Below are 57,671 nucleotides of genomic sequence, written 5' to 3' on the forward strand. Positions count from 1 at the left end.
CGCGTATGGTGTACAGATTGTCCGCCGCATCGGTGAAGCGCACCTTGATCGGGTAGGAAGCCACGGTACCGACCCTGAAGCCCGCTATCTGGCTGTGGGTGGGCATGATGACGTCCTGCTTGTCCTTCTCGCAGTTCAGGTCATCGGGGTCTTGGTTGAACACGCACACACCATACTTCTTGATCAATGGCTCGCCCTCATGGCCTATCTTGGATTCCGGCACGCCAATATCCAGGAAAAAGCCATCGGCATAGCTGAACTGCTTTTGGTTTTCCAGGCCTTCCGAACCACCCACGGTGAAGATCAGGCCGCTGCCCAGCTCGCTCATGAAGCCCACCGCATCGTCCACCGAAAAACCATAGGCATTCATCTCAAGGTCATCGTGGATCAGCTGGACATAAGGGTTGAACACGAGGCGAGGATCATTCTTGACGGCCTGTTGCTGATAGTTGTATTGCAGGTCGTGGATGTACATGGGCTGGATCTTTGCATGGTTCCATTGGTCAATCGTCGTATTGGCCAAGGGGTTGGCATCCGCCCCGCAACCCTCGTTGTAGGGCACCCACCCATAAATGTGCATCATGGCATTCCAGTAATTGAACTTGGGCACCTGCGGCGTGGAGCTCTCGCATTCGCCCCGGCTATGCATGGCGAGGTAGTCTTGATGGTTCTGGATGAAGAAGTCCTTGACGACTTTCATGTTCTCCCGCATCTCGGCCGGGCAAGCCACGCTGGTGTCGGTGACGTACGGCGCAGCGTTTTCCTCGGGCGTCCAGTCAACGCACGAACCCCACAGGTTCTGCATGCGCTGGACCGCCTGGCCGAAGTGCAGGTTTCTTCGCTCTTCGTCGGTGCAGCCATCGTTGATGCATTTCATGACCGTCAGGACGGGCGGGAAGCCCTCGGTCGGCTTGACGGGCACGTTATCGCTAGGCGGCAGGGTGCCGGACCGCTGGGCAAAAATATTGTAGCCGCCAGGCAGCTTCAGCGCGCTAAGGTTGTATACCGGCCACCCGTTGCCGGCCGCCGTGGCGTTGTCGGCCAGGAAAGCCCCAAGCTTGTTCCTGAAATATGCCTGGGACTGCACCGAACCGCTGTAGCCGATATAGGGATTGTCTTTGGGGCCGAGGCCTACGGGCATATAGACGTGGTCTACATAGGAAATGTTGTACCCGACGTTGTCGGGCTTTAGCAGGCGCACCGACTCACCGGCCGGGATGACGGAGTCGCCAAAGGTATATTCGGACAACTGGGCGTATACATTTTCCGGAAACTGGACCGGGCTGGAATACGTGCTCAAGCTGCATTCGGTGCCTTGTCCTTCGCATATGACCGTATCGGGCGTGGTCAGCGCCGTGTCTTCACTGCCCAGCAATCGCTCGCTTCTGTCGGCCAGCACCACGCGCCCGCCATTCCACCATGTAATGTAGCGATCTTCAGACAGCTTGCTGTACAGGGGGAGCGTGATCGTAACCGAGCCCCCTGGCGGTATGCCCTCTCCCTGGTTGACGTATAGCTTGTATACGTAGTCGGTCGGGTAGGGGTCTGTGCTGCGAAAGCATCCCTGGAGCCATTGGTTGACCGCATTCTTGCTGGTGGCCAGTACCGGGTAGATGGTGCCGTTGGAGTTGTTTTGCACGGTAATCGACTTGGGCTCGACCGTAACATCATTGAAGTCGAAATCCTTGCACGTCACTTTCTGGCTGACGGGCGGCGCGGCCCCCAATCCGCCGGCTCCGCCGGGGCCGCCGGGGCTACTGGAATAACCATCGGAAGAGTCGCCGCCGCCGCAAGCGGCGAGCAAGACGGCGAGCAGGATGACGCTACCTGCCCGCAATGCGGAAACAGAAAGCGCAGGGCGCGCTGCACGGGGAGTCGGGGTATTCATTTCTATGAGCCTTCAAGGGTGGGATTTACGTCACGCATGCATTTGAAACAAATTATAAAAATCGCTCTTGCGCAGCGAGTAGATTAATTTCTGTCAAATGCTGGAAAATTCTGTCACCGCAATGGGTACTGAAGTATCCTTTTCGGCAAAACTACCAATATTTCTTTATGTCAAAGACACTATCGATGCTTGTCGCGGTCGTAGAAGACGGCCCGGAATTGCGCACCGATCTGGTGGAGTTTCTGAATTTGCAAGGCTTTACCGCCCAAGGCTTCGAGAGCGGAGAGTCATTCTTCACGGTATGGCCGCGTTCTCCTTTTCATTTGCTGCTGCTCGACGTGGCCTTGCCTGGAATAAGCGGGCTGGAAATAGCCCGGCAAGTACGCTCGCGACATGCCGTCGGCAACCTCCCCGAAATCGTGATGCTGACGGCACTGGACTCCAGCAGCGACTACGTGCAGGGACTGGAGGCGGGCGCCACCATGTATCTTTCCAAGCGCAGCCCGCTGGAAGTCATCGGCGCCGCCTGCCACAGCGTGCAACGACGCCTGGAACGGAACACGCTCAACAGCACGACGGCCGGCGCCATGCCGGTCAAAGACGCCTGGCAGCTCGACACCCGGGACTGGATCGTCAGCGCGCCCAATGGCCGCAGTCTGGCACTGACCCATGCGGAAGTCATCGTGTTGGCCGTGCTGTTCGAGCAGCCGGGCCGGGTCGTGGCGCGCGAGGCCTTGCTGCTGAGCCTCGAAAAGCGCGACACCTTGTCGAACCTGCGCAATCTGGACAACATGGCAAGCCGGCTCAGACGCAAGGCCTTGGCAGCGTGCGACATGGAGCTTCCCCTGCGCCCCAGCTATGGCAAGGGCTATACATTCACCGGACGCTGCGGGCTGATGAAATGAAGCGTCATGCCGCGCTTTGGCTGCTGTGGCTGGCACTGGCGTCGACACTTCTTGCGCCGGCGGCGGCCGACGTTGCATTGCAGGCGCAAACATCGCGAGTCTCCCTGGACGGCGCACTGGAGCATTTCCAGGATCCGAGCCGTTCATTGTCCTTTCAAGCCGTGCGCGGTCAAGACTTCCAGCGCCTGCCGGGGTATCGAAGCCTGGGCTACGGCGATGCCAACCATTGGTTCCGCGCACAGGTCGGCTACACGCCGAGCGCCCCCTCGCGCTGGATTCTCGCCATCGGCAACCCGGAACTGGAAGAGGTGGACGTCTGGGTCGAATTGCATGATGGCGGTTTCGACCACCATGCCATGGGCTACTACCGGCCTTACGAAGAACGTCCCTTGCAAACTCGCCTGTTCGCCGTACCCTTTGACGCCTTCGAGGGTGCCCATATCTATATCCGGGTACGCAGCAACAACGCCATCAACGTCCATGCCGATATCTGGCAGCCCGCGGCTTTCAGTGCCTACCAGACTCGCGATAATTTTTATCGCGGCCTGTATTTCGGCGTCCTGCTGATCTCCGTCTTTCTTTACGCGATCCTGGGGGCAAGGCTACGCGACATACCCATGGCCGCCTATGCGGGCTATTTGGCCTCGCTGGTTCTGTTCCACCTGGGAACCAATGGATACCTGCCCATGCTGCTGGGCAACTACGCCGCCTGGCTTACCGACACGCTGCCGCGCATAGGCTGGCTGGGTGGAGCCGTGGCCATTGTTCTCATGTGGGACAAGCTGCTGGACCTGAAACGGCACTATCTCTTCATTCACCGTCTATACTGGTTCACGCTTTTGCTCAACTTGGCCTTGCTGCCCTTTGCGCTGCTGCCTTCCCTGGTCACGGCATGGTTGCTCGTGGTGGTCAAGCTAGCCAACGTTCTCAATAGCGTGAACTTCCTGCTTGGCATGGCGGTCGCCCTGACACTCTGGCGACGTAGCCGCCGCATCGAGCTAATGCTGTACTTCTTCGCCTTCATCATCCCTGCCATAGGCGCGTTGGTGAATACAGCCACCAACCAGGGGATTCTGCCCCAGAACATGCTGACGGCCAATCTGTATCAGGCGGCCTCCCTGGTTCATGTGCTGGTCATGAGCTTCGGCATGGCGCTGCGGCTACGGCAGTTGCAAAGAGACAAGGCATCCGCCGAACAAGAAGCCGCCATCGCGACCCAGCGCACCGAAGAGCAGCGCCGCTTCGTGGCCATGCTCTCGCATGAGTTCCGCAACCCCCTGGCGGCCATAGACCGCTCGGTGCAAATGATCCAGTTGAAAGCACCCGGCCTGATGCCATCGGAAGCCCAACGATTGGCGGGCATTCGCAACAACACTGCCACGCTGTCCAGCCTGGTCGACAATTTCCTTCTGGTGGAAAGACTGGAGCATCAAGGGGTGGCGTCGGCCCGCAAGCCGTGCCGCATCCGCGCTTTGCTCGAAAGCATCGTCAGCCAACAGGCCGAGACAGAGGCGCAACGCGTTCACCTGAGCGTTTATCCGGACGATTTGTCTTGCGAGCTGGACGACACCCTGATCGCCGCCGCCCTGGGCAACCTGCTGGACAATGCCCTGCGCTATTCGCCCGCCGGCAGCGAGATCCGGATTCAGGCGCTGCGCGATGAAACGGGTCTGCGGATCCAGGTCATCGACCATGGCCCCGGGCTGGACGACGAGGCATTGGCCAAACTGGGCACCCCTTATTTTCGCGCGGAAACATCACTCGGAAAAAAGGGCAGCGGCCTGGGCTATCACTTTACCCAGCGCATCGTGCAGGCCCACGACGGGAAGCTATACGCACATTCGGGGCAAGGCAAGGGGCTGACGGTGGAGGTGGTGCTGCCTTGGGGTCAGACCCCGTACGGGGTCTGACCCAGGAATCGTCGATGAGCGAAGCTGTGGGGGGGTCAGACCCTACAGGGTCTGACCCCAGCATGCGATTGGATCACAGCGGCGTTTACCGGGTACAATACGGTAAACGCCGCAACAACCGAGTAACTAGCAGGAGAACGCAATGTTTGCTGAAGCGATGCGAGACGCCGGCTACGCCACTTATCGGTCTCGTCTGAACGCGCTCCTGGGCATCCCAGAGAACGCGACGGACATTCAAATCCACGACCGCATCGTTCACGGGTTTTCAGCTTCGCGCCTCATGGAACTATGCGAAAAAGGGGATGTGACCCCCATCGAGCGCGATCAGATCATACCGTTGCGCACGCTCAAGACCCGGCTATCCAAGGAACAGCCTCTGACCATCGATGAAAGCGACCGCCTCTTTCGAACAGCGCACATCACGGCCATGGCCCAAACCGTCTTTGGCGACCGTGACAAAGCCAAGCGTTGGCTCTCTAAACCCAAAGAACGATTCAACGATCAGAGTCCCATGTCTTTGCTCTCGACACTCCAAGGCACCCGCCAAGTTGAAGAGATGCTTTTGCAGATCGCAGAAGGCTACTCGTTTTGATCTTGTGGAGAATCAGTGCCTTTGCTGACCTAAGCGGTCGCGGTGGACTGATCGCCGGCGGTCGTTGGCACCACGCGGGCAAGCCCGTTGTCTACCTGGCTGAATCTCCCTCCGCAGCCATGCTTGAAGTACTGGTCCATCTGGAAATCGACACCGAAGACATCCCCGACAACTTGCGGCTGTTGCGTGTCGATATCCCCGATGACGTATCCGCTCAAACCGTCCTCGACCTGTCCGATCATTGGGAAGATGGAGTAGCGCACTCTCGCGCCCTGGGTGACGCCTGGCTGGCGTCTGGCGGCTCATTGCTGATGAAAGTGCCAAGCGCCATCATGCCACACACCAACAATTTTCTGTTCAACCCTCTGCACCCTCAAGCCCAGAAGGCCACGCTCAGCGTTGAGACCTTAAGACTCGATCGTCGTCTACTTAAAGGGGCTTGAAGAGGCGTTGCATCAGAAAGGGGTCAGACCCAACGGGTCTGACCCCAGAATGTGGTCGGGGCGAGAGGATTCGAACCTCCGACTCCTACGTCCCGAACGTAGTACTCTACCAGGCTGAGCTACGCCCCGATTTTTGGCGTGTTGTTGTTGCCGCCGTCTTTAAAAAACCACCGGCAACTCGGGAATCAATGATCGCGGTTTACCGCGAAAGAACAAAATTCTAACAAAGATTTTTGATGAACGGAAATGGGAAAGCCGGCAAGGGCTTCGCGGGCGAGTTTCGCCTCGGCCACTGCAGCTTCCCGGGTGTATTCCAGGGCTTCGGTATCCCGTATGGCCTGCGCGACGGCGGCGAAATCGGCCTCGCCCGTTCGTATGGCGTTCTGGATCAATTGCTTCTGATCGGGGGTGCCGACTTCCATGACCCGAATCAACGGCATGGTGGGCTTGCCTTCGCGCAGGTCGTCGCCCACGTTCTTGCCCAGGGCCTCGGCGTCGCCGCTGTAGTCGAGGACGTCGTCGATCAGTTGGAAAGCCGTGCCGATATGGCGCCCATACGCAGCCGCGGCCGACTCCTGTTCCGCCGTGGCGCCAGCGACAATGGCCCCCACCTGGGTTGCCGCCTCGAACAGCTTGGCGGTTTTGTATCGGACCACTTGCAGATAGCGCTCCAGCGAGACATCGGGATCATGCACGTTGAGCAGCTGCAGGACCTCGCCTTCGGCGATGACGGTGGTGGCGCCCGACAGGACCGTCATGGCAGGCATGGAGTCCGATTCCACCATCATTTCGAAGGAACGCGAGTACAGGTAATCGCCCACCAGCACGCTGGCCGCATTGCCGAATACCGCATTGGCCGTGCTGCGCCCGCGCCGCAAGTCGGATTCGTCGACCACGTCGTCGTGCAGCAGCGTGGCGGTGTGAATGAATTCCACCACGGCCGCCAGCAAGTGGTGATTGCGGCCCTGATAGCCGAGCGCGTTGGCCACCATGAGCAGCATGGCCGGGCGCATGCGCTTGCCGCCGGCTCCGACGATGTAATCGCCTATCGTGCGTATGAGCACCACTTCTGAATTCAATCGAGCGCGAATGACCGCATCGACGGCCTTCATGTCGTCTGCAATAGGGGCGAGTAACTCGGAAAGGTTCAAAGCGTGGTCCGGAACGGTTTAACAGGTTGGCAAGATTATACGTGACCCACAATGTGCGGCGCGCGAAGAAGCGCGGACGGCAACGGACTGATCGCGGGCGCCAAATTAGCGATAATGCTGGTTTTCCCGATAAATTATTTGCTTTGGAGACAATTGTGACTGCCTACGATTTAAGCACGCTGATCGGTCGCGCCGAGCGGGTCCTGGCGCAGCTGGAAGCGTGGCTCCCGCCTGCCCCGCCGGAAATAGACTGGACCGCCCATGCCTTCCGTTGGCGCAAGCGGGGCGCCCGGGGCTGGCTCGACGCAGTACGCAACGTGTCCACGATCCACCAGGAAGATCTGCAGCATATCGAACGCCAGAAGGCGATCATCGATCGCAACACCCGGCACTTCCTGGACAAGAAGCCCGCCAATAATGTGTTGATGACCGGCGCCCGGGGCACCGGCAAGAGCTCGCTGGTCAAAGCCATGCTTGCAAGCTATGCCGACCAGGGCTTGCGCCTCATCGAAGTCGACAAATCCGACATGGCCGACCTCGGCGATATCGTGGAACTGGTCAGCACGCGTCCCGAACGCTTCATCATTTTTTGCGACGACCTCTCCTTCGAAGAAGGCGAAGCGGGCTACAAGATGCTCAAATCGGTGCTGGACGGCTCGGTCAGCGCTTCCGGCGACAACGTGCTGATCTATGCCACCTCCAACCGCCGCCATCTCATGCCCGAATACATGAGCGAGAACCTCAGCGCCAAGCACCAGAGCGACGGCGAGATCCATCCGGGTGAAACGGTCGAGGAAAAGATCTCTCTGTCCGAGCGCTTCGGGCTGTGGCTGTCCTTCTATCCCTTCAAACAGGACGACTATCTGGACATCGTCTATTACTGGCTGGCCGAGCACGGCTGCTCGCCGGAAGACATCGAGGCCTCCCGCACGGAAGCGCTGCAATGGGCGCTGGAGCGCGGCTCGCGGTCCGGCCGGGTCGCGCGCCAATTCGCCAGGGACTGGGCCGCCCGCCATGTCTGAGTCGTCCAAGCCATTCATCCGCGTCGCGGCCGGCGTCATCCTGCGGCCGGACGGCAGCGTGCTGCTGGGCCAACGGCCAGCGGACAAGCCCTGGCCGGGCTGGTGGGAACTGCCCGGCGGCAAACTGGAGCCGGGCGAAACCGTGCTCGAAGCGCTGGCTCGCGAACTGAAGGAAGAGCTCGATATCGAAGTCACCGACGCTACTCCATGGGTGACCTATACGCACGAATACCCGAAAAATATCGTGCAGCTGGCCTTCTGCCAGGTCAGGGGCTGGGTAGGCGAGCCTAAATGCATGGAAGATCAGCAATTGGCGTGGGTGGATCCCTCGCACGCTCCCCTGCCGATCGGCCCGCTGCTGCCCGCCACGGAACCGCCCATGCGGTGGCTGCAGCTGCCCGACCGCTACCTGATCACATCCATCGGCATCCCCGAAGGGCTGGCCAACTATCTCGTCAAGCTGGAAACCGCCCTCCAGGAAGGCGTCCGGCTGGTGCAGTTCCGCGAACCCGCATGGACGGGCGAAGACAAGGATGACCAAGGCTTGCTTGCGGCATTCCAACAAGTCCTGCAGCTTTGCCGCCGGCATGGCGCGCGCTGCCTGGTCAACAGCTGCCACTCGGAAAGCTGGTGGTCCGAAGCGGACGGCGTGCATTTGCGGGCCGCCGATGCCCGGGACTGGGCCGCCCGCAAGCCGGGCTTGGATTCCGATGCCCTCCACCCGCTGAAATCGCTCGTACCGGGCTTGATCGGCGTCTCCGCCCATCAAGCGGCGGACCTGGAAGCGGCCCGCGCCGTCGCCGCGGACTTTGCCGTGCTGGGCCATGTGCTCGATACTCCTTCCCATCCCGGCGTGCCGGGCATGGGCTGGGCCGGCTTCGCGAAACTGGCCGAAAACGCCGGACTGCCGGTCTTTGCGATAGGCGGGCAGTCCGCCGCCACACTGACGGACGCGCGTCGCCATGGCGCGCATGGCATCGCGGGAATTCGGGGGGTGTAGGGTCAGACCTCCATGCGGGGTCTGACCCTTTGCTTAATCCGGGGTCAGACCCCGTACGGGGTCTGACCCCTCCAACCCCTCCCAACCGCCACCCAGCGCCGCGATGAGCTGGACGCTGGCGGCGAGCCGGCTGGCGACCAGGGCCAGGGCAGATCGCTCTGAGTTAAGGGCGGTGGTTTCGACCTGCACCACGCTGAGATAGTCGATGAGCCCCGCCTGGTATTGATTCTGCGTCAGCCGCAGCGACTCCCTGGCCGCCGCCAGTGCGCGGCCCTGGACCACTTGCTCCTGGCCCAGCACCGTCAGTTGCACCAGATAGTCCTCTACTTCGCGCAGGGCCGTGAGGGCCGTCTGCCGATAACCGGCGGACTGGACGTCGTAAGCGGCCCGGGCCTCCCGGACCTGGGCTTCGCGGGCCCCACCGTCGAAGATGGTCAAGGCCAGTGCCGGTCCCAGCGACCAGAAGCTGGCGGGGGCCGTCAGCCACTGCGCCCACTGGCCGCTGCGAAAACCACCCTGTGCGGTAAGGGTCAGGTCCGGAAACCAGGCGGCCTGGGCGACGCCGATGCGGGCGTTCGCCTGCGCGGTACGGCGCTCCGCGGCAATGACGTCCGGGCGCCTGAGCAGCAGCTCAGAAGGCAGCGCGACGGGCACGACGGGCACACGTGCCGCGACAGTGGTCTCGGGCAGAGAAAATTCCGCGGGCGCCCGGCCAAGCAGGACGGCGATGGCATTTTCCAGCTGTACGCGCTGCCGCTCCAGCGCCAGGGCCTGGGCCCTGGCATTCTCAAGCTGCGCCGTCGAGATTTCAATGTCGGCCTGCGCCGCGATGCCGGCATCGTAGCGATTCCGCGTCAAGGCCAAAGACTGCTTGTAAGCCTCTACGGTTTTCTGCATCAGGCGGCGTTCCGCGTCCATCACCCGCAGTTCGAAATAGGTCTGCGCCAGGGCGGACTGCATGCTCAGTCGGGTCGCAGCCAAATCCGCCCCGCTGGCCTGCAGCCCCGCCTCGCCGGCTTCGACCGTTCGCCTTACCCTGCCCCAAAGGTCGGGCTCCCAGCTAACGGTTCCGCTCAATGAATACTGGTTTCCGGCGCTGGATGCGTTCGAGGAAGTGCCGCCGCTGCCCGCGCCCGAGCGGCTCATGGAGCTGGATGCGCCGACCGTGGGAAAGAAGCCCGAACGCGCGCCCTGCAATTGCGCCTGCGCCTGCCGATACTGGGCTTCCGCCTGGACTATGCTCAGGTTGGCGCCGATCAGTGCTTGCATCAGTTCCGACAACACGGGGTCGTTGAACAGCTGCCACCAATCGCTGCGCAGGACGGCTCCGGACGCATTGGCCGGTATCCAGCCCGGATTCACTCCCGCTTGGACCGCAGCCGCCTGTTGCGTGGAAGAAGCATGTTTATAGGCGTCGCCCACCGCCGCGTCGACCCGCCGGTAGTCCGGCCCCACGGCACAGGCCGAGAGCACCAGGGCCAGGCCCGTTACTGCGAAGCTGCGTATTGCGCGCAAGGAGCGCGGCATGGGCAACAACTCTTCTGTCATCATATGTTCCGAAGTTCATGGGGCCCGCCTTCCGCCCTCGCCGCGCGCCGGCGCCTGGCCCACAGGCTCAGCTTGTCCAGGTAGAGATACACGACCGGGGTCGTGTACAGGGTGAGCATCTGGCTGAGTATCAGTCCGCCCACGATGGTCAGGCCTAGCGGACGGCGCATCTCCACGCCGGCACCCGAGGCGAGCACCAAGGGAAGAGCGCCAAAAAGCGCGGAAATGGTCGTCATCATGATGGGACGGAAGCGCACCAGGCATGCCTGATGGATGGCCTCCCGCGAGGATATGCCTTCCCGCCTTTCCGCCAGGAGCGCGAAATCCACCATCATGATGGCATTCTTCTTGACGATGCCGATCAGAAGAAACACGCCGATCAATGCGATCAGCGAGAACTCCTCGCCGACCAGCATCAGCGCTAGCAAGGCGCCAATGCCCGCCGAGGGCAGTGTGGACAATATGGTGATCGGATGGATGTAGCTTTCATAAAGCATCCCGAGCACGATGTACATCGTCAATAGCGCGGCGAGAATCAGCCAGGGCTGCTGTGCCATCGATTGCTGAAGAGCCTGCGCCGTGCCCTGGAAGCCCGCCTGTATTTGCTGGGTCGGCAATCCGGTGCGCGCCACGGCCTCTTCCACCGCGCGGGTAGCCTGCTCGAGCGAGACCCCGGGCGCCAGGCTGAAGGAGATGGACTCCGAAGCGAACAGGCCTTCATGCCGCACGCTGAGCGGCGAATTGCCGACCTCGAAGCGGGTGAACGCAGACAGCGGGACGCGGCTGCCGTCGCCGGTCACCACTTCGACCTGCTTGAGCGATTCGGCATCCTGGGCGTAGCGCTGGTCCACGCCCATCACGACATGGTATTGATTCAGCGGCCCGTAGATGACCGATATCTGGCGCTGGCTGAAGGAATTATTGAGCGTTGCGGCGATCATGGACATGTTCACGCCCAGACGCGTGGCCGCATCGCGGTCTATCACGAGCTCCACCCGCCTGCCCTTGTCCTCGATGTCGGTGTCCACGTCGACGAGTTCCGGCAGCCCCACCAAGGCCTGCTGCACCCGCGGCAGCCATTCCTTCAAAATGGAGAGCTCGCTGCCCAGCAGGCCGTAATCGTAAGAGCCGCCGCTGTCCATCCTGCCGCCCACGAAGATGTCCTGCTGCGGCACGAGCGTCAAACGCGCTCCGGGCACGCCCTGCAACTGGCCGCGCAAGCGGTTCACCACCTGGATGGCGCTGGCTTTTCTCTCTTCGAGCGGCTTGAGCTGTATCATCATGAAGCTGGAATTGCTTCCGCCCCGGCCTCCACCAAAGCCGGTGATGCTCGCGATCGCGGGATCCTTCAGCAATATGTTGCGGAAGTGCTCCAGCTTGGGCTTCATGGCATGGAACGACGTGCCCTGATCCACCCGGAAGAAACCCATCAGTTGCCCGGTGTCCTGCTGCGGAAAAAAGCCCTTCGGCACGACCGTGTACAAATAGACGTTCAGGCCTATGGTGGCCGCAAGCAACAGCATCATCGTCCGGCTGTGGCGCAGCGCCCACCCCAGCGAAGACTTGTAGCCATTCCAGAAGAAATCCCCCATGGAGCTCAGCATCCGCCGCAGCAAGCCCGCCCGGCGTCCCTTTCCGGCTTCCACTCGAAGCAGCCGCGCGCACATCATGGGCGTCACCGTGACGGAAATCAGCAGCGAAACCAGGATGGATACCGAAAGGGTGACGGCGAACTCCTTGAAAAGGCGACCGACAACCCCGCCCATCAGCAGCATGGGTATGAATACCGCCACCAGGGAAAGGCTCATGGCCAGCACGGTGAAGCCCACTTCGCGCACACCGCGTATCGCGGCCCGCAGCGGCGACATGCCTTTTTCCAGATGGCGCATGATGTTTTCCAGGACCACGATGGCGTCGTCCACCACGAAGCCGGTTGCCACGATGAGCGCCATCAAGGAAATCGTGTTCAGCGTATAGCCGAACAGCAGCATCAGACTGAAGGTCGTGATCAATGAGGCCGGTACGGCAACCGCGGGAATCAGCGCCGCACGCAGATTGCCCAGGAACAGCAGCACCACCAGCACGACCAGCACCACGGCAATGACCAGCGTGATCTCGGCTTCGTGCAGGGATGCCCGGATGCTGGGCGTGCGGTCCTGCGCAAGCGTGAGCGACACATGGGCGGGCAGCATGGCTTCGAAAGCGGGAAGCTGGGTGTGGATGGTGTCCACCGTTTCGATGATGTTGGCATCGGCCTGGCGGCGCACCGTCAGCAACACCGCGGGGCGGTCGTTGAAGAACCCCATGTTGAAAAGGTTCTCGACCGAATCCTCGACGGTGGCGACGTCGCTCAGGCGGATGGGCGAGCCGTCGCGCCAGGCAACGATCAGCGGCCGATACTGTTCGGCCCGGGTGAGCTGCCTGCCGGAACTGATTTGCCAATGGTGGCTGTCGTTCTCCACGATGCCGTTGGGCCGCATGGTGTTGGCGTTGGACAGCGCCGAACGCACCTCGTCCAGGGCGACGCCGGCGGCTGCCAGCGCCTTGGGGTTCAGGCTGACGCGTATGGCCGGCAAGGAACTGCCCCCGACCTCGACCTCGCCCACGCCCGTCACTTGGGAAAGTTTCTGCGCCAGCACGGTGGATGCCAGGTCGTACAGCTCGCCCTGGGTGGCGGTGTCTGAAGTCAGGGCGAGCACCACGATGGGCGCGGAAGACGGATTGACCTTGCGATAGGTCGGGTTGTTGCGCAGATTGGAAGGCAAAAGACTGCGCGCCGCGTTGATGGCGGCCTGCACGTCGCGCGCGGCGCTGTTGATGTCCCGGTCCATGTCGAACATCAGTGAAATGCGCGTGGACCCCTCGGTGCTGCGCGAACTCATTTCGCTCAGGCCGGCGATGGAGCCCAGCGACTGCTCCAGCGGGGTGGCCACGCTGGACGCCATGGTCTCGGGGCTGGCCCCCGCCATGCTGGCGGTCACCGAGATCATGGGAAAGTCCACTTGAGGCAGCGGCGAGACAGGCAGGAAGAAATAGGCCAGCGCCCCCGACATCACCAGCGCGAGACAGGACAGCGTCGTCGCCACGGGCCGCATGATGAAGAGAGAAAAGAACCTCATGGGTGCAACCCGTGGGGCGCGCCGGCCCGCGGTTCCCTGCGCCGCCGCGCATGGGCCAGGCGATCGAACATCAGGTATATGACCGGCGTGGTGAAGAGCGTGAGCACCTGGCTGCACAGCAGTCCGCCCACCATCACGAGCCCCAGGGGCTGGCGCAGCTCTGCGCCGGATCCGGTCGCGAGCATCAGCGGGATGGCGCTGAACAGCGCCGCCAGCGTCGTCATGAGGATGGGCCTGAACCGCAGCAAGGCCGCCTCATGGATGGCGGAGCGCGGATCCAGCCCGCGCGAGCGCTCCGCATCCAGTGCAAAGTCGATCATCATGATCGCGTTCTTCTTCACGATGCCGATCAGCAGGATGATGCCGATCACGCCGATCATGTCCAGGTCGGCGCCGGTCAGCAGCAGCGCCAGCAAGGCGCCGATGGCGGCGGACGGCAGCGTCGACAGGATGGTGACGGGATGGATATAGCTTTCGTACAGAATGCCCAGCACGATATACATGGTCACCACGGCGGCCAGCATCAGCCACAGCGTGCTGGACAAGGACGCCTGGAAGGCGCGCGCCGCCCCCTGGAAACGCAGGTCGACGGAATCCGGCATGCCCAGTTCCGCCTGCGCGGCGCGGATGGCCTCGACCGCGTCCGACAATGCCGCGCCGGGTGCCAGATTGAAGGAGATCGTGGTGGCGGGGAACTGGCCCAGCCGGTCTATGGACAGCAAGGCGCTGTTCTGCTCGAAGCGCGCCACGCTGCTGATCGGCACCGGCGTGCCGCTTTCGGTGGGCAAGTAGATCTGCGCCAGCGCCGCTGGGCTTTGGCGATACTGCGGCGCGACCTCCAGCACCACCCTGTACTGCGCGGACTGAGTGAAGATGGTGGAGATGAGACGCTGTCCGAAGGCGTCGTAAAGCGCCTCGTCTATGGTCGAATTGCTGATGCCCAGGCGTGCGGCGGCATCGCGGTCGATGACCAGCGTGGTTTCAAGGCCGCCGCCCTGCAGGTCGTCGACCACGTCCCGCAAGGGCGCGAGCTGCCTCAATGCGTCCACGAATCGCGGTGTCCAAGACAGCAAGGTCCCGTGATCCGGATGCGAAAGCGTCATCTGATATTGCGTGCGGCTGACTTTGTCGTCGACCGTCAGGTCCTGCACGGGCTGCATGTACACCTGGATGTCGGGCAGCGCCAGCAGCGCGGTATTTAGGCGTTCGATGATGGCGCCGGCGGTATCGCTGCGCTGGTCGAGCGGTTTCAGCGCAATCTGCATGCGGCCCGTGTTCAGGGTGGCGTTGGTCCCGTCTATGCCGATGAAGGAGGTAACGGTTTCGACGTCCGGGTCTTCCAGGATGCGCATCACTGCCTGCTGCTGCCTCTGCGACATGGACGCGAAGGAAACGGTTTGCGGGCCCTGGCTGATGGCCTGGATCAGGCCCGTGTCCTGCTGCGGGAAGAATCCCTTCGGTACGGCAAGGTACAGCAGCCCCGTCAGGACGAGCGTCCCCAGAGCGAACCACAAGGTGATGCGCTGATGATCCAGGACCCATCGCAGCCCGCGATCGTAGGAATGCGTCAGGTCGTCCATCCATTGGCCCGCTTTCCGCTGGAAACGTCCGTAATGCATTTCGGATTCCGGCTTGAGCATGCGCGCGCACATCATGGGCGTCAGCGTCAGCGAAATGACGAGCGACAGCAGTATGGCCACCGACAGCGTGATGGCGAACTCGCGGAACAAGCGGCCGATGACGTCGCTCATGAACAGCAAGGGAATCAGCACCGCGATCAATGACAAGGTCAGCGACACCAGCGTGAAACCGATCTGCGACGCGCCCTTGAGCGCAGCCGTCAAGGCGCTCTCGCCCTCCTCGATGTGCCGCGCAATGTTCTCGATCATGACGATGGCGTCGTCCACGACGAAACCGGTGGCGATCGTCAGCGCCATCAGGGTCAGGTTGTTGACGCTGAAGCCGGCCAGGTACATGATGCCGAACGTGCCCACCAAGGAAAGCGGCACGACCACGCTGGGTATGAAGGTGGCGCGCCAGCTGCGCAGGAACACGAAGGTGACGAGCACCACCAGCGCTACGGCCAGCATCAGCTCGATCTGCACGTGGCGGATGGATTCGCGTATGGTTTCCGTGCGGTCCGCCGCCACGGAAACATCCACGCCCGCCGGCAGGGACTGCCGCAACGAAGGCAGCAGTTGCTTGACCCGGTCCACGACCTCGATCACGTTGGCGCCCGGCTGCCGCTGGACGTTCAGCAAGATGGCCGGCGTCGCGCCCATCCACGCCGCCTGCCGGATGTTCTCGGCGTCCTGCTGCGCATCGGCCACATCGCGCAGCCGCAGGGGCGCCCCGTCCTGGTAGGCAATGATGAGCGACTCGTAATCCTCGATCGATTTCAGCTGATCGTTGGCATTGATGGTGGTCGACCGCTCCGGACCGTCCAGGTTTCCTTTGGGCTGGTTGACGTTGGCGCCGACGATGGCTGAACGCAGGCTGGAAAGGGTCAGGCCGCGCGCCGCCAGCGTGCCCGGATTGGCCTGTATGCGCACCGCGGGGCGCTGGCCGCCGGCGATGCTGACCAGCCCGACGCCGGAGATCTGCGAAAGCTTCTGCGCCACGCGGATATCGATCAGGTCTCGCACCTGGTGCAGCGGCAAGGTCGGCGAGGTGACCGCCAGGCTGATGACCGGCGTATCGGCCGGATTGACCTTGTTGTAGATGGGCGGCGCGGGCAAATCGTTGGGCAGCAGGTTCGACGCCGCATTGATGGCGGCCTGCACTTCCTGTTCCGCGACGTCCAGCGGCAGATCCAGATCGAATTGCAGAGTGATGACCGAGGATCCGCCCGAGCTCGAGGACATCATCTGCGTCATGCCGGCCATCTGGCCGAACTGGCGCTCCAGCGGGGAAGTCACCAGCGCGGTGACGACGTCCGGGCTCGCGCCCGGATACAGGGTGCTGACCTGTATGGTCGGGTAATCGACTTGCGGCAACGCCGACACCGGAAGCAGGCGATAGGCCAGCATGCCGGAAATCAGCAAGGCGACCATGGCCAGGGTGGTGGCCACCGGACGCAGGATGAACAGACGGGAAAGATTCACGGGCGGTTCCTGCGGGAAGACGGCGCCCCGCCACCCGTCGGCCGCGCCGTCGCCGCGGCCACCGGCTTGTCCATGCCAGGCTCGGTGATTTCCACCGCCGCGCCATCGCGCAAGCGGTCGGTGCCTTCGGTCACGACCCGCTGCCCGGCCGACAGGCCCGACAGGATCTCGATGCGCCGCCCGTCGACGCGGCCGGTCGAGATCGCCTGTATGCGCGACTTGTTCTGTTCATCGATCAAATAGACAAAGGGACCGATCGAGCCCTGCTGGATGGCCTGGGTCGGAAGCACCAATGCCTGCCGCGTCTCGACCTTCAAGCGGACGTTGACGAACTGATTGGGAAACAGCGATTCGTCCTCATTGGCGAAACGCGCTTTCATCTTGACCGTGCCGGTCGCGACATCGATCTGGTTGTCCAGGGACATGAGTTCGCCGTCCGCGAGCTTGCGGATGTCGTCCCGGTCGTAGAGCTCGACCGCAAGCGTGTTTCCGGTACGCAATTGGGCCAGGACGTCCGCCAGTTGTGCCTGGGGCAGCGTGAACAGCACGGAAACAGGCTGAGTCTGGGTGATGACGACGAGGCCGTCCGTGCTGGACGCATTGACGATATTGCCTTCGTCGACCCGGCGCAGCCCTAGCCGTCCCGAGATCGGCGCGACGATGTCGGTGTATTCCAGCTGCAGGCGGGCATTGTCCACCGCCGCCTGGTCGGAGGTCCGGGCGCCGATCAGTTGCTGAACCAGAGCTTCCTGGGCATCCACCTGCTGTCGGGCGATGGAGTTCTGCTTGTACAGAAGCTGATAGCGCTGCAAGTCCTTCTGGGCATTCTTCAGCTGCGCCTCGTTCTGTTTTTGCTGCCCGAGCGCCTGATCCAGCTGAATCCGGTAATTGCGCGGATCGATGCGGGCAAGGACATCGCCTTTCTCGACTTTCTGGCCGTCTTGGAATTCCAGTTTGAGCAGCTCGCCATCCACACGGCTGCGCACGGTAACCGTGTTGAATGCCGTTACCGTTCCGATGGCCTTCAGCGTGTAATCGATCTTGCCTTGTTCGACCACCGCCACTTTCACGGGTACGGACGCGCCCGCCATGGGGCCGCCGAAACGGCGAAAGCCGCCGGTGGATTTGCCTTGATTGACACTCCAGAACCAGTATCCCGCCGCCACCAGCAACAGCAGGACCAATACCCATGGCCAGCGCCGCGGACCGCGAGTGGAAAGATCGGAACTAGGATCCGACATGCTGTGATCTCCGGAGTCGAACGAAACAGGCGCTATTTTCGCCTATCGACGGCGCGGCACACACCGAAAAGATCAATTTGAAATGGAACGCAACAACTGTGTAGAAGGTTCAGATATTGCAGCGTGCCAGCTTGAACGGGACATCGGAGGTTACCGGCTGGGGCTTGAGCTCGCGATCCTGGGCCGCAAAACGCACCCAGATCACGTACTTGTTGGCGCTCATTTCGGGGAAGATGGCAAGCGCGGTGTCGACCCAGACGCGCAGCAGCTGGAAAATCTTGCCGCCCAGCATTTCCTGGTAGGCGCCTTGGCGGGCGACGACGTCGACGACGTCGCCGGAATCCCGAAGCAGGCGCAGGATGAGGGCCAGGCCCTTATACAAGGGCATGAACGGAGTGATCCAGCGCTTGAGGTCGACGGAGCGCTGTTCCGGCGGTTTGAGCTGCCAGGAAAAATAAGAAGGCATGTCGACCTGGGACGACCCGCCGGGGACCGCGATACGGCCCCGCAGGCTGGCCAGCCATTCGTTGTCGCGGAGTTCCTGGCCGATGCGACCCTGCGCGCCGAGGTCGGAGGAAGCACCCTGGATCTGGGCCAGCATGGCGTCCAGCGTATTGGGATCGACGCCCGGGTGCTGCCGCAACGCGCTGAGCGCCACGCGCTGACGTTCCAGGTCCTGAAGGACGGAACCCCTTAAATCGGTGCGGTCGCAGATGTCGAGCAGATCGAACAGGGTGGCTACCGATATCTGGTGGTGATGGACATCGACGCCTTTGGCGAAGAAAAACAGCCGGTCGAACAGATGCTCGACTCTTAAGAGAGACCTCACGCGTTCATTGCAAGGATATTCATAAAGAATCACGCGACCAAAAACCTTTTCATTGACCAGGAACCGCCCGCCCTCTGGATGCAGAACGGCACCGGGGCCCCTACCTGAGCGGATCAGTCGGCCAGCTGCGCCAACCTGCACCATTTTTCGTGCAAGGACCGCGTGCGGCCGATTAGCAGTTCGACGCTGGTATGGGCATCGTTGAGCACTATATCGTCGGCAACGGCCAAGCGCTCCTGGCGCGTGGCCTGTGCTGACATGATACGCGTAATAATTTCTTCCGTCAGCCCGCTGCGGGCACGTACGCGGTCGATCTGGGTCGCTTCGTCGCAATCGACGACGCATATGCGGTCCACCCGGTTTCGCCACTGCCCGGACTCGACCAGCAAGGGAACCACGAAGACAAGATAGCACCCCTGCGCGTCTTCCGCACGCTGCCGAACCACCGACTTTATCATCGGGTGAATAATGGATTCAAGTTGTTGCCGCGCTTCGGGGCTTTCGAAAACGAGTTCCCGCATGGCCTGGCGGTCGAGAGCCCCGGTGGGCGCAATGACATCGGGCCCGAAATGCTGCCGTATGGTTTCGATGGCGGCGCCTCCGGGCGCGGTGAGTTCGTGGGCAATGACGTCGGTGTCGATGACGGCCGCGCCCCATTCCGCGAGAAGGTCGGCCACCCGGCTTTTACCGGAACCGATGCCGCCCGTGAGGCCGATTTTGTACATGAGGCACGCTTCTGTTATGAAAACCATGAATGTACCGCAGTCCCCTGCATGAAAACAGCCATTCCGCTCAAAGCCAGGCTCGGGCCGAACGGATATGCCCCGCGTGGAAGAAGGCGGCGTTGCCGCAGCATGGCGTAGGCAATGCCCAGGCACGAGGCCGTGAGCAATACCCAGGCCAGGTCCTGCCAACCGATCCATGCCCCAAGCGCGGCCAGCAGTTTGATGTCGCCCCCGCCAATACCCTGCCGGCCGCGCAACCAGCGAAAGCCGTGCGCGAGCGCAGCCAGAAAAAGGAAACCCGAAACGACGCCGGCAAACGCGTCATGCAGCGATATGCCGAGCCCGGCCCATGCAGCAAGCAAGCCCAGCCACATGAGCGGCAGAGTCAGGGCATCGGGCAACAAGGACACGCGCATATCGATGCCGGCCAACAGCAGCAGCATGGCCGCAGCCAAGGCAAGCACCCAGAACGCCGGAACCAGGCCGGCCTGGCCATGCAGCGCCGACAACACGGCCCCCATGGCCAGGCTGCAAAAGAGCTTGCTTCGCGGTCGAGCCGGCGCCAAATGCCGGGATGGGCCCAGGCCTGAAAACAAGGCGAGATGGAGCGTGGAGCGATCTACGTTCCGGCCCTTTTCGACCAGGCTGGCATAGCGGGAGATCACCCCTGCGCACGCGCGGCCCGCCAGCATGCCCCCCACGCCGACCGCGAGGGCCGGCAACACGCCTTGAACGGCGATCGGCATGTCAGCCATTGCGGCGCCGCACCGGAAAGGCTTGCAGCGCGACGGGCCGCCGTGATCTACAACGACATGCGGCATGTGCATCGTCCAGAGGTTTCCCGACGGGACAATTAATGCGTAGAATGCTCGTATATTGTCTTTTGGACTTCCAGATCGCCATGCCCAGCCCCCTTCATTTACGCACCGTTTATTTGAAACCCCTGGGCGCCATGCTGCTTGCCGTCGGCTTGGCGGGCTGCGCACAGCAAAGCCGTCCGGGCTATTACGATGTACCGCGCGAAAGCACGCTTTCCGACGCGCAAAACCAGGCCCAGGGCCGCAGCGGCGCACGCGCGCCATCCCAGATACAGCTGGGATTCGGGCGCCAGGAAGCACAGGCCCAGCCGGAAGCCGCCCAAGAGCGTGTCACGACAAGCAAAGCCAGGCCGCTGACCGAACCCAAGACCTTCCTAGGCACTGTGCCTTGCCCATCGGGCAACAGCGGGTGTTCGGCTGCACGCATTACCTTGACCCTTGCGCCCGGTGGAGAATGGCGGGCACGAACCGCATTGCTGGGTTCCACGGAACAAAAACCACTGACCCAGCAAGGATGCTGGGATGTCACGGGAACGGATCCGCTGCGCATTGTGCTGATGCTGAAGAACAAGCAAGCCAGCAAAGCCAGCCTCAGCTTCGTCAATGACAACGTGCTGCGTATCGTCACGCTGGACGATGTGCAGCCGCTGGTGGAACACCGCCTGACCCGTCAAGCCGATATCGACGGCATTGATGAATTGTCGAGCGAACCGCTGAATTGCAGCCTGGCCGATACCGCGCAGCCTAGCTGAACCGCCCGCTCGATAAAACGCGATGAGCCAGCTCGACCGCGTTCCTGACTTGCATTTTTTGGAAGATGCGAGCGCGGTGGGCTTCGACCGTACGCTGTGAAACGCCCAGTTCGGCCGCGATGATCTTGTTGGGCTTGCCGCGCGCCACGTAGTCCATGACGTCGCGCTCGCGTGGCGTGAGCACCGAGAACGGCGAAGCTTCAGGCTGGTGTGGTTGCCCCATGATTGTCTCCTCGTATCCTTGTTATTTCGGAGGCCATTCTGTCATAGACGGGGGTGCAAATCTCCTGTCACTTCTTACAGATTTCCAGGTTGTCTATCAGCCGGGTATTGCCCAGTTTGGCGGCGGCGAGGACGACCAATGGTTCGCCGCCCTCGATCTCTTCGGCGCTCGGCGCCAGCAGATCGCGCTGACGGCGCAGTGAAATGTAATCGACGTCCCAGCCCCGGCCCGACAGATGCTGCCGCGCACCGCCTTCGAGCGCTGCGACATCCGCATTGCCCTTGAGCACCCCGTCCTGAACGGCAAGCAGGCTGGCATACAACTGCGGCGCTTCCGCCCGCTCGGCCGGCTGCAGATACATGTTGCGCGACGACAGGGCCAGGCCATCGGCATCGCGCACGGTTTCGTGCGCGAGGATGCGCACCGGAAGCTGGAACTGGCGGCACATGTTGCGCACCACCATCAGCTGCTGGTAGTCCTTTTTCCCGAACACCGCCACCCTGGGCTGCACGCAGGAAAACAGCTTCATGACGACCGTGCTGACGCCATCGAAGAAGCCGGGCCGGAATTCGCCTTCCAGGATGCCGCCCAGGTCGGCGGGCGGCTGGATGCGGAAATTCTGCGGCTCGGGGTACATTTCCTTTTCATTGGGCGCAAACAATACATACACGTCGCGCTCGCGCTCGAGCTTCTCGATGTCCGCCGCCAGCGTGCGCGGATACTGGTCGAAGTCTTCGTTGGGCCCGAATTGCAGACGATTGACGAAAATGCTGGCGACGACCGGATCGCCATGCTGACGCGCCAGTTTCATCAGGGACAGATGCGCCTGATGCAGGTTGCCCATGGTGGGCACGAAGGCGACACGCAACTGCCCGCGCAACTGATCGCGCAACTCTTCAATGGTGTGAACGACTTTCACGAAAATCTCCGGTCTGGATTGCCGACAACTGCTTCAGGTGTCGGCTCTTGTGTAGGATAAGCGTACGTAAATGGGCGCGTATGGCTCTGCTTGCGTGATCTCGAGCAAGGACTCGCGGGCGAGCTCCAGCATGGCCAGGAAATGGACGACCACGATGGGCGCGCCGTCGCCCTGCTGGATGCGCTCGATGAACAGTTCGGTGAACTCCATGTAGCGGACGTCGCTGAGGCGGCGCAGGATCTGGCTCATGTGGTCGCGGACCGACAATTGTTCACGCGTGATCCGGTGATGGGCATTCAGGCGCGCGCGGCGCATGATGTCCAGCCAGGCACTGCGCAAGTCCTCGGGGCTGACTTCCGGCAAGGCGTGTTCGATGGTGAGGTCCATCAGGGCATGGGAGCGCTGGAAGTCGCGGCCCAGCTGCGGCAGGGCATCGAGCTTCCGGGCCGCGAGCTTCATTTGCTCGTATTCGAGCAGCCGCCTGACCAGCTCGGCCCGCGGATCGTCGGGTTCTTCGCCCGTGTCGGTTTTCTTGACGGGCAGCAGCATGCGCGACTTGATCTCGATGAGCATCGCCGCCATGAGAAGGTATTCCCCCGCAAGTTCGAGATTATGCTTGCGGATCTGTTCGACATACGACAGATACTGCTGGGTGACCTCCGCCATGGGGATGTCGAGCACGTTGAAATTCTGCTTGCGGATGAGATAGAGCAGGAGATCCAGCGGCCCTTCGAAGGTTTCCAGGAAGACTTCGAGCGCGTCCGGCGGGATGTAGAGATCCTGAGGTATGGCGAACAAGGGCTCGCCATACAGGCGCGCCAATGCCACGCTGTCGACGACATCGGGCGTGCTGTCTATGGGCGGATCGACGAGCGCGTTCAATTCGCCGGCGGAGCCCCGCGAAGCGGACATGCGGAAACGTCAGTCCGTCTGGTAGACATAGGGCTTCTGCGGGATCCGGCCGGCCCGGAAGCCTTCCTGGTATTCGGGGTCGAGCTGCTTATCCCACAGGCGGCTGCGCCCTTCGCGCTGGCGCGCTTCGGTGTCAGGATGTTCCGCCTTGTACTTTTTGATGAATTGAGTGATTTCCGACTCGTAATTCTTTGCCATAATGCGTCTTTGCCACTGCAAAAGATTGACCGATAAAAGTGAAGTTTACTTCACTCCCGCGCAATAAAAAGCCCTGATGCCGACCGAGACACCCGCAACGCCCGAAGAACCTCCGCTTTCCCATCACGAAAAACAGGCGGTACGCATGATACCGTTCATCGTGGGATGCGCCCTGTTCATGCAGATGCTGGACTCGACCGTCGTCGCCACCGCCCTGCCGGCCATGGCCGAAGCCCTGGACACCAGTGTCGTGCGCATGAACGTTGCCATCACCAGCTACCTGCTGGCCGTGGCGGTGTTCGTGCCGGTCAGCGGATGGGCGGCCGACCGTTTCGGGTCCAGGCGGGTATTCCTGGCGGCCGTCGCGCTGTTCACACTCAGTTCGATCACCTGTGCTCTGTCGGAATCCCTGACCCAGCTGATCGTCTCCCGGGTGGTCCAGGGCCTGGCCGGCGCCATGATGGTGCCCGTGGGCCGCATCATCCTGCTTCGGAAGATTCCCAAGAAGGACTTGCTCAAGGCCATGTCCTTTCTTTCCATGCCGGCGCTGTTCGGGCCCATCATCGGTCCGCCGCTGGGCGGCTTCCTGGTGACCTACTTTTCCTGGCATTGGATCTTCCTGATCAATGTGCCGGTCGGCATCGCGGGCATTTTCCTGATCCTGCGCTACATCAGCGATGACTATCCCGTCGCGCCGCACAAGCTGGACTGGCCGGGCTTCCTCCTGAGCGCCATCAGCATTGCCGCCCTGGTGTCGGGATTCGAGGCCATCGGCCATCGGGCCCTGCCGCCGCTTCAGCTGATCGGCCTGATCATCGTCGGCGTCGCTTGCGCCTTGCTGTATGTCCGCCACGCGCGCCGCGCCGAACACCCCATCATAGACCTATCCTTGCTGCGCACGCCCACTTTCGCCATTTCCACGCTGGGCGGCAATCTGTGCCGCTTCGCGGTGGGCGCGACGCCTTTTCTGCTGGCCATCATGCTGCAGGTGGGATTCGGCCTGTCGCCTTTCGCCGCGGGCATGATCACGTTCACCAGCGCAGGCGGGGCGCTATTGATGAAGCTCGCGGCGGCGCCGGTCATCGACCGCATGGGCTTCAAGAGAATCCTGGTCGTCAACGCCTTGCTGACCGCCGTGTTCGTGGCCCTTTGCGCGCTGTTCCGGGCGGACACGCCGGTCTGGATCATGGCGGTCGTGCTGGTCATCGGGGGCTTCTTCCGGTCGCTGCAGTTCACTGCCGTCAACACGCTGGCTTACGCCGACCTGTGCTCGGCGCAGATGAGCCGGGCCAGCAGCTTCTCGGCCACGGCCCAGCAGTTGGGCATCAGCGTGGGCGTGGCCTGCGCCGCCGTGACGCTCAATCTGAGCATGAGCTGGCGCGGCGGCGCGGAACTCGACCTGGTCGACATCATGTGGGGCTTCGTCGTGATCGGCCTGATCACCGCCAGCTCGGTCTTCTCTTTCATGAAGCTGGATCCCGCCGCGGGCGCGAACTTGCGCAAGAACCGTTAAGCGGTTCGAGGGGTCAGACCCAATGCGCGATCCGCTGGATCATGGGGTCAGACCCCGTACGGGGTCTGACCCCTCAATTCTCGGAGCCTCCGGGGTCTGACCCCTCAATTCTCGGAGGCTCCGGGGTCTGACCCCTCATTCATCCTCCAGCAGCATCACCAGCTTGCAGTCCGGCCGTGTCGCCAGCCGGAAGGTGATCTGCTGGTACAGCAGGACGCCGTCGGAGGGATGATTGAATTCCCGCAGGCCGCCTTCCCGATCCACTACCGTGTGGCGGATCCACCAATGCGCGAACACGGTGCTGGACTGCTGAAGTTCATCCAGCACGGCACGCACGTCGGCTTCGTCGGCGTGCGTGCCGGCATCCGCCCGGAATTCGGCGACGACGCGGCTGGCGCGCTGTTCCCAATCCACGACGAGGCTGCGCGCGGCCGGATCCAGGAAGATGTAGCGCAACAGATTCGGGGAAGCGTCGCGGTCGGGCCAGCCATCGAAGAGGTGAAGCAAGGCATCGTTGCGCGCCAGCACATTCCAGCAGCGATCCAGGATATAGGCGGGCGCGGTAATGCTGTGAACGCAATCTGCCAGCCGGGACGGCAAGGGCAGGACCGCATCGGAATCGTGATCGGGGTCGGCGCAGTCCGCCATGCTGAAAAGATAGTGGCGTTCGGCGCGCGCCAGGTTCAGCACGGACGCCAGCCTGCCCAGTACCGCCGGAGACACCGACACATCGCGCCCTTGTTCGATCCAGGTATACCAGGTGGCGCTGATGCCGCACAGCTGGGCGACTTCCTCTCGGCGCAACCCCGGCGTCCGGCGGCGGCTGCCCGCCGGCAGGCCCAGGGACTCGGGCGTGACGCGGGCCCGCGCCTGCCTCAGGAAATCGCCCAGTGCCTTGCGCCGGTTCTGCATGGTCAGGCCAGGTGGCTCATCGAAGCACGCTCGCCAGGGTCCGGCGTACGTCTTCCTCTTCGCGTCCGCTGCGCCGGATGTAATCGGCAAGCTGGTCGCCGCCGATATTGCCTACGTTGAAATACTGGGACTTGGGATGGCTGAAATAGAAGCCCGATACGCTGGAAGCGGGAAACATCGCATAGCTGTCGGTCAGTTGCATGTCGATGTCCTCGCAGTCCATGACCCGGAACATCTCCTTCTTGACCACATGCTCGGGGCAGGCGGGGTAGCCCGGCGCGGGACGGATGCCCTGGTACTTCTCGGCGATGATGTCCTCGTTGCTCATGGATTCGTCCGGCACATAACCCCACAGGTCGCGGCGCACCCGCGCATGCAGACATTCGGCGAACCCTTCGGCCAGCCGGTCCGCGATCGACTTGAGCATGATGCTGGAATAATCGTCGCCCTCGGCCAGGAAGCGCTGGTCGTGCTTTTCGATGCCCAGCCCGCCCGTGACGGCGAACATGCCGATGTAGTCCACCACGCCGCTTTCCTTGGGCGCGATGTAGTCCGCCAGGCATTTGTTGTCCACGCCTTCGCGCTTGGCCGTCTGCTGCCGCAGGTTGCGCCAGGTGAACAACACCTCTGAGCGCGACTCATCGGAATAGATCTCGATGTCTTCCTGGTTGATCGTGTTGGCAGGATAAAAAGCGACCACCCCATTGGCGGTCAGCCAACGGCCATCGATGATCTTCTTGAGCATCGCCTGCCCTTCGGCGTGGACCTTGCGGGCCTGTTCGCCCACGACCTTGTCGTCGAGAATGGCTGGAAACTGCCCGAACAGGCTCCAGGTCTGGAAGAACGGCGTCCAGTCCAGGAAGTCGACGATTTCGGAAAGGTCGTAGTTCTTGAAGGTGCGCCGGCCGATGAACTTCGGGCGAGGCGGTGTATAGCTCGACCAGTCGATTTCCGGGCGATCCGCGCGGGCTTCTTCCAGGGTGATGAGCGGCGTCGCCTTGCGATTCGCGTGGCGTGTCCGCACCAGCTCGTATTCAGCGGCCACCTCTTCCAGATAGGTGGCCACCTGATCCGACATGAGATTGGTGGCCACGCCCACCGAGCGGCTGGCGTCCGGCACGTAGATCACCGGCCCCTCGTAATTCGGAGCAATCTTGACGGCGGTATGGACGCGGCTGGTGGTCGCCCCGCCTACCAGCAAGGGCAGCTTGCGCTCGCGGAAGTATTCGTCGCGCTGCATTTCAGACGCCACGTATGCCATTTCTTCGAGGCTGGGCGTGATCAGGCCGGACAAGCCTACGATATCGCAGCCCTCTTCTTTCGCCTTGGCCAGGATTTCGGAACAGGGCACCATGACGCCCATGTTCACGACTTCGAAGTTATTGCATTCCAGTACGACGGATACGATGTTCTTGCCGATATCGTGCACATCGCCCTTGACCGTCGCGATCACGATCTTGCCCTTGGAGCGGACATCGCCCCCCGCCGCCGCGATCTGGCGCTTTTCCTCCTCGATGAAGGGAATGAGATGGGCCACGGCCTGTTTCATGACGCGCGCTGACTTCACCACTTGGGGCAGGAACATCTTGCCGGCGCCGAACAGGTCGCCCACCACGTTCATGCCGTCCATCAGGGGGCCTTCGATGACCTGGATGGGCCGCCCGCCCGCCGCGGCTATCTTCTGGCGGACCTCTTCGGTGTCCTCGACGATATAGGTCGTAATGCCATGCACCAGCGCATGCGACAAGCGGCCCTCCACCGGCTGCTCGCGCCAGCTGAGGTCCTCTTCCTTTTTCGCGCCGGAACCCTTGATCGTTTCCGCCAGCTCGACCAGACGCTCGGTCGGCGAGCGCTCGTCGTCAGGATCCGTCTTGCCCAGGGGCGGCTCGCGATCCAGCACCACGTCCTCGACCATGTCGAGCACTTTCTTGTCGATATCCTGGTACACGCCAAGCTGCCCCGCATTGACGATGCCCATCGTCAGGCCCTCGCGGATGGCGTGATAGAGGAAGACGGCATGTATGGCCTCCCGCATCGTTTCGTTGCCGCGGAACGAGAAGCTGACGTTGGAAATGCCGCCTGACACGCGCGCGTAGGGCAGGTTCCGCGTGATCCAGCCGGTGGCCTCGATGAAGTCGACGGCGTAGTGGTTGTGTTCCTCGATGCCGGTCGCGATGGCGAAGACATTGGGATCGAAGATGATGTCTTCCGGCGGAAAACCGACCTCGTCGACCAAAAGACGATAGGCGCGCTCGCAGATCTCCTTGCGCCGCTCCAGGGAGTCCGCCTGGCCCTGCTCGTCGAAGGCCATGACGACCACCGCCGCCCCGTACTTCCGGCACAGGCGCGCGTGCTCCAGGAAGGGTTCGACGCCTTCCTTCATGGAGATCGAATTGACCACCGGCTTGCCCTGCACGCAGCGCAGCCCTTGTTCGATGACCTCCCATTTCGAGCTGTCTATCATGATGGGAACGCGCGCGATGTCGGGCTCGGACGCGATCATGTTCAGGAAGCGGCGCATGCACACCGCGGAATCGAGCATGGCTTCGTCCATATTGACGTCGATGATCTGCGCGCCGTTCTCGACCTGCTGGCGCGCCACCGCCAGCGCCTCGTCGTATTTTTCCTCGCGTATCAGGCGCAGGAACATCTTGCTGCCCGTCACGTTGGCGCGTTCGCCCACGTTCACGAACAAGGTGTCCTCGTCTATGGTCAGGGGCTCCAGCCCAGAAAGACGCGTCTTGACCGGAATGTCCGGGACGATGCGTGAAGGCAGTTCCGCCACTTTGCCGGCGATGGCGCGAATATGGTCCGGCGTCGTGCCGCAGCAGCCGCCCGCCATGTTGACGAGCCCCGCGCGGGCGAATTCCTCCAGCAGCGACGAGGTGTCGGAAGGCGTTTCGTCGAAGCCGGTTTCCGCCATGGGGTTGGGCAATCCGGCGTTGGGATAGACACAGACGTAGGTATCGCAGATTTTGGAAAGTTCGGCGATGTAGGGACGCATGAGGGCCGCGCCCAGCGCGCAATTCAGGCCGATGGTGATGGGCCGCGCATGGCGCACCGAATTCCAGAACGCCTCGACGGTCTGGCCCGACAGGATGCGGCCGGACGCGTCGGTCACGGTGCCCGAGATCATGACAGGCAAGCGTACGCCGCGTTCCTCGAACACGGTCTCCACCGCGAATATGGCAGCCTTGGCGTTGAGCGTATCGAAGATGGTCTCGATCAGGACGATGTCGATGCCGCCGTCCAGCAAGCCGTTCATCTGCTCGATATAGGCATCGCGCAATTGCTCGAACGTCACATTGCGGGCGCCTGGATCGTTCACGTCGGGCGAGATCGACGCCGTCTTGGGCTGTGGACCCAGCGCGCCGGCGACGAAACGGGGGCGATCCGGCGTGCTGTAGGCATCGCAGGCCTCGCGCGCGAGCCGCGCCGACTCCAGGTTCATCTCGTAGGCGAGCTCGGGCAGATCGTAGTCGCCCTGCGCGATCGCGCAGGCACCGAAGGTATTGGTCTCGATGACATCGGCGCCTGCTTCGAGGTAGGCGCGATGAATCTCGGCGATGATGTCGGGCCGGACCAGGGACAGCAGTTCGTTGTTGCCCTTGACGTCCTTGTGGTGCTCGGCAAACCGTTCGCCTCGGAAGTCCGTTTCCCCGAGCTTGTATTGCTGAATCATGGTGCCCATGGCCCCATCGAGGATCAGGATACGTTCTCCAAGCAATCGCGCGAACTCGGCGCCATGCGTATAGGAAGCAAGTGGATAAGGCAAGGTTGGATAGGACACGGGGCTACCTGGCGATGAACAAGGCCTCCATTGTAAGACTTCCCGGGGGTCAGACCCCATTCGGGGTCTGACCCCTCAGCCCTGGGCCGTCCAATAGGGGACAGACCCCGGATGGGGTCTGTCTCCACGGGGGACTGCTCGATATGATGGGTCAGACCCCGTGCGGGGGCTGACCCCGCTCCAGCACTGTCACGCCTCCGAACGCGATATCGACGCGGCCGGTCGTCGCCCGGCGCGCAATGGCGTCGATGACGCTGGCGCCATCTTCCGCGGGCGTTGGGGCGTGGACGTGGCAGGCGAGAAGCACGCGTATGGTGCCGGCGTGGCAAACGACGACGCTGTCCTTGCCGGACGCCATCAGATCACGGTACGCCGCATGGACGCGCCTGGCCATGTCCCGCACGTTCTCGCCGCCGCCTGGGCGATAGTCGACGAGATCTTCCCCCCAGGCGTCGACTTCCGCGCGCGGGACATCGGTCCAGCCCAGCATTTCCCAGGCGCCGAAGTCCAATTCCCGCAGCCGCCGATCCGCTACCGGGAGGTCGCTTTCCAACAGCTCCGCGAGGCGCCGCGCCAGGTCCGCGCAGCGCAACAAAGGGCTGGTGTACAAGGGCAGCCCGCGCGGCAGCGACTCCGCGAGCGCCAGCGCCACCCGTTCCCGCTCCACGGCCGATACGGAGATATCGGACGCCCCATAGCAAATTTCGCCCGGCAGATCGGGGCGGGGATGCCGGACGAGATACAGGCGCCCTTCCGTTGTCATGCCGCTTGCCAGGCCCCGCCGCCCAATGCGGCCACGACGCCCAGATAGAATGCGCATTCGGATGCCTGCTGGACGGCACCAAGGCAGTCGCCGGTAAAGCCGCCGATGCGCCGCGCGAAAAGCCTGGCCAGCCAGGCCATTGCCAGGCAGGACAGCGCCAGCCCAGCCGCAATGGCGTTCCAGGGCAACCAATCCAGCAACCCGGCCGCCAGCAAAGGCACGCAGGCTGTCGCCATGGCCACCAGGAACTCCGTGGTCGTCATGCGTTCCGCCAACGGTTTTGCCTTGCCCTCATCCCGCGCATACGCCATGCGCCAGATCAGCGCCGCCGAAAGCAGGCGCGACAAGGGATGCGCCACCAGCAAGCAGGCCAGGACGGCGACAGGGTCAAGGGACACGAGAGCCGCGAACTTCAGGGCGAGCATCAGGCCAATTCCGATGGCGCCGTAAGCGCCTATCCGCGAATCCTTCATGATGGCCAGGACACGGTCACGGGTATAGCCGCCGCCAAATCCATCGCATACATCGGCAAAGCCGTCTTCGTGGAAGGCGCCGGTAACATAGATGCTTACCGCCATGGACACCAGCACCGCGGCCGCTTGCGGCAGGCATTGCGCCGCCAGGAAATAGCCGCCCGCGGCGATGCCGCCCACGATCAAGCCCACCAAAGGGTAGTAACGCGACGCCTGCCTCAGCCACTCAGGCTCATAGCCGACCCAGGCGGGAACGGGAATGCGCGTAAAGAACTGCAAGGCGATCAAGCACAGGCGCAGTTGATGCAGCGCCGGGCCGCGCCGCGCCGGCGCATCGGCCTCCATTCGTTCGCTCATGCGATGATCCCGTTTCGAGAAGCATCCATCTCGCTGATCCTTGCCGAATCGAAAGTGGCCATTTCATTCAGGATGGCCACAGCGGAACGCAGGATGGGCACTGCCATGGCGCAACCTGTGCCTTCTCCAAGACGCATGCCCAGGTGCAACAGTGGCTGCCCCCCCAGAAGCCGGAGCAGACGCCGGTGCCCATGCTCGTCCGAGCAATGGGAAAAAATGCAGTAGTCCAGGACGGACGGTCGCAGGCGCGCGGCGGCAAGCAAGGCCGCAGTTGCAATGAAGCCATCGATCAGCACGGCCATGCGCCGTTCCGCGGCCCTGAGCATGGCCCCCGCCATCATGGCGATTTCATATCCGCCGAAAATCGCCAGCACGTCCATGACCGGCATGGCTCCGGGATGCTTGCGCGCAGCATCCGAGATGACCCGGGCCTTGCGCGAAACGCCTGCGTCGTCCAGACCCGTTCCCGCGCCGACGCAGTCCTCGATGCCCAGGCCGCTGAGCTTGTGCATGAGCGCCGATGCCGACGTCGTATTGCCTATGCCCATTTCGCCGAACCCCACCACGCCGCCCGTCAGGTCCTCGACGACGCCCGCGCCGTATCGCATGGCCAGCATGCATTCTTCCAATGTCATGGCAGGCTCATGGGCGAAATTGCGGGTGCCCGGGCCGATCTTGCGATCCACCAGGCCGGGCCGCTCGCCGAATCGATGGTTGACGCCGGCATCCACGATCAGCAGTTCCACACCGTGCTGGCGCGCCAGCACATTGATCGCCGCGCCGCCGCGCAGGAAATTCTCGACCATCTGCCAGGTGACATCCTGCGGGTAGGCGGACACCCCTTCCGCCACGACGCCATGATCCGCCGCGAAAACCACGATGGCGGGCGCGTCGATGCGGGGCGTCAAGGTGCGCTGGATCATGCCCAATCGATGCGCCAGCCGCTCCAGCTGCCCCAGGCTGCCGCGCGGCTTGGTCTTGCCGTCGATGGCGGCCGACAACGCGGCGGAAAGCTCCGCGTCCTGGATGGGGATGGGATCTGGGAGGTGCATGAGGCAAAGAGAGGCTGTGTTGGGTTGGGGGTCAGACCCCGCAAGGGGTCTGACCCCAGGCAGTATATCGTCACTGGGGTCAGACCCCATGCGGGGTCTGACCCCCTGCATGCCGTACGGGGTCTGACCCCTCCGGCCCGTGATATATTTCGATCCGTATGAGGTGCTTTCGGAACGTTGCCGTCACGGCGGCGGAAGCGTTCTGCGAAAGTTAAACGGGAAACAGACGTCGTCCCAGGCATGCCGGCCGCCACCGCGCCCTTGCCTGCCCTTCGACCAGACTGTGCTGCCCCCGCAACGGTGCGCATGCGATTCATGCCAGCCCGATACCGGCCTTGCTCGCCCTTTATTGGTTATTGAATCCGACGTGCGGGGACGCATGTCTTTCAGGGTCTATCATGCCTCTCATCTTGAACCGGCAAGCGCTTGCCGTCCTTTCCTGTTTCCTTCCGCTATCCAGCGCCATCGCGCAATCCCCGCAAACCGTCGGCCGGCTCGACTCCATAGTCGTGACGGCAAGCCGCAGCGCGCAATTGCAGAAAGACGTGCAGGGCGACGTCACCGTGATCGACAAGCAGGAGCTTCAACGCGCGGGCCAAAGCAGCCTGGCCGAGGTCCTGGCACGGCACCATGATGTCCAGTTCTACAATAACGGCGGCCCGCAAACCGTCACCGGCGTCTTCCTGCGCGGCACCAGTCCGGCGCAGACTCTGGTGCTGGTTGACGGCGTACGCATCAACAGCTCCGTCAGCGGCTCGACGAATTGGGCGGCAATCGATCCCGCCGTCATTGAGCGCATAGAAATCCTGCGCGGCTCCGCCAGCGGCCTGTATGGTTCCGACGCCATGGGCGGCGTCATCAACATCATCACCAACCAGGCACAGGGCGGCGACCGCCCCCCGAGCGCGTGGGCGAACATGGGCATCGGCAGCTACGGCACCGTCAAGTCCAGCGCGGGCATCTCGGGCGCGCAAGACGGCTGGAACTATTCGATTTCGGGCAACATGGCGCGCAGTGACGGCTTCAACGCGACCAACAAGGATGCCGGCGCCTATACCTACAATCGCGACGCAGACGGCTACGACCTGCACGGCTTCAGCGCCAGCCTGGGATACCGCTGGAAGCCAGGCCACCACCTGGGCGTGACCGCGTACAACAGCTACATACACTCCGATATCGACGTCGGCGACTACCCGGAACATGCCTACGCCCTGACACGCCAGCAAGTCTACACGGCGACCAGCACCAATCAGCTGGCCGACTACTGGAACAGCACGCTGCGCTTCGGCCTGAGCAAGGAAACATCGGAGGATCGCAGCTGGGGCACGCGGTTCTCCACGCTGCAACGGTCCTATACCTGGCAAAACGACTTCAAGCTGACCCCGGACCAGAATGTCAGCGCGCTTCTGGAGCGGCTGGAGGAACGGGTCGCCCACACTGGAAACTACACCAACAGCCAGCGCAACACGAACGCGGTGGGGCTGATCTATCGCGGCGACTTCGGCGCGCATCATCTGCAAGCCAATCTGCGCAACGACAATATTTCCTCTTACGGAAACCAGGTGACCGGCGGCCTGGCCTATGACCTGGACCTGACCGAGAACTGGAAAGTCGGCGTGTCGGGCAATACGGGTTTCCGCGCCCCCACTTTTTCGGACCTGTACTATCCGTACGACGGCGGATCCTGGGGCAGCTTCCAGGGGAACCCCGATCTCAAGCCCGAAAAGTCCCGCAACATCGAAGCCCGATTGAGCTATGAAACAGATAGGACGCGACTGGGTGTGGTCGTCTTCCAGAACAAGATCCGCGATCTGATCAACGGCTATGTCTGCGACGTCAATTTCGACTGCACGGCCATGAACACCGAACGCGCGACGATACGCGGCATCACGCTCACGGGCGAACAGGTCTACGGCGATACCACGCTGCGGGCGAGCGCCGACTTCCTGGATCCGCGCAACGACAGGCCGCGGGCGGGCGAAACGGGCAGCCGGCTGGTGCAGCGGGCCCGCCAGGTATACCGTTTCAGCGCGGAACAACGCTACGGAGCGCTGACGGTCGGCGGCGAATACCAGTTCACCGGAAAGCGGTACAGCGATGTCGCCAATCAGGTATTGCTGGGCGGCTATGGACTGTTCAACATGACAGCAGCCTATGCCTTCAGCAAGAACGTCGAAGTCCAGGCGCGCTGGAACAATATCTTCAACAAGGAATACAGCAATACCTACGGCTATCGTAATCCGGGTTCCAATTTCTTCATCAACTTGTCGCTCCGGATGTAGGGCGGCATAGCGACAACCCATGGGCTCGTTCACCACGCGATTTGCCAGACTCGCCGCGCTTCTTATGGCGCTGGCGGCCGCCCCGCCCGGCGCGCATGCGGGCGGGGATGCGGCCCGGGAGCCGGCGAGAACGCGCGCGGTGACGCTCACCCCGCACATCACCGAGCTCGTCTTTGCCGCCGGCGCCGGCGACCGGATCGTGGCGACGGTCACCGACAGCGACTACCCGCCCCAGGCACGTGCGATTCCACGCCTGGGCACAGGCATACACGTCGATGTCGAGAAGACCGTCGCCGCCCGGCCGGACATCGTGATCGCCTGGCAGCCCACCGGCGCCGCACAGACGCTCGCCCCCATGCTGAAGCGGCTGGATATCCCACTGATCTACTCCCAGCCGAAAAAGCTGGAAGATATCCCGGAAGAGATCGAGCGATACGGCCGGCTGTTCGACACGGCATCCACGGCCCGGGCAAAGGCGTCCGAATTGCGCCGGCGGATCGCCCACCTGCGTGAGCGGTATTCCAGCCGGCCGCGGGTCGCCGCCTTCATTGAAATCGGCGGCTCGCCCCTTTACACGATAGGCAGCGACGTCTTGCTGAACAATGTCCTGGCCGCCTGCGGGGCCGAGAACGTCTACGCCGCCACGGGCATCGCCGCGCCACAGGTGGATCCGGAAAGCGTGCTGATGAAGGATCCCGGCGTGGTCATCGTGCCCGCGCGCCCGGCCGAGAACGTCGGCGACACCTTGCACCGCTGGCGGACGCTACAGCTGCCCGCCGCCATGGCGGGACACATATACGGCGTGGATCCGGACGCCCTGTTCCGGCCCGGCCCGCGCCTGGTCGATGCGGCCGAACAGCTTTGCGAATATGTGGAATTGGTACGCCGCTGATGTCGCAGTACACTTGCAAATCAGGCAACGCTCACCTTCTTCGCACTAACTATGACCCAGAACGACACGTTTACCCTTGCAGGCCGCAGCTATTCTTCCCGCCTTCTTGTCGGCACCGGCAAGTACAAAGATTTCGAAGAAACACGCCAAGCCATTGAAACCAGCGGCGCGGAAATCATCACGGTTGCGATAAGACGCAGCAACATCGGCCAGAATCCCGGCGAACCCAACCTCCTCGATTACATTCCGCCCTCGAAGTACACGATCCTGCCCAACACCGCCGGCTGCTTCACCGCCGACGAGGCCGTGCGTACGCTGCGCCTGGCGCGCGAACTGCTGGACGGGCACGAACTGGTCAAGCTGGAGGTCCTGGGCAGCCAGGACAACCTGTTTCCCAACATGCCCGAAACCCTGGAGGCGGCCCGCACCCTGGTCAAGGAAGGCTTTCAGGTCATGGTGTATTGCACCGACGACCCCATTCAGTGCCGCATGCTGGAAGACATCGGCTGCATCGCGGTCATGCCGCTGGCATCGCTGATCGGTTCGGGCATGGGCATACTCAACCCCTGGAACCTGCGCCTGATCATCGACAGCATCAAGGTCCCCGTGCTGGTGGACGCCGGCGTGGGTACGGCCTCGGACGCCGCCGTCGCCATGGAGCTGGGCTGCGATGCCGTCCTGATGAACACCGCCATCGCCGGCGCCCGCAACCCCATCCTCATGGCAAGCGCCATGAAGAAAGCGGTGCAGGCCGGCCGCGAGGCCTTCCTGGCCGGCCGGGTGCCGCGCAAGTTCTACAGTGCCGACCCCAGCTCTCCCACCGAAGGCCTGCTGGAACCCCGTCAATAAAACCAAAGAGATGATCCCCAATACCCTCACCATCGCCGGCGTGGATCCTTCCGGCGGCGCGGGCATTCTTGCCGACATCAAGGCCATGAGCGCGCTGGGCGCCTACGGCACCGCCGTCGTCGCCGCCCTGACGGCGCAGAACACCCAGGCCGTAACCGGCATTTCACCCGTGCCGGCCGACTTCGTCGCCGCCCAGATCGACACGCTGTTCGCCGACGTGCGCATCGATGCCGTCAAGATCGGCATGCTGGGTCACCAGGCGGTCACCCGCACGGTGGCCGACAGAATGGCTCACTGGAAGCCCGCGCACCTGGTCCTGGATCCGGTAATGATCGCAAAGAGCGGCGACCATCTCCTGGAGCGCGCCGCCGTCGATGAACTGCGCTCGAGCCTGCTGCCCCAGGCAACGATGCTGACGCCCAACCTGCCCGAGGCCGGCGTATTGCTGGACGCCGCCCCGGTGGACAATGTGCGCGACATGCGCCGCGCGGCCGAGAAGCTGCGCCGCCTGCTGAACGACTCCGGTGAACGCTGGGTCTACCTGAAAGGCGGCCACCTTCCCGGCAACGACACCATCGACGTGCTGCATGACGGCGACCGGATGCTGGAACTGCCCGGCAGGCGCATCGAAACACCCAATACCCACGGAACCGGCTGCACGCTTTCAGCGGCGCTGGCCGCGCTGCTGCCGCGCACCGGTGATGCGCCCGAGGCCGCCAGGCAGGCAAAGGACTACCTGGTACGGGCCATCGCGCGTTCGGGCGAGCTGCAAGTGGGATCGGGCCATGGCCCGGTGCAGCACTTTCATGCCTGGTGGCCAGCGCCAAAATAATCCAAATACGCTATAGTTAGCCCGATGCGGCGGGCTTACCTTTGGTAGGCCCGCCGGTAGAATAGATACATCTTTACCGATTATTTGCAGACACCATGAACGTTACAGCGCTATCAGAAATCGAACGGGCTCGATTCAACATGATCGAGCAACAGATCCGCCCCTGGGATGTGCTCGATGCTCGGGTCCTGCAAGCCTTGTTCGACGTCCAGCGGGAACGCTATGTTCCCGCGCCCATGCAGGGGCTGGCGTTTTCCGACGTCGAACTGCCTCTGGTGATCAATTCGGTCGACACGCGCGAAAGCATGCTCACTCCCAAGGTTGAAGCGCGCCTGGCACAAGAACTGCAACTGAAGCCCACCGACTGCATGCTTGAAATCGGCACGGGCTCGGGCTACCAGGCCGCCCTGCTGGGCAAGCTGTGCCAGCAGGTCACCAGCGTCGAAGTCGACAGCCGCCTGTCCGCATTCGCCCTGCAGAACCTGCAGCGCAACCAGGTCGACAACGTCAAGGTCGAAACCGGTGACGCGCACGCGGGCTGGGGCACCACCGAATACGACGCCATTCTGGTAACCGGCTCGGTCCCGGTGGTCCCCGACGCGCTAAAGTACCAATTGCGCATCGGAGGACGCCTGGTGGTGGTGGTGGGCCAGCCTCCCGTCATGACCGCTTGCCGGATCACGCGCACCAGCGCGGCCAGCTTCGAGACCACCAGCCTCTTCGATACCGTCATCAAGCCGTTACGCGGTACAACCGTATCCAAATTCAAGTTCTGAATGCCAACTTCCCTGGGCAAGTTCTTCGTTTCGTGCGCTGCGCTGGTCTGTGCCGGCGTGCTTCCGGTTCACGGTCAAGACCTCCTGCAGGTCTGGCAGCTTGCCCAAGAACGCGATCCCATCTATGCGGCCAGCCGCGCCGGACGTGACGCGGACCAGGAATTCGTCAACCAGGCCAGGGCCAGGCTGCTTCCCCTGGTAACGGCAGACGCCATCGGGGAAGCCGAAGACGTGCGCCGGGCGCGCACGCTCAATGACCGGAACAGCTCGCGCCGGGCGGAATGGGCATTGACACTGACCCAGCCCCTGATCGACATCAGCGCCTGGGGCCAGCTGAAACGCTCGGAATACATCGCGGGCTCTGCCGATATCGCCCAGGCCCGGGCCTATCAGGACCTCATCCTGCGTGTATCGCAAGCCTATTTCGATGTGCTTGCCGCGCAGGACACGCTACGGGTCCTGCAAGCCCAGAAAGAAGCCGTGCAGACCCAGTTGAACGCCGCGACGCGTGGCTACGAACTGGGCGGCACCACCATCGCCGATGCCTACGAGGCGCAGTCCAGGCTGGACCTCCTGAAAGCCAGCGAGCTGCAGGCGCAGAACCAGCTGCAATTGAATCAGGACCAGCTCGCGCGCATCATTCACGAACGTCCGGGGGCGCTGGCGGAATTGGCCAACGACACACCGCTGCCCGCGCCTCAGCCCAACCGGCTCGACGCCTGGATCCTGCAATCGTCGGCGTCCAGCCTCGCAGTGGCGCAGGCGGCCCTGCAAACCAAGATCGTCGAGAAACAAATCGATATCGCCAAGGGCGAGCATTATCCCAGGCTTTATCTCGAAGCCCAGACCGGCACTGCGTCGGATCGCGGCTTGTATGGTCCGAACACCAGTCCGCGCTCGCTGGATAGCACCGTGGGCCTGCGTGTCGCCATTCCCATTTTCTCGGGCGGTGAAATTTCATCGGTGGTGCGCGAGCAGACCTCCCGCCTTCAGCAGGCGCGCTATGAACTCGAGAATGCCCGGCGCGAGGCCGTGCAGTCCACCCAGCAGCATTTTTCAGGGGTCACATCGGGCCTGGCACAGGTCGAAGCCCTGAGGGCCGCCGAGAAGTCCAGCCTGTCGTCCCTGCAAGCCAACCAGACCGGCTACGAGGTCGGCGTCCGGATCAACATCGACGTACTCAATGCTCAGCAGCAGCTGTACGAAACCCAGCGCAGCCTGGCACGCGCACGCTACGATACGCTGATGAGCAGCCTGCGCCTGAAGGCCAGCACCGGGATCCTCACCGAGAACGACATCATCGCCGTTAACCAGTTGCTGACGAGGCCAAGGGGCTAGGCCTGTAGGCCCGGGGTCAGACCCCATCCGAGGTCTGACCCCAGCTCGGCGGTCCAAGGGGTCAGACCCCGTACGGGTTCTGACCCCGGGTTAATTCGGGGTCTGACCCCTGATCTTTCGGACCAGCGACGTCGTCGACCGTTCATGCTCGAACGGTATCGCCACGGCCCTGCCGCCCCAGCTTTTGACGCTTGCGGTTTCGGGCAGGCTTTCCATGTCGTAGTCCCCACCCTTCACGATGACGTCGGGTCGCAGGGCTTCGATGAGCGCCTGGGGCGTGTCCTCGTCGAACGAGGTGACCATGGTGATGCTGGCCAGGGCGGCCAGGAGGGCCGCGCGATCCGCCTCGGTGTTGAGTGGGCGGTCATCGCCCTTGCCCAGGCGGCGAGCCGATGCGTCGGTGTTGACGGCCACGATCAGGCTGGCCCCGAGTTGCGCAGCCTCATCCAGATAGCTGACATGGCCGCGATGCAGAATATCGAACACGCCGTTGGTGAAGACAATGGGGCGCGGCAGCGCGCCGCTCCGCACTGCCGCGACGCATGCCTCGCGGGGCAGGATCTTGGATTCGAAACGGATCGTCATATGCGAGCCTGCGCGGTTCAGGCGACAGCCAAGCCCTTGGTCAGTTGCTTGCGGTAGCGGTTCAGGTCCTGCACCGTATTGAAGGTGCTGTCCATCAGCAAAGACATATTGTGCAGGATGCGCGTGCTGACCTTGCCTTCCCATTCGTTGTCGAACTGAATCTGGTTGTCGAGCCAGTTTTCGAGCCAGCCGGGCGAAGGCAGTTTCGACTGCACCGTGTCCTGCGGATAGAGCTCTTTATTGACGTGCAGATTCGTGGGATGCAGGGCTTGCGGCGTCCTGTGCGCGGACGCCATCAAGACGCCGATCTTGGAGAACGCCAGCCTTGCGTTGTGGCCGAATTCCTTGCCTCGATGGACCAGCGCCCGCTTCATATAGCGCAGATACGCGCCCGCATGCCTGGCTTCATCCTGCGCAATGATTTTGTAGATGGCTTTGATGACCGGCTCGGTGTGCCAATCGGCCGCGCGCCGATACCAGTGGTTCAGGCGGACCTCGCCGCAGAAATGCAGCATCAGGGTTTCCAGCGCCGGCGCCGGATCGAACTCAAAGCGTACTTTGTGCAGCTCTTCTTCCGTGGGGACGAGCTCAGGGCGGAAGCGGCGCAGATACTCGATGAGGGCCAGCGAGTGTTTCTGCTCTTCGAAGAACCAGACCGACATGAACGCGCAGAAATCGCTGTCGTCGGCGTTGTCGCGCAGGAACATTTCCGTGGCCGGCAACGCCGCCCATTCGGTGATGGCGTTCATCTTGATGGTGTAGGCTTGCTCGTCGCTCAGCTTCGCGGGATCATAGTCCGACCATGGAATGTCGGTACCCATATTCCAGCGCACGGCTTCCATCGATTTGAACAATTCAGGGTAAAGCATAGTTCTCTCTCATTCATGGACCCGGCGATACCGTACAGCAGTGCCCGGGCGAACTCGTTGCATGCCGTCAGCATAGACGGCGCAGTTAACAGGATTATTTCAGCGAGACAACATGTGAAATAGGGATAGTCGGGCTAGTTTTGAGTCAATGCCCATACAGCCAGCCCCAAAGCCACCATGGCGATGGCGGACAACAACATCAACAAGCGGTTGCCTTGCTGCTGAGCCTTGCGAAGGCGCGTCAGTTCCAAGTTTAACGCAGGGCCGTAATCGGGCCGGCTCAGGCGCGCGTGGACCAGCCTGGGAATTTCCGGAAGCAGCTGCGACCACTGGCCGGCTTCCTTGTCGAGCTGCTTGCGCAGGCCGGTAAGCCCGACCCGTTCATGCATCCATTTTTCCAGATAAGGCTTGGCCGTCTTCCAGAGATCCAGGTTGGGGTCCAGCTCACGGCCCATGCCTTCCACGTTCAACAGTGTTTTCTGCAGCAGCACCAACTGCGGCTGTATCTCGACATTGAAGCGGCGGGATGTCTGGAACAGGCGCAACAGCACCTGACCGAGGGAAATCTCGGACAGCGGCCGGTCGAAATAGGGTTCGCAAACCGCCCGCACGGCGCCTTCGAGTTCTTCTTCGCGCGTATTGGGCGGCACCCATCCGGACTCGATATGCAGTTGGGCGACCCGGTGATAATCACGCCGGAAAAACGCCAGGAAATTCTGGGCCAGATAGTTCTTGTCGAATTCGGACAGGGAACCGACGATGCCGAAGTCCAGGGCAATATACCGGCCCAGCGTTTCGGGGCGGTCCGACACGAAAATATTGCCAGGATGCATGTCTGCGTGGAAAAAACCGTCGGTGAAGACCTGCATGAAGAAGATCTCCACGCCCGCCCGGCCAAGTTCCTTGGTATCGATGCCGGCTGCCCGAAGGCGCTCGATCTGGCCTACCGGTATGCCGCTCATGCGCTCCATCGTGAAGACGGTGGTCGCGCAATATTCCCAGACGACCTCCGGCACCATGAGCAGGTGCTCTCGCCCTGTTTCGGGCGAAAAGTTCCGGCGCAGCTGGCTGCAGTTCGACGCTTCGCGTATGAGGTCCAGCTCGTCATGCAGGTAGTTGTCGAATTCTGCAACGACCTGGCGAGGCTTGAGGCGGCGGCCATCCGCCGCCAGGCGCTCGATCAGGCCCGCCAGTACCCGCATGAGCGCAAGGTCTTTTTCGATGATGTCGCGCATGCCCGGACGCAGGACCTTCACGGCCACTTCCCGCCCGTCGTGCAGCACCGCGAAATGGACCTGGGCGATGGATGCCGAGGCCACGGGGTCAACCTCGAAATGCTTGAACAAGGTATGGGGCGATGCGCCCAGTGCGGCCTCGATACTGGCGGCTGCCTGGTCCGAGGGAAACGGCGGTACGCGGTCCTGCAGCAGGGCGAGCTCGATCGCGACGTCCAGCGGGATGAGGTCGCGGCGCGTGGAAAGGACCTGCCCGAACTTCACGAAGATCGGGCCCAGGGACTCCAGGGCGAGCCGCAGCCGGACCCCGCGAGGCGTTCTGGGCGGACGGCCGAAGCGCACGATGCGCAGCAGCGTATAGGCGAAGGGATGCTTGATTCCCGACAGCACGAGCTCGTCGAGCCTGTAGCGCAAGGCGACAATGACGATTTTCAGCAAACGCAGCAGGGTAAACATCAGCGGCCGCCCATTTTGAGCCGCGTTCCCGGAACCGGAGGCAAGGCGCTGATCCTGGCATCCAGCCGGTCGAGCCGCTTGCGCATCTCGGCCAGCCTGCCCACCCAGTCATCGTAGGCCTGCCTGGTCGCCATCAGCCCGCTTTCCTCGGTCAGGTATTCCCCCACATTGCCGGCAAGCCGGATCGCCGCGCTCTGCATGCCACTGGCGGCATTGCGCCCAAAGCTTGTCAGACGAGCGGCTGCCACATCACCCACGATGCGGGATAGATCGTCTTCGACGTCCCAGCGCAAATCGCGGGCCAGATCCGACACCACCTGGGCAAGGCCGGCGTCTCCCTGGACATGCATGATGGCCGCGATGGCAGCGGGATCGCGGGAACGCAAGACGGACGGGAGATCCGCAAAGCGGGCGGCCGGCACGGTCAGGATGACATCGGGCACCACGGCCGGATCCGAAACCTGCACGTAGCCGTCGGACTGCAAGGCAAACCCTGTCTTGAAAGCGCCGACGGCGAACCGCAGCGTTTTCCCGGCGTGCCGGCTAAGGCGTTCGCGCGCCCAGTCTTCCCGCCGCAGCAGCATATTCAGAATGCGCGCATGCATGAAGGCCGGATCGGGAAGCAAGGAAAATGGAAACATGGTGGCGTGCACGAAAAAACCGGTATGGCTCAGAACTTGTCAGTGCCCAAGTTTAACGGTTTTATACAAGGCGGATGGCCTGTTGCGCTGTGCCGCTAGCGGTGCAAGGAATGCAAACTGGAAAATCCGCAACGGCGCCCGGGAGGGCGCCGTCATGTTTGGAGCCGCTTTGGCCGGCCAAACAGCATGCCGGCCCGAAAGCATCGATGTGCGGGCCGGGCTTGCCCTCGCGCATCGCCGCGCTTAGCTGGCGTAGTCGATGGGGATTTGCTGGATGCCGGCCAGCAGCCAGCCCGCGCCTTCGCCCTTGTAGAGATTCCAGACTTCTTCGAAGCGGAACGCTTCTGCGCCCTTGGCCTCGCGCAGCATGCCCGAATAGCGCACGCTGGCCAGATGGCCGCCCGACACGGCCTCGATGCCCAGGAGTTCTGCGTTCAACAGCACGACTTCCGTCACGTTGTCTTCGCCGCGCGCAAGGATTTCGGGCTTGACTTCGGCGACCAGGTCGTCGGTCATGTAGTCGCGCAGGCGGTCGAGATCGCCGCTGTCCCAGATGGCCTGGATTTCGATGAACTGCGCCTTGGCATTGGCCAGGAATGCGGACGTGTCGAAATCGCCGGGGATGAACCATTTGTCATCCACCGGCGCCGCGGGAACCGGCGCAATGGCAGCGCTGGGCATGGCGGCCGGAGCGGCCGGCGCTTGCGGCGCGCCTGCTTGACCGGCGGACTGGCGGAACAGGTTCTGGGAACGGTCCGCGTTTGCGGCGCCGCCCGCTTGCTGCATGGCGGGGCGCGATGCGCCGCCACGCAACCTGCGCACGATGAAGATGACGCCAAAGACCAGCAAGGCGATGAGCAGCAAGCTGGACATCATTTCCAGGAAGGCGCCCGAAAGCCCCATGCTGGACAGCAGCGCGGCAATGCCAAGGCCGGCGGCGATGCCGGCTATGGGCCCCAGCCAGCGCGACATGCCGCTCTTGGCCGCGGTGCTGGCGGCGGCGCCCGTGGCGGCTGCGCCGGCCGCCGGCGCTGCGGCGCGGTTCGTGGTCGAAGCCGCCGCGGGCGGTGTCACCGCCTGGCGCTGCTGGGTCACGTTGGACGACTGGCGGCCAAGGCTTTTTCCGCCACCCGCCCGTCGCGCTTCGGCGTCGAACGACACCGACAGCATCGCGCCGGCGGATACCGTCAGCATGGCGATGGCAAGCAGCCGAGAAATACGTTTAGACATCTAGTGATCTCCTTGAAGAGGGAGCGGGCTGGAAGACCCGCCACCGCTTATGTCTTTATCTGGATATGCAAGCATGACGCGGCGGCCGCAAAGCGCAGGCGTGCGCGCCACAATACTTACTGGAAGCTGAACATTAGCATAAAGTAAGACAGGCGGCATTACAAAACGTTCATGTTTCCGCGAAAAATTGAAGAAACCGAGTGAATGGCAGCCTGGGGTCAGACCCCGTACGGGGTCTGACCCCGCCTCTGATCCCGCCTCTCAAGCCAAGGGCCGGGCCCCGTATGGGGCCTGACCCCGCCCTCGGCGTCAAAAGATCCTAGCCCAGGTTGACGCCTTCATGCAGCGCGACCAGGCCGGCGCTGAGATTGAAATACCGCACCCGGGACAGGCCCGCGTCGGCCAGCATGCCGGCCAAAGTGCTTTGATCGGGATGCATGCGTATGGATTCCGCCAGGTAGCGATAACTGGCCTCGTCGCCCGCCACCTTCTTGCCCAGCCAAGGCAGTACGTTGAAGGAATACCAGTCGTACGCCGGCGCCAGGGGCTTGGCCACCCGTGAGAACTCGAGAACCAGGAGCTTGCCGCCGGGTTTGAGCACGCGGCGCATTTCGGACAGCGCGCGGTCTTTGTGCGTCATGTTGCGCAGCCCGAAAGCCACGCTGACCCGGTCGAAGTACCCGGAAGGAAAAGGCAGTTTTTCGGCGTCGCAAACCGCCGTGGGCAGCAGCATGCCTTGATCCGTCAGGCGGTCCCGCCCGACGCGCAGCATGGAATCGTTGATGTCGGTCAGCCAGACCTCGCCCCGCGCGCCGGCGCGCTTGGCAAACGCACGCGCCAGGTCGCCCGTGCCGCCAGCGATGTCCAGGACCTTCATGCCCGGACGGACATCGGCCCGGCCTATGGTGAACGCTTTCCAGACACGATGCAGCCCGACCGACATGAGGTCGTTCATGATGTCGTAGCGGCCGGCGACGGAGTGAAAGACTTCGGCCACCTTGCCCGCCTTTTCTTTTTCGCTCACGGTCTTGAAGCCAAAATGCGTGCTGGCCCCGGCCTGCGCGCCGCTGTCCTGGCTGGAAGCGTCTGGTGTGGAGGAATGAAGGTTTTGCATGATTTCCTAATCGTACATCATTACCGGGTTAAGATTCGCAAGACCGGCGGGCTTTCACAAACCTGAAATATTTGCGCCATATTATTCAGGGGCATTACCCATCACCCAGAATACAAAGCTACCATGAGCACGACCATACTCGTTGTTGAAGATGAGCCCGCCATCCAGGAATTGATTTCCGTGAACCTGTCCTTTGCCGGACACAAAGTATTGCGGGCATTCGATGCCGAGCAAGCGCAGACGCTGATACGAGCCGAACTGCCGGACCTCATCCTGCTGGACTGGATGCTGCCCGGAGCGTCGGGCATCACACTGGCCAAGACACTGCGCTCCGACGAGCGCACCCGCAATGTGCCCGTCATCATGCTGACCGCCAAAGGCGCCGAGCATGACAAGGTGGAAGGGCTGGAAGCCGGCGCGGACGACTACATCACCAAGCCTTTCTCGCCCAAAGAACTGATTGCCCGCATCAAGGCCGTGCTGCGCCGCCGTGCGCCGCAACTGACCGACGACGTGATCCAGATCGGAACGCTCAAGCTGGATCCCGCCACGCATCGGGTGACCGGCGGCGACGTGGCGCTCACCGTGGGGCCGACCGAGTTCCGCCTGCTACACTTTTTCATGACGCACACCGAACGCGTCTTTTCCCGCACGCAATTGCTCGACCAGGTATGGGGCGATCACGTCTTTGTGGAAGAGCGCACGGTCGACGTCCACATCCGGCGCCTGCGCAAGGCGCTGGAACCCAGCAAACACGAGAATCATATTGAAACGGTGCGCGGCGCGGGATACCGCTTCACGGCTCAATTGCCCCAGAACGCCTGAACCAGTCTGAAGAATCGCCACCAGTTCCGAATGTCGTCATCATGATCAAAACCTTAATCTCTATTGGCCTGTGGGGCGTACTGGGGTGGGCGCTCGGCGCCTGGCTGGGGGCGGGCATCGGCTGGGCGACTTTCTCGTTCGGCCTGATCCTGATGATTCTTGTCAGCGGCATGCAGCTCTCGCGCATCTCCAGATGGGTAAAGGATATCGAAGCCCCGCCGCCGCCTTCGGTGGGCCCCTGGGACGAGATCCTCGCGCCCATCTACCGCAAGCTGCGCCAAAACCGGCAGGAAATCGATGCGCTCGATGAACATGTGAACGGCATCATGCTCGCCGCCGAGGCTCTGCCGGACGGCGCGATCACGCTGGACCAGACCATGCAACTGACGTGGTGCAACCAGACCGCCAGCGAGCACGTCGGCCTGAACCTGGAGTCGGACCGCAACCACAGCATATTCAACATTCTTCGCGCGCCGGAATTCGCGCGCTATGCCCGGCAGACCGAGTGGCCGGCGCCGATCCTGCTCCATCTGAATACCGATGGGCAAGACCGGGCCCTGCTGGTGCAGCTCACCCGATACGGCCTGGACCAGTACCTGGTCGTCACGCGCGACGTCACCCAGATGGAAAAGCTGGAAACCACGCGCAAGGACTTCGTGGCCAACGTCTCGCACGAGCTGCGCACCCCGCTCACGGTCCTGTCGGGATTCCTTGAGACCTTGCGCGACATGCCGGAAGGCTCGCTCAGTAGCGAGCAAAAACAGCATTACCAGGCGCTGATGCTGGAACAGGCGCAACGCATGCAAGCCATCGTTGCCGATCTTCTCACGCTCTCCACGCTCGAATCGTCTCCCAATACCGAAGGCGAGCCAGTGCAAGTCGCGCAACTGGTGCAAACGGCGCTGGCGCAAGGGCGCATTCTTTCAAACGATCAGCACATCTTCGTCGAGAACGTGGACGAGAACCTGTGCGTCATCGGCGTCGAAACCGAGTTGGCGTCAGCGGTATCCAACCTGCTGACCAACGCCATACGCTATACCCCGAAAGACGGAACCATAACGGTCAGCTGGTACATCACGGAAGCCGGGCAAGCCTGCTATTCGGTCCAGGACACCGGCATCGGCATCGCTTCCCAGGACATCCCGAGGCTCACCGAGCGCTTCTATCGCGTGGATCGGGGCCGCTCGCGCGCCACCGGCGGCACCGGCCTGGGCTTGGCCATCACCAAGCATGTGGCGATGCGCCACAATGCCGAACTGACCATCCATAGCCGTTTCGGCGCCGGCAGCCTGTTCTCCGTGATTTTCCCGCCCTCCCGCGTGGCAAGGATCGACTAGGGCGGCCTGCTAACGCCGGACGCGGGGTCAGAGGCGGGGTCAGACCCCGTACGGGGTCTGACCCCAGAGCGCGGGGGACAAGCGCGCAAATATCATTAAAATAGCCATTTGCCGCCTTGCCCGACGCAGGGCTGAAACCCACACGGAGTCCCACGATGTCCACTGCGCGCACCCTTCCCCCTTTCCACCTCGCTTTCCCTGTGCGCGATCTGGCCGAAGCCCGCGCCTTCTATGGTGATCTGCTCGGCTGTCCCGAGGGCCGCTCCTCGGACGAGTGGGTGGATTTCGATTTCTACGGCCACCAGATCGTTGCGCACCTGTCGCCCGAGGAATGCGGCCAGGTCCGGACCGGCAGCGTAGACGAGCATAATGTGCCCGTGCGGCACTTCGGTGCCGTGCTCGACATGGACGCCTGGGAAGAGCTGGCCGGGAAGCTGAAGAACGCAGGCACCCGCTTCGTGATCGAACCCTATGTAAGGTTCAAGGGACAGCCCGGCGAGCAGGCCACCATGTTTTTCCTTGACCCGTCCGGCAACGCGCTCGAGTTCAAGGCGTTCAAGAACCTGGATTCGCTCTTCGCCAAATAACCGAGCCCAGCCGATGCCTGAAAACGTTTCCGGCCCCGATACGGCCTGGACCATCATTCCCCAGGGAGACCGCTGCCTGCTGCTGGCGTTCGGAAACGGCATCGACATCGAGACCGGCAGGCTCTGCGGAAAAGCGGCGTCGGCTTTGCGCGCGGCGGGCCTCGCGGGTGTCAGCGACATCGTGCCCGCTTTCAACTCGGTAGCCGTCCACTATCAGCCCCGCCTGTTCCGGCCCCACGGCGCCTTGCTGGAACTTATGGATCAGATCCGGCTGATCCTCGCCGATGCGCTATCGGGCGACAAGCCTGCCGAAGACGCCAGGCAGGTGGACATCCCGGTATGCTACGGCGGCGAGCACGGCCCCGACCTGGAAGACGTCGCCCGGCATTGCGGCCTCAGTCCGCAAGAGGTCATACGGCTGCACAGCGGCACGCCAGCCTATGTGTTCATGCTGGGATTCGCGCCCGGTGCGCCCTATATCGGCATACACGACCCGAAGCTCGCCATCGGCCGGCGCGACACGCCCCGGACCGTCGTGCCCGCCGGGTCGGTCGCCATCGCCAATCTGCAAACCGTGATCTATCCCAACGCCTCGCCGGGAGGCTGGAACCTGATCGGCAGCACCCCGTCGGTACTGTTCGATCCGGCCAGAGAACCCGTCACGCTGCTGGCGCCGGGAGACACGGTCAGGTTCGTGCCCATCGGCCCGGACGACTACCTCGCCTTGAAGCGCGCATCGAAATGAGCATCACCGTTCTCAAGCCCGGCATGCTGTCGTCGTTTCAAGACCTGGGACGCCATGGCTTCCAGCACCTGGGCGTCCCGGTGGGCGGCGCGATGGACGAGCGCGCCCACCGTCTGGCGAACCTGCTGGTCGGCAACGAGGGCGACGAAGCAACGCTGGAAATCACGCTGTCCGGACCCAGCCTGCGCTTCGAGGCGCCAGGCTGCATCGCCATTTGCGGCGCGCAACTGAACCCCACCCTCAATGATGCACCCATTCCCAACAATCGTCCGATCATCGCCCAGGCCGGCGACCTGCTGGCTTTCGGTGCGCGCGATGCGGGCTTGCGGGCCTATATTGCATGGCATGGCGGCGCAGACCTGCCCGCGGTGCTGGGCAGCCGCAGTACTTATATCCGCGGCGGCCTGGGAGGCTACCAGGGCCGTGCACTGAAGAAAGGGGATGTATTCGCCATGCGGGCGGATCTGCGGGGCCGCAATCTCGACAAGCTGTCCGACCGGCTTCGGGACATCAAGGTGTACTTGCCCGCCATCCTGGGCATGCAGCCGCGCACCGCGATACGCACCGTAAAGAGCGCCCATGCGGCGCTGTTCACGCCCGCCGCCGTCCAGGCGTTCTTTTCGGGCGATTATCGTGTCAGCCCGCAATCCGAGCGCATGGGATACCGGCTGGCAGGTCCGAAACTGGAACTGGCGCATACCGCCCAGCTTCTGTCCGAAGCCACCAGCTTCGGCAGCGTACAGGTTCCCCCGGACGGTTCCCCCATCGTGCTGATGGCCGACCGCCAGACCACCGGCGGCTACGCCAAGATCGCTCACGCGGCGTCGGTGGACCTGCCCATCATTGCGCAAAGCATGCCCGGGGACATCCTGCGGTTCGCGGAAATCAGCCTGGAACAGGCACGGGCGCTGGACCAGCAGCGGGAAGATGCCTTTGGCAAGCTTGAACTTGCCCTGGCGCCGCTGCGCGCCCTGTTCGGCTGACGCCTTGCCTTGCTGCTTATGCTTAAGCGGCGGCCAGCCGGGCCACCGCCGTGCCGCGGTCTTCGACCACCGTGAGTATGGCCAGGAAACCGCTGATGTCGAACACTTCGTGCACATGCGGCTGCAGGCTGCACAGTATCAGTTGCCCGGAGTTCTGCTTCAGGCGCTTGGCGAGCATCAGGACGACCCGCAGTCCGGCGCTGGAGATATAGTCCAGGCCGCTGAGGTCCAGCGCGCACAGGCGCTCTCCTTGGTCGACATAGGCCAGAAGGTCGGATTCCACTGCTGCGGCATTTGCGCTATTGATCTGGCCCGACGCCGAAATCACCAGAACCTCGCCGATTTTTTCGCTAGAAAGACTCATGAGGCAACCGTTGTATTGAAAGTAGCTGATTGTAGCGACTTAAGGGGCGAGCACCAAGAAAAGCCTCCATGAAAGTCCACCATGGCCTTGAATATCTGATTGAGGCTGCGATAATCGCGCGGCCATAGGCGCACTCCTTGCGACTCCAGGAATTCAAGGGGCTGCGCGACGAAGGCGGCGCGCAGGCTCGGATGCCTGCCGCACTGGTCGAGCGCGTCGGACAGCGATACCGATGCCTGGCCGCCGGCTTCATACAAGGATGCCGGTCCCGGCTCCCTGGCCGCCGTGGCGCCCGTGACGCCGAACACATCCGCGGAATGCCCGGCCTGGCTCAGAAGCCCGGACACCCTCGCCAGGCATTCCGCCCAGTCGTCGAACACCGCCTGCCGGATCAGCCGCATGCTTCGATACAGCGCGGTCTCTTCGCTGTCCAGGCCCCAGCGCCAGCTGCAGGGCTTGCTGAGCAATGTCCAGACCGGTACGCCCAGCGCGCCGGCCACATGCGCCGGCGCGCTGTCTATGGTGATGAGCAGGTCCAGCCCCGCGATGACCTCCGCAAGGTCGGCCACGTCGCGCACCGTTCGCCCGCAGCGCTCGATATCCGAAGCCCAGTGCCTCGCGTCCAAGGCCGCCTCGTCGTCTCCCCATTGAACGCTGACCCATGAGATCCCGGGATGATCCCCGACCAGGCGTTCGAGCAGATCCAGCGGGATCGACTTGATGTCCCTGGCCACCCCCCTCCGGTTCGCCGACCAGTTCAGCCCCACACGCAGTCCGGGATGGGAGCGGCGCGCCAGGTTCGCGGCCGACCGGGTGACGGCCAGGTAGGCGTCGCCGCGGCAGGGGTCGGAGCACAGCGCGCCCATGCGCATCAAGGGCACGCGCACCTTGGGCGGGTCGGCCAGCGCCTGATCCGGCGTCACCGGCTCGATGGCCAGGTCCTGCTGGCGGATCAGGCGATGCAATTCGGGGTTACATTGGATCCGCACGCGGCTGAATTGCGCCGCCACCGGCGGCACATAACGCAGCTGCTGGATGATGTCGCCGATGCCCTGCTCCGCCACGATCAGGAGATCGCGCTCGCGCTCCACGGGCGAGACGGACATGATGGTGCGCGATCTGGGATCACGGCGCACGAGCCCCCAGGGCGTGTTGGCGTCCCAGAGCATGAATTCGCCCTCGCCGGTCGACGGACGCCAGACATCGACATCCAGGCACCAGACCTGACCGTTCGAAGGCGGTCCGGCGCAGACATGCAGATCGTTCACCAGCCAGTGAAAATGCAGGGGAAACGGCGTCATGGCTGCGGCATTCCTTTCTCCATGCCGGCATCGTTGATCTGCCCCATCAAGGCATCGAGTTCATCCTGTGAAAACTCCATGCCCGTGAAGTCGGACGGCGTATACACGGCCGAGGCCGATTCGACGCAGGCCGCCGACAAGCGCAGCGCCATTTGCCGCACGGATTCCAGCAATGCGTCAACCGTTGCCGCCTCATGCCGGGGGGAATGCCGGCACGACAGGACGATGGAGCCTTCTTCCAGCCATGCATCGAAAGCCAGTTGATGACGCCGGCTTGCGGCCGCCGAGCGCTCGGTGCCGGGCGCAAGCCGCTGCAAAGCCAATCCTTTGCTTCCGAACTGCTTGATTTCCCCGACGAAGTTGAAGGATGCAGGAGGCTCGGCCCGCAGCGCCTCATGTCCGCCGTACCGCAGCAAGCCGTAGCTCAGGCCGCCCTCGGGTATGCTCCTCAGGCGCTCCTTCAGGGCGATGGCCCATGCCGGGACATCGTCGGACGCCGCCGGTATCGCGAAGGGATAGCGGGTGGTGAACCATCCGATGGTCCGCGAAAGATCTACGGACGAATCAGAGGGCTGACGGCCGTGTCCCTCCATGTCCAGCAGACACGCGCCCCCCGCCCACGAGGCCATGCCCAGCCCCACCGCCGCCAATACCGCCTCGTGCGGACGCAGGCCGAAAACCGACGCCATGCCGTTCATCAGATCGGCGGACGCCTGGGCCGGCATCACCAGCCTTCTGTCCGCCGCCTCGCCTTCGGTGTTGGGAAGATCGGGATGGTCCACGGGCAGCGGAACACAATCGGCGGCCAGGCTCAGCATGTCCTTCCAGAGCGCCAGGGAAGCGCTCGCCGCTTGCACGCGGTCCGGCAGCTTCTTTGCCCACCACGACCACGAAGTGGACGCGGCGCGTATCGATGCGGAGCCGGAGGACAAGCCGGCATCGAGATCCGCGGCAAGAATGGACCAGGACACCATGTCGGACACCGCATGATGAACGACGACGACGAGCCTGGCGTGCTCCGCCGAAACCTGTAGTGCGCCAAGCGCAAAGACACGGCCTTCAGCCAGGTCCAGGCTGTCCATCAGCTCGTCGGCCAGCGCATCTTCGCGAAGCGCAAGATCCGATTCGTCCATACCTTCCGCCTGCTCCACGCGCACGCAGGGATAGCCGGCCGCTGTCACTTGCTGCGCAACGCCGTCTGCTGTCGGTATCCAGCGCACGCGCAAGGCATCGTGCGTGGACTGGAGCGCGCGCGCCACATCGAGCAGGCCGGCCGCGCCGACCGTGCCCGCATAGCGGAACACCGCGGCCAGGCACCAGCGATTGCGGTCGGGCATCGGTGTCTCGGCGAACCATCGCTGGATGGGCGTGAGCGGCACGGCTTCCTGCACGGGTTCGCGCCCCGCCATGCCGCCCACCGGCATTGCCAGCTGCGCAAGACGCCTGGGCGTCGGTGCCTGGAATACCTGTGCGGGAGTCAGCGCCCATCCCAGCCTGCGGGCTCGCCCGACGATCTGGATGGCCATGATGGAATCACCGCCCAAGGCGAAGAAATCGTCATCGGGCCCCAGCGAAGGCGAGTCGAGGATCTCGCGCCACAACTCGCAAATCTGGTCCAGGACGGAGCCGTCGGCAGCGGACGCGTCGCCGTCGGCATCGCTGCCGGGTTGCGCCGCCGCCATTTGCGAAGAAGCGAGCAAGGCCTGGCGATCGACCTTGCCATTGGCGGTGAGGGGCAAGGCGGGAAGCGATTGGATGCGCTGAGGCACCATGGCCGCCGGCACGCGCTCGGAAAGCCAGGCCCGCAATGCGCCGCCATCCACATCGCTCGCCACCGCAGCCAGCAACACCGGTTCTCGGCCGTCGCGCCTGTCGACGAGCACGACCGCGTCGCGCACGCCCGCATGGGCGCGCAAGGCCTCGGCCAGGCCGGCCGGCTCGATGCGGTGGCCGCGTATCTTGACCATATCGTCGCCGCGTCCGATGAAGTCGATGCATCCGTCCGGACGCCTGCGGCCAAGGTCGCCGCTGCGATAGCTGCGCATGCCGTTTTCCGAGCGCCGAAAGCGCTCGCTGCCCGCCGGTTCCGGCCGGGTGTAGCCGGCGGCCACCGCCGGGCCGGATATGACGATCTCTCCTTCGCCGCCGTCGGGCATGGGCCGCCCGTCGCCATCCAGGATGGCGACGTCGTAGCCGTCCAGCGCACGGCCGATGGGAACGGCATGATCGCCATCCCTGCGCAGTTCCGGCAGCGCCTCGGTCATGCAGGCGCCTATCGTGGCTTCTGTGGGGCCGTAGTGATTGAAGATCCGGCATGTCGCGCCCAGCGACCGCAGGCGATCGACGAGGCGCCAGGCCAGGACGTCGCCGCCCAGGATCAAGCCGCGGCGCGGCAGCAGTTCCTTGGCATTGGGCGCATCCAGCAAAGCCGCCAGGTGCGCCGGCACGATCTTGAGCACGTCGTAAGGCGTTTGCACGGACCACGACGCCAGGGCTTCCGGGTCTCTTGCGGTCTCCGCATCGATGGCGTGCAAGGCGCCGCCGCTCCAAAGCGCGCCGAACACCGAGGTATAGCCCAGGTCGGCGGCAAACGACGACACCATGGCGAAGGACATCGGCCCCGGCATGCCGAGCCGCCGAAGCATGGCTGGCACGTATGTCGCGATGGCGCCGTGCGGAACCATCACGCCCTTGGGCCGGCCCGTGGAGCCGGAGGTGTACAGGACATAGGCCAGGTCCCGGGCGGAAACACGCGCGGGTGGAGGCACGCGACCGACGGCCTCTTGACCGCGCCGCCAGGCCAGCACGGCGACACCGTCGAACGCCGCGCGCGCACCGTCTTCGATCACCAGGACTTTCGCGCCGCTGTCCTCAAGCACATAGGCGTGATGCGCGTCGGGGTGGTCCTCATCGAGCGGCACGAACGCCGCGCCCAGCCGCATTGCCGCGAGCATGGCCACGGCGGGGCCCAGTCCGCGCGGCAGGCGGAAGGCCACCCGGTCTCCGGCCACGACCCCCGATCCGGCCAGCGCCTGGGCCAGCGCATGGGCTTCGGCATTCAGCGTGGCGTAGTCGACGGCGCCCAGACCGTCGCGCAGCGCAAGGGATGACGGCGTCTCCAGGGCGGCATGCGCCACCCGCTCGGCCAGGCTCTGTATATCGCCCGCCTCGGTCGCGGATGCCAGAGATGCGGCATCCGCGTCGCCCTGCACGAAGGCTTCGAGGATGCCGACGTACTGCCGCAGCCAGGATTCGACCCGTCCGGCATCGAAGAGATCGCGGTTATAGAAAGCGTCGATATGCAGACCATCGGCATCGGCCAGGATATTCCAGTTCAAGTCCCAGCGGACCGCCCCGTGCGCATTGGCGTCGATGCATGCATCCAGGCCATCGAAGCGCGGCAGCGCATCGACACGATCGAGGTTGAAGGAAACCGACGCCAATGGCGGCCGCGATGGATCCCTGCGCAGCTTCAGTCCCTTGAGCAGCCGCGCATAGGGATAGTCGCGGTGCGCCATGCCCTGGACCACGGCGCGCTGCGCCTGGGCAATGAGCGCCGCCTGCGGCTGCGACTCATCCAGCTCCATACGCAGCGGAAGCACGCCCACGCAGTAGCCCACCAATGCGGGCGCGGCAAGCTCGGGCTGTCCGGCGGAGAAGATGGCGATCGCCAGATCGCGCTGGCCCGACAAGCGCGCGAGCAATTTTCCGTAGGCGGCCAGGCATACGGAAAACAGGCTGCATCCGGCCTGACGCCCCAGGGCTTCGAGCCTGCTGCGCAGATCCAGCGGGACCCGCAGGGAAGCGCGAGCGCCCGCATAGCTTTGCAACGCGGGGCGCGGGCGGTCCGCCGGCAGGTCCAGCGGCGGCGGCACAGTCCGGTACAGTTCGTGCCAATAGCCGGCGGGCTCGGCGTCCTCGGCGCGTTGCCTTGCGTGGGCGGCATATCGGCGATACGGAACGGCCTCCGCCAGATCGGGCGCGCGGCCCCGCAGCGCCGCGTTGTACAGCTCCGCCATTTCGAGGGCGATGACCTGCATGGACCATCCGTCGACGATGAGATGCGGCATGATCAGCGCCAGACGATGATGCTCCGGTGCGAACTCGACCAGCCAGGCCGTCAGCATGGGACCGTGTTCGAGGTCCACGGGGACCAGCGCGATGCCGTCCAGCCAATGCTGGAATACGGCCTCGGCATCCGTCCAGCGCAAAAGGCGAAAATCGGGGGCCAGATCGGAGTGGACGACTTGCGTCTCGCCGTCTTCGGGAAACGTGCTGCGCAAGGCCTCGTGCCGCCGGCAGACGGCTTCCAGTGCCGTTTTCAATGCGGAGGGCTCCAGCTCTCCCCGGAGGTCGAAAACCAGAGTCTGGTTATAGGCTGCCGAGGCTTCCGGACTGAACGCGGCAAGCATCCGCAAGGCGGTCTGCCCCGGCGCGGCGGGCAGATGCTCCGGCCCCCGGAGCAAGGCGGCGGGATCTGGTCCTGCGGGCGAGGCGAGCGGTGCCAGCATGCCGCGCGCGCGCATTCCCCTGACGGAATCGCGCACCGCGCTCTCGATCTTGTCCAGGTCTTCGGCGCTATGCGCCGTGGAGAGAAAGCAGGTGCGCCCCTCCCATACGTACACGCCGTTCTGGATCATGTGGTTGTAGAACAGATCGCTGGCGCCCACGAAGCGGAACAGGGAAGAGAAGCTGTGTACCGATATGCCGCTGCCTTCGTCCTCCAGCACGCGATTCAATCGTTCGACGAATACCCGCGTGCGTTCATTGAGGGTTTCCTGCAGGCCGGGGCCTGCGGATTCCAGGTGTTCGAGCACGGCGAGGGACGCCGCCATGGCAAGCGGGTTCTTGTTGAACGTGCCGGCAAAGAACGTGCGCCCGTCTCGTGGCGCGCCTGCGCCGTCCAACGGCCATGCGCCGCCATCCAGCGCATCCAGATACTGGGCATCGCCCGCTACGACGCCTATGGGCAAGCCGCCGCCCACGATCTTCCCGTAAGTGGCCAGATCGGCGCGGACTCCCGCCCATGCCTGTGCGCCGCCCAGCGCGACCCGGAAGCCCAGCAGCACCTCGTCGAAGATGAGCGCCGTGCCGGTCGAACGCGTCAGCGTCCGCAGACGCTGCAGGAACTCCCGTGGCTGCCGGTCGGGACGCCGACCCTGTACGGGCTCGACCAATACGGCGGCCAGCGACGGCCCTTCGCGCGCCAGGATCTCCAGCGCTCCGGCTTCGTCGCCGTAATCCAGCAGCAGGATGTCCTCTGCCATGCCGGGAGGGGTGCCGCCCGCCATCGGCACGGCGTTGCCATCGGGGCCCAGTTGCGCAAGCACCCCGTCGAAATGCCCGTGGTACGACCCTTGGAATATGGCGACTCGCTGCCGCCCCGTCGCGTGCCTGGCCAGCCTGAGCGCCGTCATCACGGCTTCCGTGCCGCTATTGCAGAAAGCGGCGCGGGCATTGCCGGTGAGGCGGCACAGGCGCTGAGCCACCTCGCCGGCCAGATGCGCCTGCGGGCCGATGAACATGCCGCGATCGCCCAAGTGCCTGCTGATGGCCTCGACGATGAAGGCCGGGCTGTGGCCGAAGAGCTGTACACCGAACCCCATGGCGATATCGACGTAGCGGTTGCCATCCACGTCGAACAGCTCGCTGCCTTGGGCTCGAGCCCCCACGATGGGATACAGCATGCCCTTGGTTTCGGCGCGAAATCCCGCCACTGCCCGGCTGTCGGCCAAATAGACCCCAAAGCGGCTGCGCTGTTCGCGCGAGGCCTGGCTGCGCCGCACATAGGCCTCGGAAAACTCGGCGAGACCGTTCAATTGTGCCGGGGTAAGCGTCGCGGCGTGGTTGCTGGGGTCAGACCCCGTACGGGGTCTGACCCCTCCAGACAACGCCGCCGACTTGTAGTTGGGGTCAGACCCCGTATGGGGTCTGACCCCCTGCACCGCCGCCGACCCGTAGTTGGGGTCGGACCCAATATGGGGTCCGGCCCCTTCATGCGAGGCGGCCGTTCTTGTGCCGGGGTCGGACCCCGCACGGGGTCCGACCCCTCGGGCCGCGCCGGCCTCCGCGAGCACGTGCTCGATCAGACGCAAAGGGGTGTTCAATGACTCAAACAAAGCGCGTCGCGGAATCGAAATTCCCCATTTGCGCTCCATGGCCGCAACCGCCTCGGTCAGCGCCAGGGAATCGACTCCCATTTCCAGGAAGCCGCGATCGGAGGACTGGTCAGCCGCCGGAAGCTGCAGGGCGCGCGCCATGAAGGCGGCGA

At 63.4% G+C, this 57,671-nt stretch carries 46 protein-coding genes, 1 tRNA gene and 1 riboswitch (2 of these 48 running past the window's edge); of the genes, 19 read left to right on the top strand and 28 right to left on the bottom strand.

Annotation, left to right across the window (positions count from 1 at the left end; all coding sequences use genetic code 11):
* Positions 1-1,888, bottom strand: the 5' portion of a protein-coding gene (locus ACSBPU_RS20465; RefSeq protein ID WP_442593718.1) for a hypothetical protein. The gene continues 221 nt to the left of window position 1, outside the view; the window shows 1,888 of its 2,109 coding nt (coding positions 1-1,888); its start codon is at positions 1,886-1,888; its stop codon lies off the left edge, out of view.
* Between the two features lie 167 nt (positions 1,889-2,055).
* Between ACSBPU_RS20465 and ACSBPU_RS20470 the strand changes: the two genes are divergently transcribed.
* The 4 genes from ACSBPU_RS20470 to ACSBPU_RS20485 all read left to right on the top strand — a co-directional run bounded on the left by ACSBPU_RS20470 (position 2,056) and on the right by ACSBPU_RS20485 (position 5,738).
* Positions 2,056-2,793 carry a response regulator transcription factor gene (locus tag ACSBPU_RS20470; RefSeq protein WP_442593720.1) on the top strand — a complete coding sequence of 246 codons (738 nt, stop codon included), beginning with the start codon at positions 2,056-2,058 and terminating at the stop codon, positions 2,791-2,793.
* Complete coding sequence (locus ACSBPU_RS20475; protein WP_442593722.1) at positions 2,790-4,703, top strand: sensor histidine kinase; 1,914 nt, start codon at positions 2,790-2,792, stop codon at positions 4,701-4,703. The genes ACSBPU_RS20470 and ACSBPU_RS20475 overlap by 4 nt, the downstream gene beginning before the upstream one ends.
* Before the next feature lie 142 nt (positions 4,704-4,845).
* A complete protein-coding gene (locus tag ACSBPU_RS20480; protein WP_442593724.1) occupies positions 4,846-5,295 on the top strand; it encodes an antitoxin Xre/MbcA/ParS toxin-binding domain-containing protein in 450 nt (149 codons plus the stop codon).
* A 2-nt stretch (positions 5,296-5,297) separates the two neighbouring features.
* The gene (locus ACSBPU_RS20485) at positions 5,298-5,738 is read left to right on the top strand and encodes an RES family NAD+ phosphorylase (RefSeq protein ID WP_442593726.1); all 441 of its coding nucleotides are present in this window, start codon (positions 5,298-5,300) and stop codon (positions 5,736-5,738) included.
* Positions 5,739-5,790: 52 nt separating this feature from the next.
* Here the strand turns inward: ACSBPU_RS20485 and ACSBPU_RS20490 are convergent.
* Both ACSBPU_RS20490 and ACSBPU_RS20495 read right to left on the bottom strand, forming a co-directional pair.
* Positions 5,791-5,867 (bottom strand) — tRNA-Pro (locus tag ACSBPU_RS20490).
* Positions 5,868-5,923: 56 nt separating this feature from the next.
* Complete coding sequence (locus ACSBPU_RS20495; RefSeq protein WP_442593728.1) at positions 5,924-6,889, bottom strand: polyprenyl synthetase family protein; 966 nt, start codon at positions 6,887-6,889, stop codon at positions 5,924-5,926.
* A 155-nt stretch (positions 6,890-7,044) separates the two neighbouring features.
* On the opposite strand from ACSBPU_RS20495, the gene ACSBPU_RS20500 reads away from it, so the two are divergent.
* Positions 7,045-7,911 (top strand): DUF815 domain-containing protein, encoded by an 867-nt coding sequence (locus ACSBPU_RS20500; RefSeq protein WP_180069207.1) that lies wholly within the window; start codon positions 7,045-7,047, stop codon positions 7,909-7,911.
* Complete coding sequence (locus ACSBPU_RS20505; RefSeq protein WP_442593731.1) at positions 7,904-8,911, top strand: Nudix family hydrolase; 1,008 nt, start codon at positions 7,904-7,906, stop codon at positions 8,909-8,911. The genes ACSBPU_RS20500 and ACSBPU_RS20505 overlap by 8 nt, the downstream gene beginning before the upstream one ends.
* 33 nt (positions 8,912-8,944) lie before the next feature.
* Here the strand turns inward: ACSBPU_RS20505 and ACSBPU_RS20510 are convergent, their stop codons facing one another.
* The 7 genes from ACSBPU_RS20510 to ACSBPU_RS20540 form a co-directional block, all read right to left on the bottom strand.
* Positions 8,945-10,462 carry an efflux transporter outer membrane subunit gene (locus ACSBPU_RS20510; RefSeq protein ID WP_442593733.1) on the bottom strand — a complete coding sequence of 506 codons (1,518 nt, stop codon included), beginning with the start codon at positions 10,460-10,462 and terminating at the stop codon, positions 8,945-8,947.
* A complete protein-coding gene (locus tag ACSBPU_RS20515; RefSeq protein WP_442593735.1) occupies positions 10,459-13,578 on the bottom strand; it encodes an efflux RND transporter permease subunit in 3,120 nt (1,039 codons plus the stop codon). The genes ACSBPU_RS20510 and ACSBPU_RS20515 overlap by 4 nt, the downstream gene beginning before the upstream one ends.
* Positions 13,575-16,682 (bottom strand): MdtB/MuxB family multidrug efflux RND transporter permease subunit, encoded by a 3,108-nt coding sequence (locus ACSBPU_RS20520; RefSeq protein ID WP_442593737.1) that lies wholly within the window; start codon positions 16,680-16,682, stop codon positions 13,575-13,577. The genes ACSBPU_RS20515 and ACSBPU_RS20520 overlap by 4 nt, the downstream gene beginning before the upstream one ends.
* Complete coding sequence (locus tag ACSBPU_RS20525) at positions 16,679-17,923, bottom strand: MdtA/MuxA family multidrug efflux RND transporter periplasmic adaptor subunit (protein WP_442593739.1); 1,245 nt, start codon at positions 17,921-17,923, stop codon at positions 16,679-16,681. The genes ACSBPU_RS20520 and ACSBPU_RS20525 overlap by 4 nt, the downstream gene beginning before the upstream one ends.
* A 109-nt stretch (positions 17,924-18,032) precedes the next feature.
* Entirely contained in the window at positions 18,033-18,785 is a 753-nt protein-coding gene (gene zapD, locus ACSBPU_RS20530) for a cell division protein ZapD (RefSeq protein ID WP_442593741.1), read from the bottom strand.
* Positions 18,786-18,865: 80 nt separating this feature from the next.
* Positions 18,866-19,477, bottom strand: a complete 612-nt coding sequence (coaE, locus tag ACSBPU_RS20535) for a dephospho-CoA kinase (RefSeq protein WP_180069194.1) — start codon at positions 19,475-19,477, stop codon at positions 18,866-18,868.
* Between the two features lie 14 nt (positions 19,478-19,491).
* On the bottom strand, positions 19,492-20,232 hold the full coding sequence (locus tag ACSBPU_RS20540) for a prepilin peptidase (RefSeq protein ID WP_442593744.1): 741 nt from the start codon (positions 20,230-20,232) through the stop codon (positions 19,492-19,494).
* Between the two features lie 146 nt (positions 20,233-20,378).
* On the opposite strand from ACSBPU_RS20540, the gene ACSBPU_RS20545 reads away from it, so the two are divergent.
* The gene (locus tag ACSBPU_RS20545; protein WP_442593746.1) at positions 20,379-21,047 is read left to right on the top strand and encodes a hypothetical protein; all 669 of its coding nucleotides are present in this window, start codon (positions 20,379-20,381) and stop codon (positions 21,045-21,047) included.
* Here ACSBPU_RS20545 and ACSBPU_RS20550 read toward each other — a convergent pair.
* The 4 genes from ACSBPU_RS20550 to ACSBPU_RS20565 form a co-directional block, all read right to left on the bottom strand.
* The gene (locus ACSBPU_RS20550) at positions 21,040-21,270 is read right to left on the bottom strand and encodes a response regulator transcription factor (RefSeq protein WP_442593748.1); all 231 of its coding nucleotides are present in this window, start codon (positions 21,268-21,270) and stop codon (positions 21,040-21,042) included. The two genes, ACSBPU_RS20545 and ACSBPU_RS20550, sit on opposite strands and share 8 nt — an antisense overlap.
* Positions 21,271-21,337: 67 nt before the next feature.
* On the bottom strand, positions 21,338-22,189 hold the full coding sequence (panC, locus tag ACSBPU_RS20555) for a pantoate--beta-alanine ligase (protein ID WP_442593750.1): 852 nt from the start codon (positions 22,187-22,189) through the stop codon (positions 21,338-21,340).
* 33 nt (positions 22,190-22,222) lie between these two features.
* Positions 22,223-23,101 (bottom strand): segregation and condensation protein A, encoded by an 879-nt coding sequence (locus ACSBPU_RS20560; RefSeq protein ID WP_442593752.1) that lies wholly within the window; start codon positions 23,099-23,101, stop codon positions 22,223-22,225.
* A 9-nt stretch (positions 23,102-23,110) separates the two neighbouring features.
* Positions 23,111-23,299 carry a DUF3460 family protein gene (locus tag ACSBPU_RS20565; protein ID WP_442593754.1) on the bottom strand — a complete coding sequence of 63 codons (189 nt, stop codon included), beginning with the start codon at positions 23,297-23,299 and terminating at the stop codon, positions 23,111-23,113.
* A gap of 76 nt (positions 23,300-23,375) precedes the next feature.
* Here ACSBPU_RS20565 and ACSBPU_RS20570 point away from each other — a divergent pair, with 76 nt between their 5' ends.
* The gene (locus ACSBPU_RS20570) at positions 23,376-24,812 is read left to right on the top strand and encodes a DHA2 family efflux MFS transporter permease subunit (protein ID WP_442593756.1); all 1,437 of its coding nucleotides are present in this window, start codon (positions 23,376-23,378) and stop codon (positions 24,810-24,812) included.
* Between the two features lie 135 nt (positions 24,813-24,947).
* Here ACSBPU_RS20570 and ACSBPU_RS20575 read toward each other — a convergent pair whose 3' ends face one another.
* From ACSBPU_RS20575 to cobT, 5 genes are all read right to left on the bottom strand, one after another.
* The gene (locus ACSBPU_RS20575) at positions 24,948-25,724 is read right to left on the bottom strand and encodes a helix-turn-helix transcriptional regulator (RefSeq protein WP_442593758.1); all 777 of its coding nucleotides are present in this window, start codon (positions 25,722-25,724) and stop codon (positions 24,948-24,950) included.
* A 16-nt stretch (positions 25,725-25,740) separates the two neighbouring features.
* On the bottom strand, positions 25,741-29,514 hold the full coding sequence (gene metH, locus ACSBPU_RS20580; protein ID WP_442593760.1) for a methionine synthase: 3,774 nt from the start codon (positions 29,512-29,514) through the stop codon (positions 25,741-25,743).
* A 151-nt stretch (positions 29,515-29,665) separates the two neighbouring features.
* Entirely contained in the window at positions 29,666-30,277 is a 612-nt protein-coding gene (locus ACSBPU_RS20585; RefSeq protein ID WP_442593762.1) for a histidine phosphatase family protein, read from the bottom strand.
* The gene (locus ACSBPU_RS20590; protein WP_442593764.1) at positions 30,274-31,107 is read right to left on the bottom strand and encodes an adenosylcobinamide-GDP ribazoletransferase; all 834 of its coding nucleotides are present in this window, start codon (positions 31,105-31,107) and stop codon (positions 30,274-30,276) included. The genes ACSBPU_RS20585 and ACSBPU_RS20590 overlap by 4 nt, the downstream gene beginning before the upstream one ends.
* Entirely contained in the window at positions 31,104-32,159 is a 1,056-nt protein-coding gene (gene cobT, locus ACSBPU_RS20595; RefSeq protein WP_442593766.1) for a nicotinate-nucleotide--dimethylbenzimidazole phosphoribosyltransferase, read from the bottom strand. The genes ACSBPU_RS20590 and cobT overlap by 4 nt, the downstream gene beginning before the upstream one ends.
* Before the next feature lie 144 nt (positions 32,160-32,303).
* Positions 32,304-32,511: riboswitch (cobalamin riboswitch) on the top strand.
* 46 nt (positions 32,512-32,557) lie between these two features.
* On the opposite strand from cobT, the gene ACSBPU_RS20600 reads away from it, so the two are divergent.
* The 6 genes from ACSBPU_RS20600 (at position 32,558) to ACSBPU_RS20625 (ending at position 39,128) form a co-directional block, all read left to right on the top strand.
* Positions 32,558-34,441: a TonB-dependent receptor domain-containing protein gene (locus ACSBPU_RS20600; RefSeq protein WP_442593768.1), complete on the top strand. Its 1,884-nt coding sequence runs from the start codon at positions 32,558-32,560 to the stop codon at positions 34,439-34,441.
* A gap of 19 nt (positions 34,442-34,460) precedes the next feature.
* Positions 34,461-35,333, top strand: coding sequence for a cobalamin-binding protein (locus ACSBPU_RS20605; protein ID WP_442593770.1), 873 nt, complete (start codon positions 34,461-34,463; stop codon positions 35,331-35,333).
* Positions 35,334-35,384: 51 nt separating this feature from the next.
* A complete protein-coding gene (locus ACSBPU_RS20610; RefSeq protein ID WP_180069167.1) occupies positions 35,385-36,182 on the top strand; it encodes a thiazole synthase in 798 nt (265 codons plus the stop codon).
* A gap of 10 nt (positions 36,183-36,192) precedes the next feature.
* Positions 36,193-37,014 (top strand): bifunctional hydroxymethylpyrimidine kinase/phosphomethylpyrimidine kinase, encoded by an 822-nt coding sequence (gene thiD / locus ACSBPU_RS20615; RefSeq protein ID WP_180069165.1) that lies wholly within the window; start codon positions 36,193-36,195, stop codon positions 37,012-37,014.
* 95 nt (positions 37,015-37,109) lie between these two features.
* On the top strand, positions 37,110-37,790 hold the full coding sequence (locus ACSBPU_RS20620) for a protein-L-isoaspartate O-methyltransferase family protein (protein ID WP_442593773.1): 681 nt from the start codon (positions 37,110-37,112) through the stop codon (positions 37,788-37,790).
* A complete protein-coding gene (locus ACSBPU_RS20625) occupies positions 37,791-39,128 on the top strand; it encodes a TolC family outer membrane protein (RefSeq protein WP_442593775.1) in 1,338 nt (445 codons plus the stop codon).
* Positions 39,129-39,218: 90 nt separating this feature from the next.
* On the opposite strand, the gene rfaE2 is transcribed toward ACSBPU_RS20625, so the two are convergent.
* The 6 genes from rfaE2 to ubiE all read right to left on the bottom strand — a co-directional run bounded on the left by rfaE2 (position 39,219) and on the right by ubiE (position 45,258).
* A complete protein-coding gene (gene rfaE2, locus ACSBPU_RS20630) occupies positions 39,219-39,713 on the bottom strand; it encodes a D-glycero-beta-D-manno-heptose 1-phosphate adenylyltransferase (RefSeq protein WP_442593777.1) in 495 nt (164 codons plus the stop codon).
* A gap of 17 nt (positions 39,714-39,730) precedes the next feature.
* On the bottom strand, positions 39,731-40,582 hold the full coding sequence (locus tag ACSBPU_RS20635) for a ferritin-like domain-containing protein (RefSeq protein WP_180069157.1): 852 nt from the start codon (positions 40,580-40,582) through the stop codon (positions 39,731-39,733).
* Between the two features lie 134 nt (positions 40,583-40,716).
* Positions 40,717-42,273 (bottom strand): ubiquinone biosynthesis regulatory protein kinase UbiB, encoded by a 1,557-nt coding sequence (gene ubiB, locus ACSBPU_RS20640; RefSeq protein ID WP_442593779.1) that lies wholly within the window; start codon positions 42,271-42,273, stop codon positions 40,717-40,719.
* Positions 42,273-42,914, bottom strand: coding sequence for a ubiquinone biosynthesis accessory factor UbiJ (locus ACSBPU_RS20645; RefSeq protein WP_442593781.1), 642 nt, complete (start codon positions 42,912-42,914; stop codon positions 42,273-42,275). The genes ubiB and ACSBPU_RS20645 overlap by 1 nt, the downstream gene beginning before the upstream one ends.
* A 243-nt stretch (positions 42,915-43,157) precedes the next feature.
* Entirely contained in the window at positions 43,158-44,144 is a 987-nt protein-coding gene (locus ACSBPU_RS20650; protein WP_442593783.1) for a Tim44 domain-containing protein, read from the bottom strand.
* 319 nt (positions 44,145-44,463) lie between these two features.
* Positions 44,464-45,258: a bifunctional demethylmenaquinone methyltransferase/2-methoxy-6-polyprenyl-1,4-benzoquinol methylase UbiE gene (gene ubiE / locus ACSBPU_RS20655; RefSeq protein WP_442593785.1), complete on the bottom strand. Its 795-nt coding sequence runs from the start codon at positions 45,256-45,258 to the stop codon at positions 44,464-44,466.
* A 123-nt stretch (positions 45,259-45,381) separates the two neighbouring features.
* Here ubiE and phoB point away from each other — a divergent pair, with 123 nt between their 5' ends.
* The 5 genes from phoB to ACSBPU_RS20680 all read left to right on the top strand — a co-directional run bounded on the left by phoB (position 45,382) and on the right by ACSBPU_RS20680 (position 49,735).
* Positions 45,382-46,083, top strand: a complete 702-nt coding sequence (gene phoB / locus ACSBPU_RS20660; protein WP_442593787.1) for a phosphate regulon transcriptional regulator PhoB — start codon at positions 45,382-45,384, stop codon at positions 46,081-46,083.
* Between the two features lie 41 nt (positions 46,084-46,124).
* A complete protein-coding gene (phoR, locus tag ACSBPU_RS20665; protein ID WP_442593789.1) occupies positions 46,125-47,420 on the top strand; it encodes a phosphate regulon sensor histidine kinase PhoR in 1,296 nt (431 codons plus the stop codon).
* A gap of 155 nt (positions 47,421-47,575) precedes the next feature.
* Entirely contained in the window at positions 47,576-48,007 is a 432-nt protein-coding gene (locus tag ACSBPU_RS20670; RefSeq protein WP_442593791.1) for a VOC family protein, read from the top strand.
* Positions 48,008-48,020: 13 nt separating this feature from the next.
* Positions 48,021-48,752 carry a 5-oxoprolinase subunit PxpB gene (gene pxpB, locus ACSBPU_RS20675; protein WP_442593793.1) on the top strand — a complete coding sequence of 244 codons (732 nt, stop codon included), beginning with the start codon at positions 48,021-48,023 and terminating at the stop codon, positions 48,750-48,752.
* Positions 48,749-49,735 carry a biotin-dependent carboxyltransferase family protein gene (locus ACSBPU_RS20680; protein ID WP_442593795.1) on the top strand — a complete coding sequence of 329 codons (987 nt, stop codon included), beginning with the start codon at positions 48,749-48,751 and terminating at the stop codon, positions 49,733-49,735. The genes pxpB and ACSBPU_RS20680 overlap by 4 nt, the downstream gene beginning before the upstream one ends.
* A 22-nt stretch (positions 49,736-49,757) precedes the next feature.
* Here the strand turns inward: ACSBPU_RS20680 and ACSBPU_RS20685 are convergent, their stop codons facing one another.
* The 3 genes in view from ACSBPU_RS20685 to ACSBPU_RS20695 are tightly spaced (each overlapping or abutting the next) and all read right to left on the bottom strand, a layout consistent with a single transcriptional unit that may run on beyond the window.
* Positions 49,758-50,099 (bottom strand): STAS domain-containing protein, encoded by a 342-nt coding sequence (locus ACSBPU_RS20685; protein ID WP_442593797.1) that lies wholly within the window; start codon positions 50,097-50,099, stop codon positions 49,758-49,760.
* The gene (locus ACSBPU_RS20690; protein ID WP_442593799.1) at positions 50,096-51,400 is read right to left on the bottom strand and encodes a glycosyltransferase family 9 protein; all 1,305 of its coding nucleotides are present in this window, start codon (positions 51,398-51,400) and stop codon (positions 50,096-50,098) included. The genes ACSBPU_RS20685 and ACSBPU_RS20690 overlap by 4 nt, the downstream gene beginning before the upstream one ends.
* Positions 51,397-57,671: the 3' portion of an amino acid adenylation domain-containing protein gene (locus ACSBPU_RS20695; RefSeq protein WP_442593801.1), read on the bottom strand. The gene runs 2,875 nt beyond the window's last position; only the last 6,275 of its 9,150 coding nucleotides appear in the window; the start codon falls outside the window, past its right edge; its stop codon occupies positions 51,397-51,399. The genes ACSBPU_RS20690 and ACSBPU_RS20695 overlap by 4 nt, the downstream gene beginning before the upstream one ends.

Source organism: Parapusillimonas sp. JC17, from assembly GCF_052180245.1.
Classification (GTDB): domain Bacteria; phylum Pseudomonadota; class Gammaproteobacteria; order Burkholderiales; family Burkholderiaceae_B; genus Parapusillimonas.

Coding starts and splice junctions, on each gene's coding strand:
- ACSBPU_RS20470 (WP_442593720.1), top strand. CDS start 2,056: ATGTCAAAGACACTATCGATGCTTGTCGCGGTCGTAGAAGACGGCCCG.
- ACSBPU_RS20475 (WP_442593722.1), top strand. CDS start 2,790: ATGAAGCGTCATGCCGCGCTTTGGCTGCTGTGGCTGGCACTGGCGTCG.
- ACSBPU_RS20480 (WP_442593724.1), top strand. CDS start 4,846: ATGTTTGCTGAAGCGATGCGAGACGCCGGCTACGCCACTTATCGGTCT.
- ACSBPU_RS20505 (WP_442593731.1), top strand. CDS start 7,904: ATGTCTGAGTCGTCCAAGCCATTCATCCGCGTCGCGGCCGGCGTCATC.
- ACSBPU_RS20510 (WP_442593733.1), bottom strand. CDS start 10,462: ATGATGACAGAAGAGTTGTTGCCCATGCCGCGCTCCTTGCGCGCAATA.
- ACSBPU_RS20515 (WP_442593735.1), bottom strand. CDS start 13,578: ATGAGGTTCTTTTCTCTCTTCATCATGCGGCCCGTGGCGACGACGCTG.
- ACSBPU_RS20525 (WP_442593739.1), bottom strand. CDS start 17,923: ATGTCGGATCCTAGTTCCGATCTTTCCACTCGCGGTCCGCGGCGCTGG.
- coaE (WP_180069194.1), bottom strand. CDS start 19,477: ATGTACAAAATCGGCCTCACGGGCGGCATCGGTTCCGGTAAAAGCCGG.
- ACSBPU_RS20540 (WP_442593744.1), bottom strand. CDS start 20,232: ATGGCTGACATGCCGATCGCCGTTCAAGGCGTGTTGCCGGCCCTCGCG.
- ACSBPU_RS20545 (WP_442593746.1), top strand. CDS start 20,379: ATGCCCAGCCCCCTTCATTTACGCACCGTTTATTTGAAACCCCTGGGC.
- ACSBPU_RS20550 (WP_442593748.1), bottom strand. CDS start 21,270: ATGGGGCAACCACACCAGCCTGAAGCTTCGCCGTTCTCGGTGCTCACG.
- ACSBPU_RS20560 (WP_442593752.1), bottom strand. CDS start 23,101: ATGTCCGCTTCGCGGGGCTCCGCCGGCGAATTGAACGCGCTCGTCGAT.
- ACSBPU_RS20565 (WP_442593754.1), bottom strand. CDS start 23,299: ATGGCAAAGAATTACGAGTCGGAAATCACTCAATTCATCAAAAAGTAC.
- ACSBPU_RS20570 (WP_442593756.1), top strand. CDS start 23,376: ATGCCGACCGAGACACCCGCAACGCCCGAAGAACCTCCGCTTTCCCAT.
- ACSBPU_RS20575 (WP_442593758.1), bottom strand. CDS start 25,724: ATGCAGAACCGGCGCAAGGCACTGGGCGATTTCCTGAGGCAGGCGCGG.
- ACSBPU_RS20585 (WP_442593762.1), bottom strand. CDS start 30,277: ATGACAACGGAAGGGCGCCTGTATCTCGTCCGGCATCCCCGCCCCGAT.
- ACSBPU_RS20590 (WP_442593764.1), bottom strand. CDS start 31,107: ATGAGCGAACGAATGGAGGCCGATGCGCCGGCGCGGCGCGGCCCGGCG.
- cobT (WP_442593766.1), bottom strand. CDS start 32,159: ATGCACCTCCCAGATCCCATCCCCATCCAGGACGCGGAGCTTTCCGCC.
- ACSBPU_RS20600 (WP_442593768.1), top strand. CDS start 32,558: ATGCCTCTCATCTTGAACCGGCAAGCGCTTGCCGTCCTTTCCTGTTTC.
- ACSBPU_RS20605 (WP_442593770.1), top strand. CDS start 34,461: ATGGGCTCGTTCACCACGCGATTTGCCAGACTCGCCGCGCTTCTTATG.
- ACSBPU_RS20610 (WP_180069167.1), top strand. CDS start 35,385: ATGACCCAGAACGACACGTTTACCCTTGCAGGCCGCAGCTATTCTTCC.
- thiD (WP_180069165.1), top strand. CDS start 36,193: ATGATCCCCAATACCCTCACCATCGCCGGCGTGGATCCTTCCGGCGGC.
- ACSBPU_RS20620 (WP_442593773.1), top strand. CDS start 37,110: ATGAACGTTACAGCGCTATCAGAAATCGAACGGGCTCGATTCAACATG.
- ACSBPU_RS20625 (WP_442593775.1), top strand. CDS start 37,791: ATGCCAACTTCCCTGGGCAAGTTCTTCGTTTCGTGCGCTGCGCTGGTC.
- rfaE2 (WP_442593777.1), bottom strand. CDS start 39,713: ATGACGATCCGTTTCGAATCCAAGATCCTGCCCCGCGAGGCATGCGTC.
- ACSBPU_RS20635 (WP_180069157.1), bottom strand. CDS start 40,582: ATGCTTTACCCTGAATTGTTCAAATCGATGGAAGCCGTGCGCTGGAAT.
- ubiB (WP_442593779.1), bottom strand. CDS start 42,273: ATGTTTACCCTGCTGCGTTTGCTGAAAATCGTCATTGTCGCCTTGCGC.
- ACSBPU_RS20645 (WP_442593781.1), bottom strand. CDS start 42,914: ATGTTTCCATTTTCCTTGCTTCCCGATCCGGCCTTCATGCATGCGCGC.
- ACSBPU_RS20650 (WP_442593783.1), bottom strand. CDS start 44,144: ATGTCTAAACGTATTTCTCGGCTGCTTGCCATCGCCATGCTGACGGTA.
- ubiE (WP_442593785.1), bottom strand. CDS start 45,258: ATGCAAAACCTTCATTCCTCCACACCAGACGCTTCCAGCCAGGACAGC.
- phoB (WP_442593787.1), top strand. CDS start 45,382: ATGAGCACGACCATACTCGTTGTTGAAGATGAGCCCGCCATCCAGGAA.
- phoR (WP_442593789.1), top strand. CDS start 46,125: ATGATCAAAACCTTAATCTCTATTGGCCTGTGGGGCGTACTGGGGTGG.
- ACSBPU_RS20670 (WP_442593791.1), top strand. CDS start 47,576: ATGTCCACTGCGCGCACCCTTCCCCCTTTCCACCTCGCTTTCCCTGTG.
- pxpB (WP_442593793.1), top strand. CDS start 48,021: ATGCCTGAAAACGTTTCCGGCCCCGATACGGCCTGGACCATCATTCCC.
- ACSBPU_RS20680 (WP_442593795.1), top strand. CDS start 48,749: ATGAGCATCACCGTTCTCAAGCCCGGCATGCTGTCGTCGTTTCAAGAC.
- ACSBPU_RS20685 (WP_442593797.1), bottom strand. CDS start 50,099: ATGAGTCTTTCTAGCGAAAAAATCGGCGAGGTTCTGGTGATTTCGGCG.
- ACSBPU_RS20690 (WP_442593799.1), bottom strand. CDS start 51,400: ATGACGCCGTTTCCCCTGCATTTTCACTGGCTGGTGAACGATCTGCAT.